Annotated in this window: 53 protein-coding genes, 1 tRNA gene and 1 pseudogene (2 of these 55 only partly in view); 10 read left to right on the forward strand and 45 right to left on the reverse strand. The window is 31.3% G+C overall.

Annotated features, from left to right (window positions below; all coding sequences use genetic code 11):
• Positions 1 to 656: the final stretch of an RNA polymerase sigma factor RpoD gene (gene rpoD, locus KAR67_RS02345; RefSeq protein ID WP_002778994.1), read on the forward strand. The gene continues 1,210 nt to the left of window position 1, outside the view; only the last 656 of its 1,866 coding nucleotides appear in the window; the start codon falls outside the window, past its left edge; the stop codon is at positions 654 to 656.
• Here rpoD and KAR67_RS02350 read toward each other — a convergent pair whose 3' ends face one another.
• A complete protein-coding gene (locus tag KAR67_RS02350; RefSeq protein WP_002781790.1) occupies positions 657 to 1,166 on the reverse strand; it encodes a histidine phosphatase family protein in 510 nt (169 codons plus the stop codon).
• Positions 1,163 to 1,681, reverse strand: a complete 519-nt coding sequence (locus KAR67_RS02355) for a rhomboid family intramembrane serine protease (protein ID WP_002778996.1) — start codon at positions 1,679 to 1,681, stop codon at positions 1,163 to 1,165. The genes KAR67_RS02350 and KAR67_RS02355 overlap by 4 nt, the downstream gene beginning before the upstream one ends.
• 99 nt (positions 1,682 to 1,780) lie before the next feature.
• Between KAR67_RS02355 and KAR67_RS02360 the strand changes: the two genes are divergently transcribed.
• Positions 1,781 to 2,197, forward strand: a complete 417-nt coding sequence (locus KAR67_RS02360; RefSeq protein WP_002778997.1) for a PepSY-like domain-containing protein — start codon at positions 1,781 to 1,783, stop codon at positions 2,195 to 2,197.
• A 54-nt stretch (positions 2,198 to 2,251) separates the two neighbouring features.
• On the opposite strand, the gene KAR67_RS02365 is transcribed toward KAR67_RS02360, so the two are convergent.
• The 5 genes from KAR67_RS02365 to KAR67_RS02385 form a co-directional block, all read right to left on the reverse strand.
• Positions 2,252 to 3,856: an ATP-dependent metallopeptidase FtsH/Yme1/Tma family protein gene (locus KAR67_RS02365; protein WP_002778998.1), complete on the reverse strand. Its 1,605-nt coding sequence runs from the start codon at positions 3,854 to 3,856 to the stop codon at positions 2,252 to 2,254.
• Positions 3,853 to 5,109 carry a tRNA (N(6)-L-threonylcarbamoyladenosine(37)-C(2))-methylthiotransferase MtaB gene (mtaB, locus tag KAR67_RS02370; RefSeq protein ID WP_002786631.1) on the reverse strand — a complete coding sequence of 419 codons (1,257 nt, stop codon included), beginning with the start codon at positions 5,107 to 5,109 and terminating at the stop codon, positions 3,853 to 3,855. The genes KAR67_RS02365 and mtaB overlap by 4 nt, the downstream gene beginning before the upstream one ends.
• Positions 5,106 to 6,677: a mechanosensitive ion channel domain-containing protein gene (locus tag KAR67_RS02375; RefSeq protein ID WP_002779003.1), complete on the reverse strand. Its 1,572-nt coding sequence runs from the start codon at positions 6,675 to 6,677 to the stop codon at positions 5,106 to 5,108. Before KAR67_RS02375 ends, mtaB begins: the two co-directional genes overlap by 4 nt.
• Complete coding sequence (aroB, locus tag KAR67_RS02380; RefSeq protein ID WP_002779005.1) at positions 6,674 to 7,729, reverse strand: 3-dehydroquinate synthase; 1,056 nt, start codon at positions 7,727 to 7,729, stop codon at positions 6,674 to 6,676. Before aroB ends, KAR67_RS02375 begins: the two co-directional genes overlap by 4 nt.
• A 167-nt stretch (positions 7,730 to 7,896) precedes the next feature.
• The gene (locus KAR67_RS02385; protein WP_002779007.1) at positions 7,897 to 9,297 is read right to left on the reverse strand and encodes a TrkA C-terminal domain-containing protein; all 1,401 of its coding nucleotides are present in this window, start codon (positions 9,295 to 9,297) and stop codon (positions 7,897 to 7,899) included.
• Positions 9,298 to 9,326: 29 nt separating this feature from the next.
• On the opposite strand from KAR67_RS02385, the gene tgt reads away from it, so the two are divergent.
• The 3 genes from tgt (at position 9,327) to KAR67_RS02400 (ending at position 11,348) form a co-directional block, all read left to right on the forward strand.
• A complete protein-coding gene (gene tgt / locus KAR67_RS02390; protein WP_162284686.1) occupies positions 9,327 to 10,460 on the forward strand; it encodes a tRNA guanosine(34) transglycosylase Tgt in 1,134 nt (377 codons plus the stop codon).
• Positions 10,447 to 11,217 (forward strand): CorA family divalent cation transporter, encoded by a 771-nt coding sequence (locus KAR67_RS02395; RefSeq protein WP_002779011.1) that lies wholly within the window; start codon positions 10,447 to 10,449, stop codon positions 11,215 to 11,217. The genes tgt and KAR67_RS02395 overlap by 14 nt, the downstream gene beginning before the upstream one ends.
• A 54-nt stretch (positions 11,218 to 11,271) precedes the next feature.
• Positions 11,272 to 11,348 (forward strand) — tRNA-Arg (locus tag KAR67_RS02400).
• A 505-nt stretch (positions 11,349 to 11,853) separates the two neighbouring features.
• Here the strand turns inward: KAR67_RS02400 and KAR67_RS09875 are convergent.
• The 22 genes and pseudogenes from KAR67_RS09875 to lepA all read right to left on the reverse strand — a co-directional run bounded on the left by KAR67_RS09875 (position 11,854) and on the right by lepA (position 35,260).
• Positions 11,854 to 14,520 (reverse strand): annotated as a pseudogene (locus KAR67_RS09875) (autotransporter outer membrane beta-barrel domain-containing protein).
• Between the two features lie 414 nt (positions 14,521 to 14,934).
• Complete coding sequence (locus KAR67_RS02415) at positions 14,935 to 15,105, reverse strand: hypothetical protein (RefSeq protein WP_002782155.1); 171 nt, start codon at positions 15,103 to 15,105, stop codon at positions 14,935 to 14,937.
• A 69-nt stretch (positions 15,106 to 15,174) separates the two neighbouring features.
• Positions 15,175 to 15,315 (reverse strand): hypothetical protein, encoded by a 141-nt coding sequence (locus tag KAR67_RS02420; protein ID WP_002779018.1) that lies wholly within the window; start codon positions 15,313 to 15,315, stop codon positions 15,175 to 15,177.
• A gap of 165 nt (positions 15,316 to 15,480) precedes the next feature.
• Positions 15,481 to 15,936 (reverse strand): hypothetical protein, encoded by a 456-nt coding sequence (locus KAR67_RS02425; protein ID WP_002779020.1) that lies wholly within the window; start codon positions 15,934 to 15,936, stop codon positions 15,481 to 15,483.
• The gene (ccsB, locus tag KAR67_RS02430) at positions 15,936 to 19,196 is read right to left on the reverse strand and encodes a c-type cytochrome biogenesis protein CcsB (RefSeq protein ID WP_002814938.1); all 3,261 of its coding nucleotides are present in this window, start codon (positions 19,194 to 19,196) and stop codon (positions 15,936 to 15,938) included. Before ccsB ends, KAR67_RS02425 begins: the two co-directional genes overlap by 1 nt.
• Before the next feature lie 15 nt (positions 19,197 to 19,211).
• Positions 19,212 to 19,907 carry an ABC transporter ATP-binding protein gene (locus KAR67_RS02435; RefSeq protein WP_002782151.1) on the reverse strand — a complete coding sequence of 232 codons (696 nt, stop codon included), beginning with the start codon at positions 19,905 to 19,907 and terminating at the stop codon, positions 19,212 to 19,214.
• The gene (locus KAR67_RS02440; protein WP_002790197.1) at positions 19,894 to 20,664 is read right to left on the reverse strand and encodes an ABC transporter ATP-binding protein; all 771 of its coding nucleotides are present in this window, start codon (positions 20,662 to 20,664) and stop codon (positions 19,894 to 19,896) included. The genes KAR67_RS02435 and KAR67_RS02440 overlap by 14 nt, the downstream gene beginning before the upstream one ends.
• Positions 20,664 to 21,704: a branched-chain amino acid ABC transporter permease gene (locus KAR67_RS02445; protein WP_002782148.1), complete on the reverse strand. Its 1,041-nt coding sequence runs from the start codon at positions 21,702 to 21,704 to the stop codon at positions 20,664 to 20,666. Before KAR67_RS02445 ends, KAR67_RS02440 begins: the two co-directional genes overlap by 1 nt.
• A gap of 2 nt (positions 21,705 to 21,706) precedes the next feature.
• Entirely contained in the window at positions 21,707 to 22,666 is a 960-nt protein-coding gene (locus tag KAR67_RS02450; protein ID WP_002779036.1) for a branched-chain amino acid ABC transporter permease, read from the reverse strand.
• A gap of 7 nt (positions 22,667 to 22,673) precedes the next feature.
• Positions 22,674 to 23,783: an ABC transporter substrate-binding protein gene (locus KAR67_RS02455; RefSeq protein WP_131235469.1), complete on the reverse strand. Its 1,110-nt coding sequence runs from the start codon at positions 23,781 to 23,783 to the stop codon at positions 22,674 to 22,676.
• The gene (locus KAR67_RS02460) at positions 23,783 to 24,907 is read right to left on the reverse strand and encodes an ABC transporter substrate-binding protein (protein WP_002779045.1); all 1,125 of its coding nucleotides are present in this window, start codon (positions 24,905 to 24,907) and stop codon (positions 23,783 to 23,785) included. The genes KAR67_RS02455 and KAR67_RS02460 overlap by 1 nt, the downstream gene beginning before the upstream one ends.
• Positions 24,908 to 24,942: 35 nt before the next feature.
• A complete protein-coding gene (locus tag KAR67_RS02465; RefSeq protein ID WP_002779047.1) occupies positions 24,943 to 25,374 on the reverse strand; it encodes a c-type cytochrome in 432 nt (143 codons plus the stop codon).
• A gap of 9 nt (positions 25,375 to 25,383) precedes the next feature.
• Positions 25,384 to 25,584 carry a mini-MOMP protein gene (locus KAR67_RS02470; RefSeq protein WP_002779049.1) on the reverse strand — a complete coding sequence of 67 codons (201 nt, stop codon included), beginning with the start codon at positions 25,582 to 25,584 and terminating at the stop codon, positions 25,384 to 25,386.
• Positions 25,585 to 25,637: 53 nt separating this feature from the next.
• Positions 25,638 to 26,144, reverse strand: coding sequence for a YqhA family protein (locus tag KAR67_RS02475; protein ID WP_002779051.1), 507 nt, complete (start codon positions 26,142 to 26,144; stop codon positions 25,638 to 25,640).
• 13 nt (positions 26,145 to 26,157) lie between these two features.
• A complete protein-coding gene (locus KAR67_RS02480; protein ID WP_002797156.1) occupies positions 26,158 to 27,189 on the reverse strand; it encodes an aspartate-semialdehyde dehydrogenase in 1,032 nt (343 codons plus the stop codon).
• Positions 27,189 to 28,487 carry a sigma-54 dependent transcriptional regulator gene (locus tag KAR67_RS02485; protein ID WP_002790196.1) on the reverse strand — a complete coding sequence of 433 codons (1,299 nt, stop codon included), beginning with the start codon at positions 28,485 to 28,487 and terminating at the stop codon, positions 27,189 to 27,191. Before KAR67_RS02485 ends, KAR67_RS02480 begins: the two co-directional genes overlap by 1 nt.
• Before the next feature lie 48 nt (positions 28,488 to 28,535).
• Positions 28,536 to 28,985, reverse strand: a complete 450-nt coding sequence (locus KAR67_RS02490) for a hypothetical protein (protein ID WP_002779058.1) — start codon at positions 28,983 to 28,985, stop codon at positions 28,536 to 28,538.
• Positions 28,961 to 29,482 carry a flagellar assembly lipoprotein FlgP gene (gene flgP, locus KAR67_RS02495; protein WP_002779060.1) on the reverse strand — a complete coding sequence of 174 codons (522 nt, stop codon included), beginning with the start codon at positions 29,480 to 29,482 and terminating at the stop codon, positions 28,961 to 28,963. The genes KAR67_RS02490 and flgP overlap by 25 nt, the downstream gene beginning before the upstream one ends.
• A gap of 67 nt (positions 29,483 to 29,549) precedes the next feature.
• Positions 29,550 to 32,117 (reverse strand): DNA gyrase subunit A, encoded by a 2,568-nt coding sequence (gene gyrA / locus KAR67_RS02500; protein ID WP_002788054.1) that lies wholly within the window; start codon positions 32,115 to 32,117, stop codon positions 29,550 to 29,552.
• A gap of 39 nt (positions 32,118 to 32,156) precedes the next feature.
• The gene (locus KAR67_RS02505; protein ID WP_002779063.1) at positions 32,157 to 32,732 is read right to left on the reverse strand and encodes a phosphoribosyltransferase family protein; all 576 of its coding nucleotides are present in this window, start codon (positions 32,730 to 32,732) and stop codon (positions 32,157 to 32,159) included.
• Complete coding sequence (gene mapA / locus KAR67_RS02510; protein ID WP_131235468.1) at positions 32,729 to 33,373, reverse strand: outer membrane lipoprotein MapA; 645 nt, start codon at positions 33,371 to 33,373, stop codon at positions 32,729 to 32,731. Before mapA ends, KAR67_RS02505 begins: the two co-directional genes overlap by 4 nt.
• Before the next feature lie 90 nt (positions 33,374 to 33,463).
• Complete coding sequence (lepA, locus tag KAR67_RS02515; RefSeq protein ID WP_131235467.1) at positions 33,464 to 35,260, reverse strand: translation elongation factor 4; 1,797 nt, start codon at positions 35,258 to 35,260, stop codon at positions 33,464 to 33,466.
• A gap of 125 nt (positions 35,261 to 35,385) precedes the next feature.
• On the opposite strand from lepA, the gene cmeD reads away from it, so the two are divergent.
• Genes cmeD through cmeF form a run of 3 tightly spaced genes read left to right on the forward strand, consistent with a single transcriptional unit; the run spans position 35,386 to position 40,417 of the window.
• Entirely contained in the window at positions 35,386 to 36,660 is a 1,275-nt protein-coding gene (cmeD, locus tag KAR67_RS02520) for a multidrug efflux RND transporter outer membrane subunit CmeD (RefSeq protein ID WP_002779066.1), read from the forward strand.
• The gene (gene cmeE, locus KAR67_RS02525) at positions 36,657 to 37,397 is read left to right on the forward strand and encodes a multidrug efflux RND transporter periplasmic adaptor subunit CmeE (RefSeq protein WP_002786141.1); all 741 of its coding nucleotides are present in this window, start codon (positions 36,657 to 36,659) and stop codon (positions 37,395 to 37,397) included. Before cmeD ends, cmeE begins: the two co-directional genes overlap by 4 nt.
• 2 nt (positions 37,398 to 37,399) lie before the next feature.
• Positions 37,400 to 40,417, forward strand: a complete 3,018-nt coding sequence (gene cmeF / locus KAR67_RS02530) for a multidrug efflux RND transporter permease subunit CmeF (protein WP_052788574.1) — start codon at positions 37,400 to 37,402, stop codon at positions 40,415 to 40,417.
• A gap of 23 nt (positions 40,418 to 40,440) precedes the next feature.
• Here cmeF and KAR67_RS02535 read toward each other — a convergent pair whose 3' ends face one another.
• The 4 genes from KAR67_RS02535 to KAR67_RS02550 are packed head-to-tail and all read right to left on the reverse strand — an operon-like array spanning position 40,441 to position 43,646.
• A complete protein-coding gene (locus tag KAR67_RS02535) occupies positions 40,441 to 41,247 on the reverse strand; it encodes an adenylosuccinate lyase (protein WP_002779069.1) in 807 nt (268 codons plus the stop codon).
• Between the two features lies 1 nt (position 41,248).
• Entirely contained in the window at positions 41,249 to 41,968 is a 720-nt protein-coding gene (locus tag KAR67_RS02540) for an arginyltransferase (protein WP_052783583.1), read from the reverse strand.
• Positions 41,968 to 42,204 carry a hypothetical protein gene (locus KAR67_RS02545; protein WP_057030710.1) on the reverse strand — a complete coding sequence of 79 codons (237 nt, stop codon included), beginning with the start codon at positions 42,202 to 42,204 and terminating at the stop codon, positions 41,968 to 41,970. Before KAR67_RS02545 ends, KAR67_RS02540 begins: the two co-directional genes overlap by 1 nt.
• Positions 42,204 to 43,646 (reverse strand): acetyl-CoA carboxylase subunit A, encoded by a 1,443-nt coding sequence (locus tag KAR67_RS02550; RefSeq protein ID WP_162284685.1) that lies wholly within the window; start codon positions 43,644 to 43,646, stop codon positions 42,204 to 42,206. Before KAR67_RS02550 ends, KAR67_RS02545 begins: the two co-directional genes overlap by 1 nt.
• A gap of 134 nt (positions 43,647 to 43,780) precedes the next feature.
• Here KAR67_RS02550 and ftsW point away from each other — a divergent pair, with 134 nt between their 5' ends.
• Together ftsW and murG are read left to right on the forward strand one after the other, a co-directional pair.
• On the forward strand, positions 43,781 to 44,944 hold the full coding sequence (ftsW, locus tag KAR67_RS02555) for a putative lipid II flippase FtsW (protein WP_002779074.1): 1,164 nt from the start codon (positions 43,781 to 43,783) through the stop codon (positions 44,942 to 44,944).
• A complete protein-coding gene (gene murG, locus KAR67_RS02560; RefSeq protein ID WP_162284684.1) occupies positions 44,941 to 45,969 on the forward strand; it encodes an undecaprenyldiphospho-muramoylpentapeptide beta-N-acetylglucosaminyltransferase in 1,029 nt (342 codons plus the stop codon). Before ftsW ends, murG begins: the two co-directional genes overlap by 4 nt.
• Here murG and KAR67_RS02565 read toward each other — a convergent pair.
• The 12 genes from KAR67_RS02565 to KAR67_RS02620 all read right to left on the reverse strand — a co-directional run.
• Positions 45,940 to 47,103, reverse strand: coding sequence for a CynX/NimT family MFS transporter (locus tag KAR67_RS02565; RefSeq protein ID WP_002867169.1), 1,164 nt, complete (start codon positions 47,101 to 47,103; stop codon positions 45,940 to 45,942). The genes murG and KAR67_RS02565 overlap by 30 nt on opposite strands.
• 7 nt (positions 47,104 to 47,110) lie before the next feature.
• Complete coding sequence (locus tag KAR67_RS02570; RefSeq protein WP_162284683.1) at positions 47,111 to 47,965, reverse strand: ATP-binding protein; 855 nt, start codon at positions 47,963 to 47,965, stop codon at positions 47,111 to 47,113.
• Between the two features lie 62 nt (positions 47,966 to 48,027).
• Positions 48,028 to 48,918, reverse strand: coding sequence for an AraC family transcriptional regulator (locus tag KAR67_RS02575; protein WP_002779082.1), 891 nt, complete (start codon positions 48,916 to 48,918; stop codon positions 48,028 to 48,030).
• A gap of 14 nt (positions 48,919 to 48,932) precedes the next feature.
• Positions 48,933 to 49,538 carry a thiamine phosphate synthase gene (locus KAR67_RS02580; RefSeq protein WP_002780305.1) on the reverse strand — a complete coding sequence of 202 codons (606 nt, stop codon included), beginning with the start codon at positions 49,536 to 49,538 and terminating at the stop codon, positions 48,933 to 48,935.
• Positions 49,528 to 50,673 carry a 2-iminoacetate synthase ThiH gene (gene thiH, locus KAR67_RS02585; RefSeq protein ID WP_162284682.1) on the reverse strand — a complete coding sequence of 382 codons (1,146 nt, stop codon included), beginning with the start codon at positions 50,671 to 50,673 and terminating at the stop codon, positions 49,528 to 49,530. The genes KAR67_RS02580 and thiH overlap by 11 nt, the downstream gene beginning before the upstream one ends.
• A gap of 2 nt (positions 50,674 to 50,675) precedes the next feature.
• Positions 50,676 to 51,452, reverse strand: a complete 777-nt coding sequence (locus KAR67_RS02590) for a thiazole synthase (protein ID WP_192801051.1) — start codon at positions 51,450 to 51,452, stop codon at positions 50,676 to 50,678.
• A 3-nt stretch (positions 51,453 to 51,455) separates the two neighbouring features.
• Complete coding sequence (gene thiF, locus KAR67_RS02595; protein WP_153894759.1) at positions 51,456 to 52,259, reverse strand: thiamine biosynthesis protein ThiF; 804 nt, start codon at positions 52,257 to 52,259, stop codon at positions 51,456 to 51,458.
• Complete coding sequence (gene thiS / locus KAR67_RS02600; RefSeq protein WP_002780297.1) at positions 52,256 to 52,447, reverse strand: sulfur carrier protein ThiS; 192 nt, start codon at positions 52,445 to 52,447, stop codon at positions 52,256 to 52,258. Before thiS ends, thiF begins: the two co-directional genes overlap by 4 nt.
• A complete protein-coding gene (locus KAR67_RS02605) occupies positions 52,437 to 55,523 on the reverse strand; it encodes a type ISP restriction/modification enzyme (RefSeq protein ID WP_057030715.1) in 3,087 nt (1,028 codons plus the stop codon). The genes thiS and KAR67_RS02605 overlap by 11 nt, the downstream gene beginning before the upstream one ends.
• Positions 55,524 to 55,531: 8 nt before the next feature.
• The gene (gene dapE, locus KAR67_RS02610) at positions 55,532 to 56,632 is read right to left on the reverse strand and encodes a succinyl-diaminopimelate desuccinylase (protein WP_002790174.1); all 1,101 of its coding nucleotides are present in this window, start codon (positions 56,630 to 56,632) and stop codon (positions 55,532 to 55,534) included.
• A 4-nt stretch (positions 56,633 to 56,636) separates the two neighbouring features.
• Complete coding sequence (locus KAR67_RS02615; RefSeq protein WP_002780291.1) at positions 56,637 to 57,239, reverse strand: LysE family transporter; 603 nt, start codon at positions 57,237 to 57,239, stop codon at positions 56,637 to 56,639.
• Positions 57,232 to 57,671: the 3' portion of an NAD-dependent deacetylase gene (locus KAR67_RS02620; RefSeq protein WP_002853532.1), read on the reverse strand. It continues 262 nt past the right edge of the window; only the last 440 of its 702 coding nucleotides appear in the window; its start codon lies off the right edge, out of view; the stop codon is at positions 57,232 to 57,234. Before KAR67_RS02620 ends, KAR67_RS02615 begins: the two co-directional genes overlap by 8 nt.

Here is a 57,671-nt window from a genome sequence, read left to right on the forward strand (position 1 = left end):
TACCTTTTTTAGATCTTATCCAAGAAGGCAATATAGGTCTTATGAAAGCAGTGGATAAATTTGAGTACAAAAGAGGATATAAATTTTCAACCTATGCAACTTGGTGGATAAGACAAGCTATTTCAAGAGCGATCGCAGACCAAGCTAGAACTATAAGAATACCTATTCATATGATAGAAACCATCAATCAAATCAATAAAATTATACGCGAGCATTTGCAAAAAGACGGAAAAGAGCCTGATGTAAGTGTTATAGCCAAAGAAGTAGGACTTAGTGTGGATAAGGTTAAGCAAGTGATTAAAATCACAAAAGAGCCTATTTCACTTGAGGCGCCTATTGGTAGTGAAGATGATGGCAAATTTGGGGATTTTGTAGAAGATAGAAATTCACTCTCGCCTATGGATCACATTTTAAAAGATGATTTAAAAGAGCAAATTGATGAAGTTCTTGATCAACTAAACGATAGAGAAAAAGCAGTTATTCGTATGCGTTTTGGTCTAATGGACGATGAAAGCGATAGAACTTTAGAAGAAATAGGTAAAGAATTAAATGTTACACGCGAAAGAGTAAGACAAATAGAAAGCTCTGCAATTAAAAAACTCAAACATCCAAAAGTGGGTAGAAAACTCAAAAACTATATCGAGGGTTGGAAGTAATTAATCCAACTCCTTTTCCTCTTTTAATTTTCTCACATGTTCAAAAAATATCACTTTTCCGCTATGCGCTTTTAAATCCTTAAAGTCTTCTATGTCAAATTCTAAGCAAAGCATAGATGAAGTAGGAAAAGAAGTCAAACATAAAGAGCCTAAAAATTCTCCAAGTTCCATTAAAGTAGGATTATGCCCTACTAATAAAACTTCATTATATTTTTTATCGATAGTTTGTAAAATTTGATATATTTTAGACAAATTAGCAAGATAAAGCTCATCTATAAATTGAATTTTTTCCTTGTCAAAATTATAAAATTCGGCTATTTTTTTAGCTGTCTTAGCAGTGCGTTTAGATGGACTTGAAAGTATAAAATCAAATTTTATCTCATGGGTTTTTAAATTATAAAAAAGCTTTTCTAAGTCTTCTTTACCTCTTTTATTTAACTTCCTATCAAAATCTTGCACTTCCTCATCCTTAACAGCCTTTGCATGTCTTAATATATATATTTTTTTCAAATTTTTCTCCTTAACTTCCCTAAAAAATATCCACAAATAAAACCAAAAATATGCCCATACCATGCGACATTTACACCCATAAGCAATGGAGCAAAACTCATTAGTAAAATAGCGACTATAAGACCCTTTGTACTACTTTTATCAAGAAAAGCATAATACCCCATCAAAACACAAATTGCTCCACTTGCTCCTACAAGATTTATCATCCCACCAAAATAATAAAAAGAAAAATATACATAAAAAGCACTCAAAAGCGAACACATCAATCCGCCAATTATATACAATAAAAAGAAACGCAAAGCACCTAAATAAGACTCTAAAATACGACCAAATTGAAATAAAACTATCATATTAAGGATGAGATGAGTTAAATTTCCATGCATAAACATTGAACTTAAAATTTGCCAATAAGCTCCTTTGAAAAACAAAATATTTAACCCAAGCAAATTATAATACCCATAAGGAATTGTAAAATAGAATAAGATATTTAAGAGAATCAGTAAAATTACAACCAAAAACAACCTTTAAAATATTTATGTTATTGTCTTGAAATTCACATAAAATTCACATAAATTCACTAAAATTTAGTGCAAAATAATAAATAGGAAAAACTTTTGAAAATAAAATTTTACGGCATTATAGCTATCTTATCCACTTTTTTAAACGCTGATATTATAATATCTCCCGATGAGCTTCCAAGTATTTCTAAAGAATTTTTAAAAAATAATTTTCAAGCTCCCATAGGTATAGTACAAAGAGATAAGCACGCTTATGAGGTTTATTTGAGCGATGGGACAGAATTAGAATTTGAAAGCGATGGTTCATGGAAAGAGATAGAAAGTAAGGTCTTTCCTTTTGATTTAAATTTTTTACCTCCAAATTTAACAAATATCATTCAAAACAAATTTCCCAACACAAAAGCTAGAGAAATCGAAAGAAAAATCAATTATTACAAAATCAAGCTTACTAACAATATAGAAGTACATATTGATTTTAATGGTACGATTTTATATACAGAATATGACGACTAAAACAATTTATTAAAGTCTAAGATAGATGACAAAATCTAAAGCCATATAGATACTTTAAACCTGAACTACTTCTTTAACATCGTTATACTCTATCTTTTCTTTTTCAAGTAAAATTTTAGCAAGCGTTGAAATTTTTTCTTTTAAAGGGAATAAAAACTCATCTAGCTCCCTTTTAATTTCATTTAAATTTGGTTCTTCAAGCATACCAAAGCTTATCATATAATCAAGCAATTCTTTAACTTTTAAAAAATCATTCTGTGAGTTTGTATAGCTTTCATTATAAATCAAACTCATAGCTCTAGAGCCTGCTAAATAAACCTTAATGCGATTGATAAGTTCTGATTTTGAGCGAATGGCATGCTCGTATTCCTTAAAACGATCTTCAATAAGAGTAATTTTCTCAAATCCTATATCAAAATAATACGCACTCAAAGCTTTTGCGGCCTGATAAGTCGCTTGTATACCCTTTTCTTCATCATTAAAACTTAGAATTTTTTTCTTTCCTAAAAGCACCTTATTTAGTACAGCATAAAAATCGCTTTCTTCCACCAAAGAACTATTTCTTCTTAAAGCATTGATAGCCGCTTCATTAACTAAGGTTTCAAGTCCAGCACCGCTAAAACCTACACTTGCTTTTGCAATTTTATTTAAATCAATATTGTTATTTTTACCCTTCATGTAAATTTCTAAAATTTTAAGCCTATCTTTAAAATCTGGCAAAGATAAGAAAATGCGTCTATCAAAACGCCCTGAACGAAGTAAAGCAGGATCCATTAGCTCGATTTTATTAGTCGCGGCGATTACGATAACACCACTATTATCTTCAAAACCATCCATTTGGGTTAAGAGTTGATTTAAGGTGCTATCTCTTTCGACATTAGACATTTCACCCCTTGCTTTACCCACCGCATCAATTTCATCAATAAAAATAATACTTGGAGCCATCATTTTAGCTCTAGAAAAAAGCTCCCTTACTCTTTTAGCTCCCATTCCTACATAAATTTCAACAAAACTTGATCCGCTTTGATAAAAAAAAGGTACCCCTGCTTCGCCTGCAACCGCCTTAGCAATCAAAGTTTTCCCTACCCCTGGAGGACCTACCATTAAAACACCCTTTGGCATTTTTACACCAAATTCTTTGTATTTTTTAGGATTTTGCAAAAAATCCACAAGTTCACTAAGCTCCATTTTTACTTCACTCACGCCTGCTACATCATTAAAGGTGATATTAGAAATCACAGGTTTTATATTGGAACTTTCTAAATTTGTGGTAGAAGTTTGGGTTTGAGTTTTACTAGATATAGGATACTTAGCTAATTCTTTTTTTCGTGCAAAATAAACAAAACTTAATAAAAGCGCGATAAGAAATACAAATATAACAAAAAATACCCACAAAGTACTGTCTTTTTTGATTTCCACAGGAACTTTTGATAAAAGGGTTTTAATATCTACACCATCTTTTACGATCACATAGCTCTCACCCTTAGCTTTAAGCCAAATTTCATCCTTATCAATCACTGCTTTTTCGATTAAATTTTGACTTAATAAACTTTGGTAAAGATTTTCATCTATGTATTTAGGTTCATTTTTAAAATACAAAATTCCAAAAAGCAAACACAAGATAAGAAAAGATATCAATATAATTTTTTTGTTTTTCATTTTTTACCCTCTAAGTCTGCGAAATTATGCTTTTCTTGCACTTCATATCGCTCTAATTTTAGCCATTCTTTTGCTATATATTTACTGCTTTTGATTTTTATTTTATTAAAAAACTGATCATAACCTTCAAAAAAACCATCTTTTTGATTTTCAACTAAAATTTCAAGTGGAGTTTTAACTCTTTTTCTAAATTCATAGTTATTATTTTCTATAATAACTTTTAAAGTATTTAATCTTTCTTTAGCCACAGCACCATTTATAGTATCTTTCATGGTGGCTGAATGCGTGTTGTTTCTAGGGCTAAAAATAAAAGCATGGATATGAGTAAGTGGAAATTCTTGAAAATGCTTTAAAGCCTCATGCCAAAGCTCCTCGGTTTCCCCTGGATGCCCTACGATAAAATCAGTCCCCAAAGCATATCCTTTACTGGCTATGGTATTAAAAAGCTTCAAGTCATTATCTGTATGCGATCTTCTTCTCATGATGCGAAGCATTTTTTCACTTGTATGTTGCAAAGCGATATGTAAATGTCGCTCCATCCATCTTTCATCTAAAATTTCTAAAAAACTTTCATCAATTTGAGCAGGCTCTAAACTACCAAGTCTTATGCGTTTTATACCTGAAATTTGACCCATTTTTTGCAAAAGCTTACCTAGTGTTGTTCCATTTTTAAGTCCGTAAGAACCTATGTTTGTACCTGTTAAAACCACTTCGCTATAGCCATTTGCTCCTAAAATTTCAACCTGCCTTAACAAAGCCTGCTCATCAACACTTCTTGATTTCCCACGCACGCTAGGGATAATGCAATAAGAACAAGCAAAATCGCAACCTTCTTGAATTTTAACAAAGGCTTTGGTGTGATTTTCGTACTCACAAACTATATCTTTATCAATAAAATTTAAATTTCCAAGCTCGTAAAAACTTGTTTTTAAACCCAAAAATTCATTGATTTTATCTTTATTTGATGCTCCAAGCACCCCAAAAACTTGTTTTTTATCCAAAAGTTCTTTGCCTTTACTCACTGCACCGCAACCCGTAAGTATAACTCTAACACCCTTTTTTTGCATGGAATTAATATAAGACTTTATTCCGCTGTCTGCACCATTGGTAACAGTGCAAGAATTAACTACGATAATCTGTGCTTTTTCTTCATCATTTACGATTTCATAATCTTTTACATAACTTTTCAAAAGCTCTGTATCGTATATATTGGTGCGACATCCAAAGGTTTTAAAAAAAACTTTTTCTTTCAATTGTTATCCTTTGTATGAAAATGCATAGAATTATAATGAGTCTCAAAAGGAGCTTGATTTAAATTTCCTAAATATAAATTTTGAGATGGATAAGCTATTTTAATATCCTCATGCTTGTTAAATTCTTTAATAATCTCTTTACTGATAGCGCTTCGAAGTATCAATGCTGCGTATGAATTTGTCATATACCAAGCAGATATTCTCATCCCCCAATGTTCAAAAAAGACAAAAAATCTAGGCTCTACTTTGGGATTTCTTATGCTGTATTCATTTTGCAGTCTTTTCATTGTTTTTTTGGCTAGTTCTGTATAGCCCTTTGCTAGGCGGTTGACAACTTCTTCAACTATAGCTTGAGCTTTTTCTATGTTAGAATCAAAAGTAACGCTAATATCTATACCATCTAAAATCGTTTTCATTCCATGATGAGTATAATTAGAAATAAGATTTGTAAAAACATAATTATTGGGTATGAAAACAATACGCCCTGCTCTACGATTTTTACTATAAGTTTCAAGTGTAATATCTTCATATAAAGTGATACGCAAAAAAGAAATATCTATAATATCCCCCACATAAGTAGTATCATTTTGAAAAACTTTTACACGATCCCCTACTCTAAAGCTTCCACCAAAAACGATCACACACCATCCAAGCATAGACATAAACATATCTTTCATAGCAATAGCTAAGCCTGCTGATGCAAAACCAAGTATAGTAACAAGATAGGTTATATTTTCTATATAAGCAAAAAGCAAAATAAGAAAAATGATATTAAGGTTAATAAAATTGATAATCTTTGTTGCTGTGTAGTATCTTTCATTATCCTTTATGTATTTTTTAGCAACAAGTTTTAACATAAAAGCAATAGCTACAACAATAACAATAGCTATGACTATATTAATCGCTCTTAAACCCTGCGCTTTGATTTCAGCACTTACTCTTGCAATTTCATCATCAATCTTTTTTTCATAAACAGAATAAGAAACACTAGCAAATTTTAAGGCTTGATCAAATTCTTCAAGTTTTTTATCTGATGCTTTTAATGCTTCTATATTTTCGATATTTGATTCTAGATTGACTAATTCTTTGAGTTCTAAATTCTTTTCTCTGATTTTTTCTACCAAATTCTTAAAATCATTAAATTTAAAGGCATATTCTTCTTTTTCTCCTCTTAATTTTTTAATATGAGAAAAAGCCCCAATAATCGCAAAAGGATTGGTGAGCTTAGATAAAGTTTCTATATCTTCAGGTGCACTAAGACTATGGGCAAAGTTTAATTCTTTATACTCTTTAAGGACATTAAGCTGTTCTTCTAAAGTTGCTATTTTTCGTTTTAATTCATCTTGTAAATGCACATCTTCTATTTTTTTTAATTCTAAATTTAAGATAATAAGTTCATCATTTATATCTTGATATTTGATAAAATTTTCATAGCGTACATCCCAAATACTAGCTCCAATAACAGTGTCTAAATTGCTTATTTTTTCATTGATATTATTAATAATAGTGCGATTTATATCGCCAAAAGCAAAAAGACTAAAGCAAAGTAAAAGAAGGATTTTTCTCATTGAAATTCTTCCAAGGTTTCCAATATCATTTCTTTGGCAATATCACCTTTTATGAGTCCCTTGCCCAAAGAATTTGCAAGAATGAAATTTAATTTTTGATTAGCACTTTTTTTATCCATGAAAAAAGCCTCATAAAACTCGTTGATGTTTTCGATTTTATAATGCGTTGGCAAATTAAATTGAAGTAAAATTTTTTCTATTCTCTCGCATTCTTCTTTACTTAATAATCCTAATTTTAAAGCCAAGCGATTTGCCATATTCATCCCTATAGCCACTGCTTCACCATGTAAATATTGTTTATAATCTGTAAAATTTTCTATCACATGAGCAAAGGTATGACCATAATTTAAAAGCATTCTTAAGCCTGATTCCTTCTCATCACACTCCACAACTCTTGCCTTAAGCTCTACGCTTTTAGAAATAATTTGAGTAAAAATTTCGTTTTCGCAAGTCGCATTTAAAAAACTTTCCTTATCAATCGCTTCTATAAATTCAAGCAAATCCCTATCAAACATTGCTGCCATTTTGATAAATTCAGCCATCCCTGCGGCCAATTCTCTTCTACCTAAGGTTCTTAAAAATTCACTTTCGCAATACACAGCTTTAGGCTGATAAAAAGTGCCTATTAAATTTTTTCCAAAAGCATTATTAACTCCTGTTTTGCCACCTACTGCAGCATCCACACAAGCTAAAAGCGTAGTAGGGATATTGATAAAATCAATCCCCCTTTGATAAATACTTGCCGCAAATCCACCCATATCGCTAATTACTCCACCTCCAAAGCTTATCAATATACTTTTTCGGTTAAGTTTGGAATTAAACATTTGATTTAAAATTTTTTCCAAAGTGAGTAAATTTTTGTATTCTTCACCATCTTCTATCGTCGCTATAAAAAGCTCTTTAGCCTTAATTTTAGACAATAGTGTTTTTAAATGGAGTCCTGAAATTTTAGGATTTGAAAGTATAAAAACCTTAGTATCTAATTCTAAATTATCCAACTCGTCTATATAAACCTTGTAAGCGTTTTCTTTTAAATCTACATTTATTTGCATTGTTCTACTTTTATTTTGAAATTAAATCTATTCTAGCAAATTAGGGCTAATCATTTTCTTAGTTCTAAGCCATAAAGCTAAGAAAATTTAAAATAAAAATCTTTTTTGAAACACTAAAAAACAAGCTCCTAAAAAAATAATACTTTATCATAAGCCTTAAATGATTCTCATTCTACAGGTATGAAAAGTTGATAATTTTGCCTCATTTTAGAATAATGTCTATTGAGATTAGTGCTTAAACTTTTGCTAAATTCTCCCTCCAAAAGCTCTTTTTCAAAACTCACAAATTGCAACAAATCTGCACGGTAAGATAAAGATAAAATAGGATTTTCATCATTTTTGCTTATAATTTGGATATTCTTATCGTAAAGCTTAGATAAACTTCCAAAATACTCCTCCATATCTGTAGTATTTTGCAAATTAGGATTATAATAATACAAAGTAATATCAAAATCAAGTTGCTTACTAAGATCTGTGATCACATTTGCATTATTTTCAAGTTCGGTTTCATTAGTACTTAAAATAACAGCATTTTGAATATTTTCGAATTTACCCTCACCTATTTTCAAAATAGGAATTTTCAATTCAAAAAAAGTTTTTTTCTCTTGCTCAAAATGTTTAAAATCTGTAAGAATAATACCTATATCATTATTTTCCAAGAAAGAATTTAAATTTGCAAAATCTGTATTAAAAAAATCAAAAAATATACTTTCTTGCTCATCTGAAAGTTGCTTCATTTTATCATATAAAGCACCCAATTTAGGATTAAGCACCCTTATAAAAAATTTCTTAGCATTGCTTTTTTTAACCAATTGCAAAGTGGTATCTAGTAATCTTTCTTGTGTATCTTCACTCATTTTTTTCATATCAATAAGAGTGAAGATATTGCTCCCAAAAGGAAGTGGAAATTGTCCTGCTTTACCTCTGATATTGTGAAAAATACTTTGAAGAACAGCGGGATCGCCTACGATTAAAATGCTGTCGTTAGGCTGTAAAACAAAAGATGGCTTAACAAAATAAATTTTAGAATTTCTATAAATGAGTACTATACGCCATCTTTTTTGCTGTATGGAGCTAATATGCCTGTATGCAAAAATCGACCCTGCAGGAATTTTAACTTCCATAACCTCCCCAACACCCAATCCAACACAATAAGCCGTTAAAGCAATATCAGGCAAAAAATCCATAAATCTTCGGCTCAAAGTCATTCTAGCATCGGCTAAATTTGTATGAACATCATTAATATTCAAACCCCAAAAATCCATGATCTCAATCTCTAAATTTGCATCTAAAGAACGCAAAGCTTCGTAGGTTTTTTTAGTTTCAAATTCATCTTGCATATAGATAAAAGCTTGTTTGAAAGATTTATTCATAAGAGTTTCAAGGCGGGCTGTGCTAGTGGGATCAAAATGATGAAATTCAATATATTCGCTATTTGCACCTAAATTTATATTTTCTTCATTTTGGCAAACTATGGTAAAAAAATATCCCAAGCCTTTTTCAAAACAAAGCCTTTCTAAGAAATGCTTTGCTAAAATACCATCAATTATTATTAAAATATGATTCATTTTGCACTCCAAAAAGGAAATTATAACAAATGGAATTTAAATTAAAGCATAAAGACAACCTAGCTAGAGTATGTGAGATAACAACAGCTCATAGCACTTTTGAAACCCCTATTTTTATGCCAGTAGGCACAGTAGGTGCTGTAAAAAGCCTTGATGCAATTGATCTTAAAGAACAACTTAATGCAAAAATCATCCTAGCAAACACTTATCATATGTATTTAAGGCCTGGTTCTAAAATCGTAAAACATTTTGGTGGTTTGCACGGCTTTACAAAATTTGATAGAAGTTTTCTTACTGATAGTGGTGGCTTTCAAGCTTTTTCACTTTCTGCTAATTCTAAACATTTTCAAGAGGGTATAAAATTTAAAAGCCATATAGATGGTTCTAAGCATTTATTTACTCCTAAAAGCGTATTAGATACTCAATATGATTTAAATAGTGATATCATGATGATACTAGATGATCTTATCGCCCTTCCTGCTACAAAAGAACGCATTAAAGTTTCAGTAGATAGAACTATAAAATGGGCAAAAGAAGCGATTGATTATCACAAACAAATGCAAATTCAAGGACTAGGTCTAAAACAAAATATTTTTGGAATCATACAAGGGGGAACCGATTATGAAGAACGCAAACGCTGTGCTTTAGCCCTTAATGAAATGGATTTTGATGGACTTGCTATAGGAGGACTTAGCGTAGGTGAAGAAAATGCTCTTATGTATGAAACTGTGGAAAATTTAAACCCTTTTTTAGATGAAAATCGCCCCCGCTACCTTATGGGGGTTGGAACTCCTGAGGATTTGGTTGAAAACATAGAGCGAGGGGTGGATATGTTTGATTGTGTTATGCCTACTAGAAATGCTAGAAATGGAACTTTTTTCACCAATTTTGGCAAATTTAATATCAAAAGAGCTGAATTTATCAACGATCATGAAAGCATTGATAATGAATGCTCATGCTATACCTGTCGTAATTTCTCACGCGGATATTTAAACCATCTTTTTAAAGCTAAAGAATTAACCTTTTTTCGCTTGGCTAGTTTGCATAATTTACATTATTATTTAACCTTAGTAGCGCAAGCACGAGAGGCGATAAAAAAGTCTGAATTTAAAAAATTCAAATACGAATTTTACGCCAAAAGGCTAACCAATGGTATGCGATGAGAATTTAAGCAAATTTCTTGCAAATAAAAATTTAAATACTTTATATATGGATTTTTTAGGGCAAAAAATTTTGATTTTAAATTCTTACAGCTCAAAAACAAAAAAGGCGAATTTCAGTGTTTTTGGATTTGAGGATGATACAATTTTCAAACTTGAAAATGCTCAATTTAAACCTTTTTCTTTAAATGATTTTTTAAGCACCATTCGGGCTATTTTAGAGGATTGTAAAAATGAAAATGCTTACTTTGAACGCATTTTAGAACGCAAAGAAAATATACTTTTAAAAGGCAATTTGATCAAAAATTTCTTTAAAAAAAGTTTTATCCTAAAACAAAAAATCAATAAAAATTTAAAAAACCTTTCCTTGCTTGATGAGGCATTGAATTTATTAGCAGGGACAAGCCCGCATAAAAAAGCTTTAAAGCCTATTATCTTTGCTGTCGGGGTTACATTAAAAAACAACAAAGAAATTATTACTAGATTAAACGAGCTTCATTTATTAATGAGTGCAATTAAAAATGAAAAAATGAATCAAAGCTTATATTTTTTAAGCATATTATCTGCAATATTTTTACCTCTTAATCTGATAGTAGGTTTTTTTGGTATGAATACTAATGATTTGTTTTTAAGCAATGTTAAACATGCAACTTGGTATGTTTTTGCTCTTATATGTTTTATTTTATTAAGTGGCTTAATCGTTTATCGCAAAAAAAGAAAGAAAGAATTAGAATTTGAAGATAAAATCTTAAACAAATAACCTAATTTTAAGAAAATTTTTTATACAATTACATCTTTAAAAATACAAAAAGATGCGCTCATAGCTCAGCTGGATAGAGCATTTGATTGCGGTTCAAAAGGTCAGAGGTTCGAATCCTCTTGAGCGCACCATTACTTCTTATATCAATTTATCTCACTTAACAAATAAAAGCCAATAAATCAAAACTTTGTAAGAATGGTAATTAATATCTTTTGATCAATTCAAAAATATGTGCAAAAAATTTCTTCTAAGAATTTACATATATTTTATATGCTTATAAAAAGATGAAAGATTATCAACGATAAACAATTAAAAATTAAGCTGTATTTAAAAAATTTTCATTCTCTTTTATACTTTTCTACATCACTTTGCAAGTCTAAATAAATGATTTTATCTTTTCTTGTATTATAAATATAATCTTTAAGTAGCTTTTATAGCTTTTATTGCTTTAAAATCCTTACTTTTATATATAGCAATTTGCAAAAACTAAAACTCTTTAAACATTAGCAAAGATTACTTGAAAATTTAAAAAGGATAAATATAAAACAAAGATCAACAAAAAACAATTTAAGTTTAAAAGTATAAAATAAAGCCTAATAATATCATAATCACAAGGCTTTATTTTTTTGTGTTTTACTAAAACTTAGCTCCTACTTCAAGTTTGGTGCTAAAGTCTATATTATCTTTAATATCACTTGAAAGCATTAATCTTGTAAAGAAAGATTAATTATGAGTAAAATCAATTTCTCCTTGTAGGTATAAAGAATCTTGATTGCTTAGTTTGCTTTTGGTATAGAATTTATTTAAACTTGCATCTTTAAAGCTGGCATTGTTTTTTAAAGAGTCTAAGAAATAATGATTCCATCCACCCAAGAAATAAAAATTCACAATAGCTTTGTCACTCATACCTTTTTCATAATTTACATTAAATCCCATAAAAGAATTTAAAGCATGGAAATTTTTAGAATCAATATTTAAAGCTGTAGAGTTCTGATTTTCTTCATTGATAGCGAAGTGATATAAGAAGCTGTGTTCTATATAAGCTAAAGGTCCATAGCTTACCCCATAGTGATTAAAGCTTTTACCTATACCTACCATTTCACTAATAAGATAAGAATTAAACTTAGAATTATAATTTGCACTAAAAGCTCCTATGTTTACATTTCTATTAAGCTTGGTATGCTCATAACCCATTCTAAAACTTCCTAAAAGATAAAAATCTTCTAAATCATATTTAGAAAAAATGCCTGCATATGCCCCTGTGGTTTTTGTATTAGCTAAGGTATCATCTATATCTATATTATTAGTATTTAACACCAAATTAAATCCTAAATTGAAACTATCAAATCCCTTAATAGCTTTGCCTTTACTCCACCTCCATAGCCTTTATAAGCATCAAAATCTCCATTAGCTCTTGAGCTTTGATAAGTTCCAAATGGGGTTACGAAGCTTTGCCATTCATTGGCATATTCGCTTAGGGCTTCTTTATTGAGCTCCTCTTGGAAATCTAAAGAAATTTTAGCACTGTCTAAATAAGCTTTAGCATTAAGCTCGTTTAAACCCTGAGCTATGGTTTGTGCATCTGTAGCAAAGTCCAATTCTTTAAAAAGCAAAGCAATATCTTCATATTTTTAAAGAATTTAAAGCATAAGCTAAAGAAATATCGCTTGAATTTTTAATATAAGGAGTATAATCACGAACAACTCCTAATTCTTTTGTATTTGCATCATAGATAAAATTTAAAGTAGGAGAAAAATCAAGACTACTATCATAAACAATAGAATTAAAAGCACCTTGAATTTGATTTGCGCTAATTAAATCAGGATCTAACACTACTTTATCTTTATAAAAGTCTTTTAACATGTAAAAATTAAAAGCTCCTGCTAAATTAGCATTACCTCCTACATATACTAGACTTTGTCCATTAGCATTAATACCTGCAGTTAGGATAGCATTTGAATCCTGAGTGAAATTGTTTTTAATATATAATAAAGAAGGGTTGATGCCATCTGCACCGAGTAGGCTAAAATGGGCTTTATTGTTTAAATCATAAACAAAAGCACTACCTTGTAGATTAAGATTCTCATTAACATTCGTTTTAAAATTATCATAACCTAATACATTAGCTTTAACACTCCAAGTATTATCTAAAGCATTGAAAGCAGCTCTTGATAAGCTAGAGTCAGAACCAAAATTAAGATCTGTATAAAAGCTATCTTTGTATTGATTTGCTAATTTTTCATTATTAGGATCCCAATTAGAAATAATATCTCCTTCTACCTTAGCCCATTGTGCTATGTTGATAGTGTTTACATAAGCATTATCAGCTATATAAATGGAAGCTAAAGAACCTATAGTAGAGCTAGCAGCATTAAGATTTAAACTTTTAACCAAGACTCCATCTAGGTTATACTCCGCAAGATCGTCTTGATTATTACCAGACATTTGATGTATATAAGAGCCACGGTATTCTTCAGCATTGCCTAGAGTGTTATCCCCAAAATCTATATTGATGGCTATACCCTCTTTACCTGTAGCTTTTAATTCTCCATTATGTTCAATAACATGATCTTTTCCATAAGCGATTAATAAAGCATTAGAATAATCCCCTAAGGTATAAACCTTAGTATCATTGGCTATAATCAATTGGTTATTCGATCCATCTATACGAATACCACTTGCAGCTACGCCACTTGATAAAATATCATGGCTTTGAGTGGCTATATTATTTTTACTATAGATATGCAAACTCACTCCGTATTCTGTAGGATTGTATTCTCCTATAAGCCATTTGCCATCTTTTCTAGCATAATAACCATGATCGCTTTGCCAGTTTAAAAGATTGCTTTCGTAAATAGAATCTCCATAATAAAGTTTTCTATCAAAATTATAACCTATATCCTGAAGCAAGGCTAATTCTGCTTCCATATAGAAGTTATAATTACGCCAACTTTGATGACTCATTAAAGAATTATCAAGCTCAATATGAGACATATCTAATATAATCCCTTCCCAAGCATTGATAGGAATACCATTAACCCCATCATAACCTAGTTTAGCATTTTTAATAACTTCTGCGACATTTTCTCCTTTAAAATAAACATTGCCCGAAGCATTGCTAAAACTGCCATTAATATAAACACCATCGTCCTTAACTAAGAAAACCGTCTCTCCTTTTAACTTAGCTTCTTCTACCTCTGCTTGGGTTTTAACTATTCTCATTCCTATTTGAGCTTTTACTCCATTAAGATCATATAAATGATCACTAAAACTGTTTAAAAAACCGTTAAAACATTGTCCCAAATTTCCTCCACAACTACCAGCTAAAGATAACACGCCTAAAGCATGAAAAAGCTCATGGGTGAAGGTAGAAAAAGTATCAAACTGATTCCCATTTTTAGGTAGGGTAGTAGGATGAGAAAGCTATATACCAATCAAGCTTTCCCATATTAATATGCCCTAAGTATTCTACACTTGCTTTAGTAAAAAAATCTTCTGATACACCTATAAGTTCTTGTCTAATAGTATCTATACTTTCTCCTTGTAATACCCTATTAAATATAGGACTAGAAAAGAAATCATAAGATAATGCATTGGCATTTGGAATATCAAAGGTACTTACACTGATAGGAATGGGGGAAGAATTGATTGCACTAGCTCCTATAATATTAGCCCAAAATTGAGTCGCACGAATGATTTCATTTCTTTGAATCTCATTTAAAGTATAGGAAGAGGCAACAGTTTCACCAAAAAAACCGTATTTTCTCCTTTATTGTAAAAATCAAGTTTAAAAATAGGTTTATCTTCATTATAAATAATAGTAGTATCATAAGCATTGGCTAAATTTGTACTTAAGATTAAAGCCAGAAGCATTTTATAAAAACGCATACTTACTCCTTGATAGGCATATTTTTGTCCGCGTAATTATTAGATGTGATAATAAAATTTTGCTTTAACTTATCCACCATCAACACCTTTGTGTCCTACGCTTGTAAAGCTACCCACCTCTCTTTCATCTCCAAATAATCCATAGCTTTCTACACTATAATTTATCATGGTATGTAAAACAACAAGATATTTTCTGCTTGCATCTTGCAACCAATCTCAAATATCATCACCCAAACTCTCGTCCTTTAGCGCCTTTAAAATATGCTTTCTCTCTGTAATATCTCTTCTCTTATCTCTTTATCAAAATATAAACTCCACCATAATTGCTTGTAATTTCTTTAAAAACACATACGCTTAAAAAATTTAAATCTGGTTTTATTTCTCTTCTTTGATTTTTCTTTTTGCTAAACCCATCTGCTCATAGGCATCGATTTCTTTTTTGTAAGAAGCAGAAATTTTTTTAAGCTCTTGATTTAAAAAACTTACAGTTTGAGGGCTAGCTTTTGGGTTAGCAGCTAAAGCGGATACAAATTCTAATTTATTTTTTGTTTTTTCATCTAATTCTTTAGAAGTTTTAGAGCCTAGCTTATGTGTTTGAACAAAGAGCTTTACCAACTCCTTTAAATCACGATCGCTATATTTTAAATCACTCGCCGCTGCTATCATCTTATTTAAATCATTATCAAATTTGCGGGCTTTAGCTGTATTCTCAGTATTTTTTTGTTTTTTATTTTTCTTTTTATTATCACTGAGAATCAAATAAGCTATCAAACTCAAAAAGAGGAGCAAAGCTCCAGAGGTGCAAATAATCACCCAAAAAATATGGCTCATTAAAGTTTGCCTACAAACTCACGCTTTCTTCTTGCAAGTAATGCTAAAACAATCATAATCACAACTCCCCAATAAACATAACTAGGAATTTGAGCAGCTTCTCCTGCAGCATAAGAATGCAAACCTACTAAGAAATAATTTACTCCAAAATAAGTCATAATAACAACCCAATAAGCAAACATACTCCATAATGCAAAGGTAAATTGATTAGAATATTTTGGAATCATTCTAATATGCAAAATAGCCGCATAAACCAAAATACTTACCAAAGCCCAAGTTTCTTTTGGATCCCAACTCCAATATCTACCCCAACTCTCATTGGCCCAAATTGCACCTAAGAAATTTCCAACAGTAAGCAAACAAAGTCCAAAAATCATTGACATTTCATTAATTCGAGTTGCTTCTGTGATATTTCTTAAAATACTTTGATTGTATTGATTGTTTTCTTTTAAAAAACACATTAACAATAAAGTAAAAATTCCAAGCAAAGAACAAAGTCCTAAAAATCCATAGCTAGCAGTAATAACTGACACATGGATACTAAGCCAATACGAATTAAGCACTGGCATAAGATTTGTAATTTGTGGATTCATCTCACTTAAGTGAGCCACAGCTAAAACAATACCCGCAAGTATAGAAGTCAAAGATAAAGCAATCGGACTTTTTCTAGAAAAGAAAATTCCTGAAAGAGATAAAGCCCAAGCTATATAAACCATACTCTCATATCCATTACTCCAAGGAGCATGATCTGCTAAGTAAGCACGCAATCCAAGTCCTACAGTATGGACTATAAAGGCTAAAATATTTAAAATATAAATGACTTTAAATATAAGAGAAATTTTAAGTTTTGGCGCAACCATTTTAATCAAAAGAACAATCAACAATAAAAATCCCGCGATTAAATATACAGGAGCAAGTTTGACAAAAATTTCAGCTTTATTTGAAAAAATTTCCATCTCTACTTTTGTTTTATTAGGCATAACCTCATGCCCTATTTTCTCTTGATATTGTTTGATAAAACCTAAAGCTTCATTAGCTCTTGTCCAATTTCCATCATGAAAAGCTGAGTCCACAGAAGAAAAATAATTTTTTATAAGTGTAAAAACAAACTGACCCTCTTCATCCTTAAGTGTTGTAATAGCAGAAAAAGGAGCCAACCATGCATTATTGTCATGATTTTGTATAGGAATAAATTTAAAAAGTTCTCCACTAAAAACCAAATTTACAACATTTGCTCTTTCATCTAAATAAATGATTTCTTTATCAAATACCCCTCTAGCATTTGGGTTTTTGCGGTTAGCATTTTCCACATATTTTTGAAGTTTGTAACGATTATTAGCATCAAAGAAATCCTTATATTTGACATATTTTAATTCTGGAGAAATTTCTAAAATTTCAGCGATAGCCTCACGAACATTTTTATTGCTTGGCATTAAAATAAAGGCTTCATTTTGCCATAAATCTACATTGATAAGCATTGAAAGCATTATAGCGCTTGCTTCTTGTCCTTTATAGTCTGCACTCTTATGAATTTTTTCCAAAATTTCTCTAGCTAAAGTATCAAAAGGTATCATTCTACCATCTACAGATTTTTGCACGATAAGGGCTTTAAGCTCTTTAACATGTGCTTTATCCACTATAGGTATATTTTGCTCTAAGCTTATATTTAAATCTTGAGCAAGCATTTTATCTGCTCCAAATAAAGCTACAAATAAAGCCAAAACACTAGCAGTATGCTTCAGAGCGTCTTTGTTGATAAGTCTTGCTAGAGTTCTAAATCTTGAATGTGGGTTTAAGAAATTTAAAAACATACCTAAACAAAGCAAGAAATAACCTATATATGTAGGAATTTTACCCGGGTCTTTATTGACTGATAATATCGTCCCTTTTTCATCCTGATCGTAAGAACTTTGATAAAATCTATAACCCTTATAATCTAACACATTATTCATGAAAATCCTATAATCGAAATTATCTTCATTATTTTTAACCGTAATTTCACTTGCATAAGAAGCAGGAGACATAGATCCAGGATAACGATCTATAACAAAATCTCTTAAATAAATTTCAAAAGGCAATTGCTCATATGCAAGCGCCCAAGAAATAAAGAATTTTTGCCCAGCAAGTTCTACTACGGTAGGTTTATTGTATTCAAATACATAAAATTCTTTACTTTCATTCTTATAATCTAATTGAAGTTTTAGCGCATGTGCTCCTTTTAATTCCAAAGCTTGATAATCCTTACTCATAGCAAAATCTTTAAAATTCGTAAGCCATGAAGCTTTCCAGTTTTGTGGCTCCCCAAAGCTTGATATCATTATAGTTCTTGCAAATTCTAACCAAGCTGATTTAAACCATAGCCAAAAGCTTTCATCTTGCGGCCTGTTAACACCTTGAATTTCTTGAGCTCCATGCAAAGAAGCAAATTTCACTACAAAATTTAAATTATCCAAACTATATAATCTAAGATCTTTAGCATCTGCCTTTTCGCCAATTTTAAGAGTTGAATTCTCGCCTTTTTTCATGTTAAAAACGCTTAAATTTTCACTTGAGCTTAATTTTAAATTTTTATCTATTTTGATATAAGGTTTAGCCACATCATCATTCATAAAGGCAAAATTAATTCCGTTGATATTTTGTACCTCTCCTGATCTAAATTCCAAATTCGCACCTTGGGAATTTTTTTCAGAAATAGTCAAAACAAGCAAGGGTGAAGAAACATTATCTTCTTTATAAGTATAATCTGCATCTAAAATTAAATTTTCATATTTTAAAACAGCTTTTTCATCTCCCATATTTAAATTTAATTTAAAAGAATTTGCAAAAGGTAAATTTCCTATGTAACGATCATTTACGGAAGTATAACGCTCGCCATCTTTAATAGTAGAAATTCTTAAAGAGGTTTTAGAGCTTTCAACTAAAGCATTTTGAGTGTGCTCTCGAATCGCTAATAAACCTTCAAAACCACCATAACGAGTTATAGCAGAGCCAAGCAAGATAAAAAGAAAAGAAAAATGAAAAATCATCAAAGGCATTTTTTTTAGAGCAAACATCTTATAACGAAACATTCCAAATAATAAATTTATGCCTAACAAAAGCTGTATATACTCAAACCAAAAACTATCATATACCATTGCCCATGCAGTAGGTGTACCATAAGCACTCTCTATAAAGGTTGCCAAACCACAAGATAAAGCAAAAAGCAAAAATAAAACTATAGAAATTCTTAAATCACCCACACTTTTAATAATATTTTTCATATCCTAACCTCTGTATCATAATCCTAAATATTTTTTTCTAATATTGTCATCGCCTATAAGTTTTTTAGCCTCACCTTGCATTGCAATAAGTCCATTTTCTAAAACATAAGCATAATCACTTATCTTTAACGCAGAGTAAGCATTTTGCTCCACTAAAAGTATAGTAATGCCCTCTTCCTTTAAACGCACTATGATATCAAAAACCTCTCCAACTATCTTAGGAGCAAGTCCAAGCGAGGGCTCATCAAGCATTAAAAGCTTAGGTTCGCTCATCAAAGCTCTTGAAATAGCAAGCATTTGAGCTTCCCCTCCACTTAAATTTCCTGCCATAGCATGTTTTTTGCTCGCAAGTCTTGGAAATAACTTATACATTTGCTCTCTTAAGTGCTCATAGTTTTCACTATTATTATAAGCACCTATTTTTAAATTTTCTTCGACACTAAGATTGATAAAAACGCGCCTTCCTTCAGGCACTAAAGCTATACCTTTTTGCACCAAAGTATGAGTTAGATGCCTTTTTGTATCATAACCTAAAAAATTTATTTCTCCAGTTCGTTTTACTGCATTTAAAAGCGCATTGAGAGTAGAAGTCTTTCCTGCTCCATTAGAGCCAATAAGAGAAACTATATGACCTGTTTCTACTTTAAAATCTATACCCTTAACTGCTTCAATCAAGCCATAATAAACATGCAAATTTTTAACTACTAGCATCAAAATCTCCCAAATAAGCAGCAATTACCTCTTTATGATTTACAGCATCACTTATTTTTCCTTCAAAAATAGTCTTACCGTAATCAAGCACCAAAACTTTATCACAAAGCTTATTAACAAATTTCATATCGTGCTCTATAAGCAAAACGCTGATCTTATAGTCTTTTCTAAGCTTTAAAATAAGCTCTGCTAATTCATCGCTTTCGCTAGAATTCATACCTGCAGCAGGTTCATCAAGTAAAAGAAGTTTTGGGTTTGTAGCCATAGCTCTTGCAATTTCAACTTTTCTTTGCTGACCATAACTTAAACTCGTAGCTTTCTCATCTGCAAATTCACTAATACCGAGTTCTTCTAAAAGCTTATAAGCTTTATTTTTAAATTCTTGCTCAACCCTATGGAAACGACCTAAATGCAAAAAAGCTTCCAAAACGCTATATTTCATTTGTTTATCAAAACCTATCATAACATTTTCAAGCACACTCATACTTGAAAATAATCTAATGTTTTGAAAGGTTCTTGCTATGCCTAAATGCACAATTTTATGAGGCTTTAAATCGTTAATTTTCTTATTTTGAAAAAATACTTCTCCGCTTGTTGGTTTATAATTGCCTGTAATAATATTAAAAAGTGTTGTTTTGCCCGCACCATTAGGACCAATTAGAGCAAAAATTTCACCCTCTTTAATATGAAAAGAAGTTTCATTAATAGCTCTCACTTCCCCAAATTTTTTAGTAATATTCTTAAGCTCCAAAATCATTATTTAAGTCCTTTTTTAGAAGGTCTTTTAAAGAAGGAATTAAGCTCTCTATCGCCAAAAATTCCGCGTCGTGCAAAAAGCATAACTAAAATAAGAATTAAAGAAAAAACCACCATTCTAAGTCCTGGCATAGAACCCATATCGATACCTAGAAAATCGATTTTAATCTGCATTTCATCTAAAAATCTTAACCACTCTCTTCCACCTATGATCAAAATAGCTCCCAAAATAGCTCCCGTAGTAGAACCTAAGCCGCCTAAAACTATAATTATAAGCAACATAAAAGTAAATTCAAAACCAAATTGCTCTGGAGAAACAGAGGCAAGAAGACAAACCAAAAGTCCTCCACCTACGCCCTCTAAAAAAGCAGAAGTTCCAAAAGCAAGAGTTTTAGTCCAAAAAGTATTTACTCCCATAGCGCTCGCAGCGTCTTCATCATCCCTAATTGCTTGCATTGCCCTGCCAAATTTAGAATAAACCAAATTTAAAATCAAAATAACAGATATAATCGCCACTCCACCTGTCCAATAAAGATTTGAAAGCAAAGGAATACCATTTAAGCCCATAGATCCATTTGTCCAACTTGGAAAATTAATCGCTAATTTTTGGATAATAATACCAAAACCTAAAGTTACAATAGCTAGATAATCCCCTCTTACACGAAAAACAGCAAAAGCAAGGATTAAAGATAAAACACAAGCGCTAAAGCCAGCGACTAAAAGTGCTAAGATGAAAGAATTTGTATGCAAAGCTAAAATGATAGGATTTGGGTCTTCTAAACTGAATAAATCTAATTTTTGTTCCGAGCTTAAAAGCACTAGAGCCGCAGCATAAGCACCTACTGCTATAAAACCATTTGGCTCTAAAGAAAACTGACCTGTGACACCATTGATTAAATTATAACTTACTGCTAAAGTAATATAAATAGCAATTTGATTTAATATACCAATACCATAGCCATCAAAAAATTGTGGAGCAAGCATAATAAAAGCAATAGCTAAAACAATATAAACTAAAGCTGAAATTTTAATTTTTACCATTTTTAAAACCTACTCTTTTCAAAATTTATGCCCAAAATTCCCGTTGGTCTAAAAAGTAAGATAAACACAAGAAAAATAAAAGCAAAAGCATCCTTAAAACCCGAAAGCTCTGGAAAGAAAGCCACGGCCATAACTTCAGTCAATCCTATGATGAGTCCTCCTAGAACCGCTCCTACTACAGAGCCAATCCCTCCTAAAACTGCTGCTGCAAAGGCCTTAAGTCCAACTAAAGTCCCCATAGTAGGATAAGCAGAATAGTAATTACTCGACCAAAAAATCCCTGCTAGAGCAGCTAAAGCAGATCCTAAAGCAAAAACAATGGCAATAATTCTATTTGCATTAATTCCCATTAAATTTACAGTTTGTATATCAAAAGCCAAAGCACGAATGGCTATGCCGTATTTACTTTTATAAAGGATAAAAAGGACTCCAAGCATTACTACTAGAGTTACTAAAGGTACAAGCAACGAACCTAAAGTTGTACTAACACCGCCTATGCTAACCAAAGTTTCAAATATTGGCGGTGCTGGAAATTGCTGTTCGGTTGAAGTAAAAATCACATTAAAAAGATTTTGTAAAAAAAAGCTAATACCGATTGCAGTTATCAATAATGAAATTCTAGGAGCTTTTCTTAAAGGCTTATAGGCAATTTTATCTATCAATATTCCCACAATAGAAGAAAAGATCATAGAAGCCACAAGTGCAGCTGCAAAAATAACAACAAGATATTTTCCAAGCTCATCGCTACCAAAAAAAGTTTGATTTAAATGATTGATAATTGGAGAAAAAAAATTTATCAACAAAAGGGCTATATAAGCACCCACCATCATAATATCACCGTGTGCAAAATTGATCAGCCTTAATACACCATATACCATGGTATAGCCCACGGCAATAAGTGCGTACATACTGCCTAGACTAAGACCATTAACAAGTTGTTGTAAAAATAAAGTAGAGTCCATATTTTTCCTAAGGATTTATAGTATCTTTATAAGTTTGTTTTTGATTTTTAATTTCTTTCACTACCACAGAACGAGTTGCATTTCCGCTTTTATCGATACTAATAACCCCAGAAACTCCTTCATAATTGTTTGTTTGGTGAATTTTTTCATTAATACACTCACTTGTAAGTGTATTTTGGCAAGCATTCATAGCATTAAACATTACAAAATAAGCATCCGCTCCCATAGCTGTAAAATTTGGAACCTCTTTACTTTGATTTTCCTTTGCGTATTTAGCTATAAAATCTTTACTTAGCTGGGTTGTAGGATTGTTTGCATCAAAGCTATCTGTAAAAATATATCCTTCGCTTGCATTGCCTGCTAATTTAATAAAAGTAGCATCTGCAACCCCATCAGCTGAACCCATTGGGATATTTAAACCTATGAGCTTTGCTTGTCTAACAAACAAAGAAGCTTCACTATAATAAAGCGGAAGGAAAATAAAATCAGGATTTAAAATTTTAATTTGAGTTGCAATAGCTTTAAAATCTTTATCGCCTGAATTTACTCTAAGAGTTTTTAAAATTTCACCACCCTTAGCCTTAAATTCTTTTTCAAAAGCCTTAGCAAGTCCTAAAGAATAATCCGTACTTTGATCAACCACAATCACAGCTTTTTTGTGGTTTAATTTTTCAAAAGCGTATTTTGCCAAAGATGAGCCTTGAAAACTATCCATAAAGCAAACTCTACTTGAATATAATTTGTTTTCTAAAAGCTTATCTCCTGTTGCAGCAGGAGCGATAAGAGGAACTTTATTTTCTTCAGCTATGCGCATTACTTGTAAAGTATTTGCAGTAACCATTTCACCGATAAGTCCTAATACCTTATCTTGATTTACAAGGCGGGTAGCAGCACTTGCGGATTCGATCTTATCTCCCTTAGTATCCAAAACAACAAGATTGATTTTATCTCCGTTAGCTAAAGTACTTTGCATTTCATTAGCTAATTTTATACCCTCCAAAGCACTTTGTCCATAAGCTGCCGTTACCCCACTTAAAGGTAAAACAACTCCTAAATTTACTTCTTTTGCTTGTAAACTTAAAGCCAAAGCTGCTGCTAAAATTATTTTCTTTTTCATTACTTTTCCTTAGGATTGATTAAAGTTTTATAAACTTGCTTGCCATCTTGTATTTCTTTTATAACAACAGGACGAATTGCATTACCGCTTGCATCAATGCTAATAATTCCACCCACACCTTCATAATTGCTTGTTTGATGGATTTTTTCATTGATACACTCGCTAGTAAGTGTATTTTGGCAAGCATTCATAGCATTTAGCATTACATAATAAGCATCCGCACCCATAGCTGAAAAAGCTGGAAGATTTGCATTGCCTTTTATTTTTTCATATTCATTGATAAAAGTTTTACCACGAGCAGTAGAAGGGTTACTTGAGTCAAAACTATCTGTAAAAACCACTCCATTTACAGCAGTTGAGCCCAAATCTATAAAAGTTTGATTATTAACCCCATCTCCAGCAGCTAATAATTTATCAAAACCAATTTGTTTAGCTTGTCTAGCAATAAGAGCAGCTTCAGGATGATAAATTGGCATATAAACAAAATCAGGATTTAAACTTTTAAGCTGTGAAACTACAGCTCTAAAATCTTTATCGCCTGAACTGATTGCAAGTTTTTTGATCACCTTACCGCCATTCTCTTTTAAAGATTTTTCAAAAGCTTTTGCAAGTCCTAAAGAATAAACATTACTTTGATCTATAATAACAACAGCATTTTTAAGGTTTAATTCTTTTGTAACATAACTCGCAAATTTATCCCCTTGAAAACTATCACTAAAGCACACACGAGAAGCGTATTTTTTGCCCTCTAGAAGTTTATCTCCTGAAGCTACTGGAGCAATGAGTGGAATTTTTTTATCTTCTACAATTGATATAGCTTGTATAGTATTTGGCGTGGTAGCCTCTCCTATAATCCCTATAACCTTATCTTGCGCTATAAGACGATTTACTGCACTTGTAGTTTCAAGTTTATCGCCTTTAGTATCAATAACGATTAACTTTACTTCATCACCATTATCTAACTTAGCATTTAATTTATTAGCAAGTTCTATACCATTAAAAACATCTTGCCCATAAGCAGCCACTGGTCCTGTTAATGGCAACACTACTCCTAAATTAATTGTTTTTGCATATAAACAATTTGCCAAAGCTAAGGCACTAAAAACTAAAGTAACTTTTTTCATCTTATCCATCCTTTCATTAAATTAAACTCAATATTTTATTTTAAAAAAGTATTATGTTTCGTTTTTTGCGGTGGTTCTTCTTCTAATAAATCTTTCACTTGCAAATCAACAGCAAAATTTCCACCCTTGATATATGCAATGATATTATCCATATCATCGTGGCTTAAATTTCTAGCATAAAAAGCCATTTGTGAAGCATTAGCAGAAGTACTACCATCAAGAGTATAACCCACCAAGGCCGCTTTAATATCCTCAGGAGACATATCTTTTAATACTCTAGAACCTGCGACACTTTTTTCAGCATTATCTCCATGGCAAGTATTGCATTTATTTTTAAAATATAAATCCTTGGCTTGAACCATATCGTATTGTTTATTTGCATCAAAAGTATAAGTAAAAAAAGACTTCAAATTTATACCAAAAAGCGCTACAACAAAAATCGAAAAAATTGTCAAGTAACGAAACATATCCTACCTCTATTTTATAGTGATTTCGGTGCGGTTTGTAACATTGTGTTTTTTGTTTTTATTATCTGTTTTTTTAACCCTTTGCGTCTCGTATCTATAGCGCACAACGCCCGAAACTTCAACATCTTTAAAAACTTCATCTAAGGGAGCCGCATAAGAAAAAGTTAAAACATTAATTACCGCCAATAAAATCAAAAATAGCTTTTTCATAATCACCCTTACAAACCAAAATTTTAATTATATCAAAAAAAGATAATCAAGCCTCAATGTCCGCCCTTGTGTAAAAAATAAAGCCCCACACAAAGAGCTAAAATAGATCCGGCAAGAAAAGCCATATCTGTAGGAGTAGCAAATTTCATTTGCAATACCCTTTGAAAGAAATTTACTACCAAAACCATGATAATCACTTTTGCAAGCTTATCTTTAAGCTGATCTAAACTATGCACCTCCAAGACTTTACTTTGCTTGGTTTGTTTAAATTCTTCTATCTCGCTAATAAAAAGTTCATACACTCCAAAAGAAAAAATAAATAAAACCAAAGCCATAAGATAAAGATCTACAGCTCCTATAATCAAAGCTACCACATCTTCATGTAAATCAATCTTGATTCCAGCGCTAAAGAAATATTGATAAGTATAAAGAATTACTTTTAAAACATCATAGCTTGCAATAAAAAATAAAACAAAAGCGCCCACAAGACCGAATATTACGGGTAAAATTGTAACAATACGACTTTTAACAAGCAAGGATTCAAAAATTTTCTCTAACACTCTTTTACTCCTTTTATTTATTTTCTAATTCTAACCATTTTTGAGCAATGCGCACTGCATTTGTAGCAGCACCTACGCGAATTTGATCTGCTACGCACCAAAGATGAAGTATATTTTTATGTGTAACATCTAAGCGAATTCTACCCACATAGGTTTCATTTGTATCGCTAGTCATTAAAGGCATAGGATATTTTTTATCTTTTGGTTCATCTATAACAACAACACTTGGTGCATTTTGGAGTATATCTCTTGCTTTATTTACATCTACTTCTTTTGCAAAATGCATAGTAATTGCTTCACTATGACTTCTTAAAACTGGAACTCTTACACAAGTAGCTGAAATTTCTAAATTTTTATGAAGAATTTTTTGTGTTTCATTGATCATTTTAAGCTCTTCTTTTGTATAGCCATTATCCATAAATACATCAATTTGAGGAATCAAATTAAGTGCTAAAGTATGAGGAAATGTTTGAGCTTCAAATTCATCAAGCTTGAAAGCAAAAAAGCTTTGCATTGCGCGAACCAATTCTTCCATACCTTCCTTACCTGCTCCACTTGCTGCTTGATAGGTACTTACATCCACACGCTTTAAATCAAAAGCATCATTTAAAGGTTTTAAAATATGCACCATTTGTATAGTTGAACAATTTGGATTTGCAATGATACCTGTTTTTTTCCATTCTTTAATATCTTCAGGATTGCATTCTGGAACGACTAAAGGCACATCTTTTTCCATTCTAAAATGACTTGTGTTATCAATTATCACAGCACCTGCTTCTGCAGCAAATTTAGCATATTTTTCACTTACACTTCCGCCTGCACTAAAAAAAGCTATATCTACAGGATTTTCTCTAAAAACATCCTCGGTAAGCTCTTTTATTGTATAAGATTTGCCTCTAAATTCTATTTGATTACCTGCGCTTTTTGCACTAGCCAAAGGCAAAATACTCTCGACTGGAAAATCAAGCTCATCTAATACATTTAAAAGCTCTTCTCCAACCGCACCTGTTGCTCCAACTATAGCTATTTTTTGTTTTTTTGACATTATTTTTCCTTTATTTTGTATTGTTTGATTTTATTGTTTAAATTTTCTATACTCATTCCAAGTTCGTTGCTTACTTTTTCTTTATCAAATTCACATTGCTCTAAAATTTGCTCTAGCAATTCTTTTTCTAAATTTTTTACATCTTTTTTTACACTTCTTGCTTCTAAAAATAAATCTTGTTCTGAAATTTCTAATCCCTCGCTTAAAATACAAGCACGCTGAACTATAGAAATAAGCTCTCTTATATTGCCTGGAAAATTATATTCAAGCAAAGCTTTTTGAGCTTCTTGACTTATTTTTTTCATTTCGAGCTCATACTCTTTACAAGTATTTTCTAAAACTTTTTGCGCTATGCCCAAAATTTCTTCTTTTCTTTCTCTTAAAGGGGGTATATTAATAGGAACTGTATTTAAACGATAATACAAATCCGATCTAAATTCTCCATTATCGATCTTATCTTGCAAATTTGCATTGGTCGCACTAATAATCCTTACATCTATTTTGATACTTTTAGTACTTCCAAGTCTTGTGATTTCTTTTTCTTGCAAGGCCCTTAAGAGTTTGGCTTGAATTTCATAAGGCATTTCACCTATTTCATCTAAAAATAAAGTTCCATTATTTGCCATTTCAAAAAGTCCTATTTTGGTGGCATTAGCATCAGTAAATGCCCCTTTTTCAAATCCAAAAAGCTCACTTTCTATCAAATTTGAAGGGATGGCAGCCATATTGATAGCTACAAAAGGCTTTTGGGAGCGTTTAGAATTTTGATGAATAAAACGTGAAAAAACTTCTTTACCCACGCCACTCTCACCAAAAAGCATAACTGATGCATCTGTTTTAGCAGCCTTTTGACTCAAGCTTAAAACTTGTTCTAATTTATCAGAACTCGAGAAAAAACCATTTTCTTGTTTTTCTTCTTGCTTTTTTATTTTTTTATCCGCAGTTTTTTCTCGAATAACTTTTGCACGCTTGATAGCCTCAACCAAAGTTTCTATATCAAAAGGTTTAGTTAAAAAATCCTTCACACCTAAGCGTACCGCTTCTATGGCGCGATTTAAAGTTGCATTTCCTGTCATAATGATAAAATCATATTTATTTTCACAAGCCTTAATAAATTCTAGTCCATCAATTCCAGGCATATTAATATCTGTAATAATCAAATCTGTATCTGAATCAATTTTTTTTAAAGCTTCTGTGGCTGATTTGTAAGATTTTATTTGAAATTCTTCATATTCCCCAAGAGCTATTTCAAGGGATTTTCGCATATTGATATCATCTTCAACAATCACCAAATTCATAACTAGCCTTTGATTTTTTAGCAAATAATAGCAAAATACGGCTTAAATTTACTTTTTTTTAAGATAGTAAATCAAAGCATTTCTTTCTCCAAATTCTACACTAAAACGCAAAGGTAAAATTTTAACATAGGTTTCATTTTGTGCTTTTAACAAGTCTGTTTTGACTATATCTTTTACAGAAATTCTAGCACCCATAAAACAATCACTTAATTCATCTTTATGGGCATTTAAAAAATCAAATTTAATAGCCTTAGACATATCATCATCTATCATACCCAATTCTGTTCTTGGAAGTTTTTTTAAATCATCATCAGTATAAGAAATTTCGCAAGCAAATTCACTTATAGTATTTTCACTACGCGTCATTGCAGGGGATAAATTTTGACTTTGATGAAAAAGGATTAAATTTTTGTTAGAAAGTTCTGCCCAAAATATAAATTCATCTTGGGCAATTAGTTTAAAACTAAAAAATATTAATAAGCAAACAATTCTTTCCACTTGTCCGCATCAATCTTAAGTTCTACATTAACTCTGTAAAGGCCTTGATTAAAATTCTCATCAATTATGCTAGCATTTTTAATTAAACCATTTACTTGTGCAGTGATGGTTGAGCTTCTAAGCATTGCATCTTTTACAGTATCTTTACCATTAACTTTAACGCCATAAAGCTTACTTGCAAGCTGTCTATAAGCATCTGTAATTGCGGCTCTTTTTGCTAATGCTAAAGCTTGAGCACTTGAAACAGTATTAAGAGGAGCAATTCCTTCTCCTACAGCACTAAAACTAAGCTCACTTTCGCTTACATCAGGAGCTAGCATTTTTTCTTCTCTAATAATATCACGAACATCGTCTTTATCCACTTTTTGAACAACAATATCCGATGCTTGAGCTGAAGTACTTGGACTATTTGGATTTTTAGCTGTAGTACTGTTTGTACTCGCTGTACACCCTGCAAAAATTCCTGCTATTATTAGCATAAAATAAAATTTTTTCATATTTACACCTTCAAAATATTGTAATTATTTGATAAAAAAGCAAAAAGCGTTCCAACTCAAATAACTATTATAAATTTAAATCTAAGTTTTCATCGCTTATTTCATCCTCAAGCTCTTCTTTAGGACATTTAGCGATGCTAACCACCTCGTCATTTTCAACATTAACCACAATAACACCACTGGTATTACGCCCCGCTTTTCTAATGCTTTGCATATCAACGCGTATCATTTTACCACTGCTTGTTAGTGCCATTAAATCCATACTTTCATCTACAATTACAACGCTAATAAGCTCTTTGGTTTTATCGGTTAACTTCATACAAATGACACCTTTTCCGCCTCTGCTTTGAAGTCTATATTCTCCCGCATTTGTTCGCTTTCCTATACCCTTAGCGCTGATACTTAAAATCTCTTGCTCATCATTTTCTATAACAACAGCACCTACTAATTCGTCATTTTTCTCTTTAAACTTAATAGCTGTTACCCCACGACTTACGCGACCAATCTCACGCACTTTTGCAAGAGGAAATTTAATACACATACCCTTTTTAGTCACTGCAAAGAGCATTTTACCCTTAATGGATTCAATTAAATTTTCATCAGAGTTTGTATTTTCATCATTAAGACTGTCATCATCTAAAAGTCCTGTTTCTTCATTCTCATCTCTTTGAACGATAATAGCAGTAACTAATTCATCATTTTCATCTAAGTTAATCGCTTTTACACCCACACTTCTGATATTTTGATATTCACTTAAATTGGTGCGTTTTACTATACCATTTTTAGTAAAGAAACATAAGGATTTGTTTTCATCAAAATCAGTAGTCGGAATGATAGCCATGATTTTTTCATCAGCTTGTAAATTAATCAAATTAACAACCGCTTTTCCTTTAGCTGTTCTTGAGCCTTCAGGTATCTTATAAACTTTCAACCAATAAAGCTGTCCTCTATCAGTAACAAACATTAATGTATCATGAGTATTAGCAGTAAAGAAACTTTCGATAAAATCATCATCATAAGTCGTTACAGCAAGCTTACCTTTTCCACCGCGTTTTTGTTTTTCGTATTGTTTACTTGGCACTCTTTTAATGTATCCACGATGAGTAATGGTTACAACCATATTTTCATTAGGAATCAAATCTTCAATATCAATATCATCATAATCATCTTCTATTTGCGTAATACGCGGCACATCAAATTTGCTTTTTATCTCTTTTAATTCATCGCGGATAAGATTTTCTAGCAAAGTTTCGCTTTTTAAAATCTCATCAAGTCTTGCGATTTCTTTCATAAGCTCTGCAAGTTCATTTTCAATTTTTTCTCTTTCAAGTCCTGTTAAACGGCCGAGTTTCATATCTAAAATCGCATTAGCTTGAAGCTCGGTAAGTCCAAATTTAGCTACCAAAGAATCTCTTGCTGTAGTATTATCAGGACTATTTTTAATTAAAGCTATAACTTCATCAATATTATCTAAAGCTATTTTTAAACCTTCTAAAATGTGAGCTCTTGCTCTTGCTTTTTGAAGTTCAAAAATTGTTCGTCTGATAATCACTGTTTTTCTATGGTTTAAGAAAAGATTTAAAAGTTCAATTAAAGAAAAGATTTTTGGCTCTTTGTTGTGAATAGCAAGCATAATCACACCAAAAGTACTTTCCATTGTAGTAGATTTAAAAAGATTATTAAGCACTATCTCACTCATCGCCTCACGCTTGAGTTCGATTACAACACGAATTCCTTCTCTATCACTCTCATCTCTAACTTCTGAAATTCCTTCGATTTGCTTTTCTTTTACAAGCTCTGCAATTTGTTCTATGAGTCTTGCTTTATTAGTCTGATATGGAAGTTCATCTATAACGATAATGTCTTTATTGGATTTTTTTTCTATGTGAGTTTTAGCTCTTATTTTTACTCTACCACGCCCTGTGCGATAAGCTTCGATAATGCCTTTTTTGCCATAAATTATCCCACCCGTTGGGAAATCAGGACCTTTGATAAATTGCATCAAATCTTCTAAACTAGCATCCTTATGATCAAGCAAATACAAAAGTCCATCTACAAGCTCGTTAAGACTATGCGGAGGAATATTTGTCGCCATACCTACAGCAATACCACTAGAGCCATTTAATAATAAATTTGGCACCCTAGCAGGTAAAACATCGGGCTCACTCATAGAATCATCGTAGTTTGGAACAAAATCTACCGTATCTTTATCTATATCGCGTAAAAGCTCTTCTGCTAAAATTGTCATTCTAGCTTCAGTATAACGCATTGCAGCAGCGCCATCACCATCGATAGAACCAAAGTTTCCTTGTCCATCGATACTTGGATAACGCATAGAGAAATCTTGTGCCATTCTTACTAAGGCATCGTAAACAGCAATATCGCCATGTGGATGATACTTACCGATAACATCCCCTACTATACGAGCAGATTTTTTATATGCACTTCTACTTCCTACGCCAAGATCATTCATAGCATAAAGTATTCTTCTGTGAACAGGCTTTAAGCCATCTCTAGCGTCAGGAAGTGCACGACCGATAATAACGCTCATAGAATAATCCAAATAACTACTTTTAATAGAATTTTCTATATCTATAAGTTCAATATCAGAATCTTTATTAAAAATATTCTCCATCAATTTTCCTTCGCAATTTCAAACTATTATTATAGCATATTAAACTTTTGCATCAGCTAAAACAACCGCAAAAAGAACAGAAATTTTATTTTTTTCTAAAAATTGCTTAGCTTCAAGTAAACTAGAACCCGAAGATACAATATCATCTACCAAAATTACAGGATTGTTAATTTTTTTTAAAAGTTTAAATTTTCTTTTATTGTCTTGTCTAAATTTTAAACTTTTTCCAGAATACTTTAGATGATTTTGTGCATGTAAGGCACCAAATATAGGCTTAATAAATTCTGTCTTTAAATATTTTGCTAAGATGGCTGAATGAGAATAAAGTAAATTTTCAACTCTATCATCTAAAGGAATAACATTAATTTGCTCATTTACAGAAAAAAAATTTTTAAATTTAAAAAAACTTAATTTTGCCAAGAAATGAAATACAAAATAACCATAAAATTTATGTTTAGCGTGCAAAAGATGTTTAATCTCATGATATTTATAAAAAGAATAAACTTTAAAATCTTTTTCAAGTTCTCTTACGCCTAAAGAAAATTCCGATAATTCTTCAGCGCAATGATGACAAAAACAAAGCAGAGTAAAAACTCCGCAATTTAAACATTTCAAAGCTCTGAGATTATGCTTGCTGCTTTATTTGCCATCTGTTTAATCAGTAAATGTGTGTAAAAACTGATATCTTTTAAATTTTCAAAACCTTGAACATCTTGTTTGGTGCGTAAAGTGAATTTTTTATTTTTATTAATATCACTCAAGCTTAATACTCCAACAAGTCTTGAATGAAGTCCTAGACTATCTTGTTTTGCACTATAACCCGTAAAAGCAAGATCAATTTTAGTTACATAAGGTGAATTGGCTTTATTATCATCAAGGACGATAATACCTCTTGCTTCAAGCTCTTGTTTTAAATAAACATAAAAAATAGCATTAAAATCAAGATTTACAAATAATTTTTGCCCATTGGCATTAAGCACTTTTTGCTCTTCTTTTAAATCATAAAATCTATGCAAGTAGACTTTTTTGAGAGCCACACCCGTATCTAAAGTTCTTTTATTTGCACAACATTGTATCCCAATATCGCTAACATATAAAAGGCCTTTGATTTTTGCCTCAAAACCACTAGAACTCTCGCAAGGAACACACTGAAAAGCTTTAGAAAGCTGATTTACTTGAGTAAAAGTATTTTGTTTGCTCGCACAAGCATTTAAAAATAAAGCCAATGCTATAAAAAATAAAATTTTCTTATTCATCTTTTTCTCCTTAAAAAATATTTTGAAAAATATTTTTCTAAATTGTATTAAAAATACAAGCAAATTTCAAGCCAAGTTTTAAATTTATCATCAATCTATCTTTAAAACACTCAAAAAAGCCTCTTGAGGTAAATTTACCTTACCTATAGCTTTCATTCTTTTTTTACCTTCTTTTTGCTTTTCTAAAAGCTTTCTTTTTCTAGTAATATCCCCACCATAGCATTTTGCGGTTACATTTTTACCCATAGACTTAACCGTTTCTCTTGCGATGATTTTATTGCCTATGCTTGCTTGAATGGCCACTTCAAAAAGCTGTCTAGGAACTATTTCCTTCATAGCACTAACAAGTTCTCTTCCTTTACTTTGCGCTTTTTCATTTGGCACGATAATACTTAAAGCATCGACATTTTCACCCGCTACTTTAATATCAAGCTTTACTAAATCCCCTACACGAAATTCAATAGGCTCATAATCAAAGCTCGCATATCCTTTTGTTAAAGACTTTAATTTATCATAAAAATCCATCACAATCTCATTTAAAGGCACATCGTATTCCAATAAAACACGCTCAGGTGTAATATAGTCCATCTTAATCTGCACTCCTCTTTTTCGATTTAAAAGAGTGATTAAATTTCCTAAAAATTCACTAGGGGTAATGATAGTAGCTTTTACATAAGGCTCTTTGATATGATCGATCTTATTCACCGGCGGTAATTCGCTTGGATTTTGAATTTTTATAAGCTCTCCATCGGTTTGATAAATCTCATAAGTTACAGTTGGTGCTGTGGCGATTAAATCAAGATTAAATTCTCTTTCAAGTCTTTCTTTAATTACTTCCATATGTAAAAGCCCTAAAAATCCTACCCTAAAACCAAAACCTAAAGCTAAAGAGGTTTCAGGCTCATAAGTGATGGAGCTATCATTAAGCTTTAATTTATCCAAAGCATCTCTTAAATCTTCAAATTTATCCGTTTCTATAGGATAAAGTCCTGCAAATACAAAAGCTTTAGCCTTTTCAAATCCCCCTATGGCTTCTTTGGCTTTGTTTTTTACTAAGGTGATAGTATCGCCCACTTGCACATCACCTACTGTTTTAAGCCCAAGCACTACAACCCCTACTTCGCCTGATTGCAAGGATTGAGTTTTGATAGGACTTAAGGGATGAGGATAAAAAAGATCTTGAACTATATGTTTTTTTTCTGTACTCATTACCAAAACTTCATCATTTTTAGCAATGCTTCCTTCATAAATTCTAACCAAAGCCAAAGCCCCTAGATAATTATCAAACCAAGAATCATAAATTAAAGCCTTAGTAGGAGCTTCATCATCTGTTTTTGGTGCAGGGATTTTAGTAATAATTGTTTCTATAAGCTCTTTTATACCCACTCCTGTTTTTGCACTCACGCAAATTGCATCTTTGCAATCTATACCTATAATATGCTCGATTTCATGCTTTACTTTCTCAACATCAGCATTAGGCAAATCGATTTTATTAATCACAGGAATGATTTCAAGATTATTTTCAAGCGCTATATAAACATTAGCTATAGTCTGTGCTTCAACACCTTGAGAAGCATCTACTACAAGCAAAGCCCCTTCACAACTTGCCAAAGAACGACTCACTTCATAAGAAAAATCCACATGGCCAGGAGTATCAATAAGATTTAAAACAAAATTTTCATTATTAAATTTATAATTTAAACGCACTGATTGTGCTTTTATGGTGATACCACGCTCTTTTTCTATATCCATAGTATCCATAACTTGTGAACTCATCTGCCTATCGCTAATAGCACCACACTCGCTAATAATCCTATCTGCAAGAGTAGATTTTCCATGATCTATATGTGCTATGATGGAAAAATTTCTAATATTTTTTACCGACAAAATTTCATCCTAAATATAAAATTTTAAAGCTAGGATTTTAACAAAATTTATGTTTAAAACAAATAAATTTTATTTTATATAAAAAACTTCAATTGAAATTTATATAAAGCATATTAAAATATCAAATGCTTGAAAAATATTTAAAATCAGCTATATTTTTAGCTCTTTATCCCTTAGCAATGTTAGCTTCTAATTTGCACGAATTTATAGCACTAAGTCAAAATAATGAATCCTATCTCATTAAGCAAATGCAAAGCGAACAAGCAAATTTAGACAAAGAACAAGCTTTTAGAAATTACCTACCCTCTCTTAGTCTAAACTCAGCTTATGTAGCCAACAATAAAGATCGCTTCATTATCGATCCACAAGAAAGTTTATTTGCTAAAGTTTCTCTTAATTTTTTACTTTTTGATGGGGGTGCTAGAGAGGCTAATTTAAGAGCTTTAGAAAGCAAAGAAAAATTAAGCCTTTTAGACAAAGAACAAAGCAAAAATTACCTTGCCTTAAATGCAATCACACTTTATTTTAACACCCTAAGTCTTAAAAAAATTTTACTAGCAAATCAACAAAAAGTAGCTTTTTTAAAATCAACTTTTGAAAGATTGCAAAAATTTTACGACGCAGGACTTAGCCCTAAAGATGAACTTGAAAGCATTAAAGCTAAATACCATTTAAGCTTATTAGAGCTCAGTCAAAATGAATTAAAACTTGCCAATATACAAAAAGAGATTAAAATTTTAAGTGATACAGATTTTAAAGTGCAAGGGAATGCTTTTTTAGAAAATCCGCAACAAGAAAAAAGTCAAAACTATGAAGTAATGATAGCTAAAGAACAAATCAATCTTGCTAAAGAAAGTGTAAATTTAGCAAAAGCTGAATATTTTCCAAAATTTTATATTCAAGATAATTTTAACTTTTATAAAAACAATTATAATCCAAAAGTTCCAGCTCCTTTTGTAAACTTAGCAGATCAATTCTTAGAAAAATATTCTCAAGGTAATCAGTTTATTTTAGGTATGGAATGGAAAATTTTTGATTTCAATGCAAGGGCTAAAGAAGTTGAAAAAGAGCGTTTAAACGTTCAAATAGCCAATGCAAACGCAAGATTTAGTGAGAGAAAAAATAAAGAAGAATTAAATTATTTAGACAAAAGTTTAAAAGTTTTACAAGAACAAATTTTAGCTCTTAATCTTAGCTTAAATGCTGCAAATTTGGCTTTTGAAAGTGTAGATAAAAAATACCAAGCAGGACTTGTTTCTTATGTGGAATATCTTCAAGCTTTAGAGGCTAAATTTAAAGCACAAAGCGATTTAGAGCTTGCTAAAAATGAATTTGAAATTACTAAAGCAAATTATTATTTTAATGCGGGTATAGATCTTAATTCAAAGGTTAAAGAATGAAAAAAATTCTATTTTTACTTCTTGCTTTTAATTACGCCTTTGGCGAAGAAATTTACGCGAGTTTCAATGTAGAAGCATCAAAACAAAGCAAGCTTGCCCTTGAAAGCATAGGTTTAGTTCAAAAAATTCCTGTAGAAATTGGACAAAAAGTCAGCAAAGGAGAACTTTTACTTGCTCTTGATCAAGAAAGTGAAAAAATAGCCCTTCAAAATGCTCAAAATTCTTATCAACTTGCCCTTGTAGAATACGAAAATACCAAAAGCAGAATGCAAAAAATCAAAGCTGTAGAAAATGTTATAGACAAACAAAGCTATGAAGATATGAAAGCTAAATTTGATGCAGCTAATTTAAATTTAATCAAAGCAAAAATCAATATAGCTTATTATAAAAATATCATGGCAAAAAAAGAATTGCGTGCACCTTATGATGCTATTATCGCAAACAAATTTATACAAGTGGGCGAAGGAGTAGGAGGAGTAGCTCAACCTTTAATAGAAATTTTTTCCTATCCACAAAGCAAACTGATTTTAAGTTTTGATGAAAAATATAAAGATAAAGTTAGATTAGGCGATGATTTCTTTTATAAAATCGATCAAAATGGTACAGAATTGAAAGGAAAAATCAGCCTTATTTATCCAAGTATAGAAGTAAAAACAAGAAAAATTTATGCTGAAGTGCAAACCACAAATCTAACACCAGGGCTTTTTGGTGAAGGTAGAATCATCACTAAAGATTAAAAATGTTTAAACTAGCTATAAACCGACCTATTACCGTGCTAATGTTTTTCTTAGCTCTTATGATTTTTGGGCTAATCTCTGCTTTTAGCATGAGTGTAAATTTATTTCCTAATGTTTCCATACCTCTTATAAAAATCACAAGCAAGATAAATGGGGATTTAAATTTCGTAGAATCAAAAGTCACTAAAGAAATAGAAAATGCTTTAAGTGAAATCGATGGAGTAAAGACCATAACCTCAACTGCATATGATAATTTTAGTGTAAGTGTAGTTGAGTTTAAACTGGGTAAAAATCTTGAAGTAGCTGCCAATGATGTGCGTGATAAAATAGGAACTTTAAGCCTACCTTCTAAGCCTGAAATTGAAAAAATCAGTTCAGATTCTGGTTCTGCTATTTCACTTTTTCTATATTCTAAAGATAAATTACAACTCATGCGCGAAATTAATGATAAAATCAAGCCTTTTTTGCAAAGGATTGATGGGGTAGGAAAAATCGAAGCTAAGGGGTTTTTAGAACCCCAAATTCGCATAGAATTAAAACCAAACGAACTTAGAAAATACAATCTTAACGCCCTTGATGTAGCAAATATCATCAAAAGTCAAAATTTTAAACAAGCCCTAGGTGAACTTAACAACAATCAAGATAACTATATCATCAAAGGCTATTTTGAAGCCACAAATTTAGAAGAACTTAGCAATCTTCGCATAAAAACAGGAGTATTTTTAAGTGATATTGCTAATATTTCAAGCCTTTATGAAGATGAAAAACAAAGTGCTTTATACGAAGGTAAAGAAGGGGTGCTTTTAGAACTCGGAAAAATCACAAATTATAACACCCTTGAAATGATTAAAAATGTCAAAAATGCCTTGCCTATTTTAGAAAAACAAATTCCAAAAGATATAAGCATTAATATGCTTTATGATAAAAGCTTAAATATCCACAAGCACCTTTCTCAAGTGATTTTTGATATGGTTTTGGGGATTTTTCTAACCCTTGTTATCGTGTTTTTATTTTTAAGAAATTTAAGTGCAACTCTCATTGCTTGCATAGCTATACCTACTTCTATCATTTCAACTTTTTTTATTATCGATCTTTTAGGCTATGATTTAAACCGCTTAACTTTTATAGCTTTAACCTTAAGCATAGGAATTTTTATCGATGATGCTATAGTAGTGATTGAAAATATTGCTAAAAAACTAAAAACTTATCCGCCTTTACAAGCTGCTTTTTTAGGTATCAATGAAATAGGTTTTAGCGTTTTAAGCATAAGTATAGTTTTACTTTGTGTTTTTATCCCTATTTCTTATATGAACTCTATATCAGGGCTTTTTTTCAATGCCTTAGGCATAAGCGTTGCAAGTGGGATAGTTATAAGCTTTTTGGTTTCTGTATTTTTAATACCTAGTATTGGGGCAAGATTTTTAAATCCAAAAGAAAACAAGTTTTATGAAAAAACAGAAGCTTTTTTTGAAAAAATAGAGCAAAAGTATGAAAATTTACTCTATAAAATTTTACAAAATAAAGTAAAATTTATCCTAGCCACTCTTGTTTTTATAGGGTTTTCTTTTGCTTTAGCCACTCGCATAGGGCTTGATTTTTTACCTATGGAAGATGATAGCGAAATTCAAGTTTTGCTTGAAAGCAAAAAGGATTTAAGTTTAGAAGCCATGAAAGAAAAAAGTTTAAATTTGCTTGAAAAAATCAAAAATGATAGCAATGTCAAATACGCTTTTTTACTTGTAGGCTATGATGATGCCAAAGATGCTACAAAGGCTAAAATTTATGTTAAACTTAAAAATTTAGACGAAAGAAATTTAAGACAAAGTGCCATAGTAAGTTTATATCGTCAAAAATTTCAAGATGAAAGTTTAAAAATCAAAATTTTAGAACTTCCAAAGATAGAGGGTGCAGGCATTGATGATCCCGTGCAATTTTTAATCTTAGGAGATGATTTAAACACTCTAAAAGAAGCTGCTTCTCAGGCAAAAGAAATTTTAGGTACTAATGCACGCATTGTAGATATAAGTGATAATGCTAATGCTACAAAAGATGAAGTAGCCTTACACATCAACAAAGAAAAAGCCAAACTTTTAGATGTCAATCCTCAATATATCGCTGGGGTTTTAGGGTATTCTTTCTCGCAACTTAGCGTAGGAAGCATGGATAGAGGCAATTCAAAAGATGATATTATCCTAAGTTTTGCTCCAGAATTTAAAAAAGACATAGAAGTTTTAAAGCGCATTAGCATTAAAAACAACCAAGGTATAAATTTAGAACTTTCAAGCGTGGTGGATTTTATATACAGTAAAGATTTAAAAACTATCAATCGTTACAATAAAAACCGCTCTGTGAAAATCACAGCTGGAGTGAATGATCTTTCCTTAGGAGCGGTGCAAAAACTTTTACTAGATAATATGGATAAAATTTTAAATAACAATCCAAGTCTTAGCTATGCTTTTTCAGGCTTTATCAATCTTTTAGGTGAAACCGTGCAAGGTTTTGCTATGGCAGTAGCACTTGCTTTTGTTTTAATTTATCTTGTTTTAGCCGCACTTTATGAAAGTTTTATTCTGCCTTTAATCATCATGATAACCATGCCTTTAGCCTTTGGCGGAGCTTCTATAGGGCTTTTTATCACAGGGCATAATTTTTCACTTTTTGTACTTATTGCCATCATCTTACTTTTTGGTATGGTAGGGAAAAATGCTATTTTACTCGTAGATGTAGCTAATAAAAAATGCCATGAAGGTTTAGATCCCGATAAAGCTCTTTTAATCGCTGGAAAATCGCGCTTAAGGGCTATATTGATGACAACTTTTGCTATGATTTTTGCTATGCTCCCACTTGCTCTTTCAAGGGGTGCGGGCTATGAAGCTAATTCTCCTATGGCAATAGCCATTATCTTTGGACTTATAAGTTCGACTTTGCTTACCTTACTCGTAGTACCTGCACTTTTTAAATTTTGTTTTAAACTAGATAGCAAATTAAGAAAAATTTATGAGAGAGAAAAATTAAATTAACCAAAATGATTAATTTAATTTTTTTAAGTATTATTCTTATAAAGTGCTTTTAAGTTATCATAGGCGATTTGTATTTTTTCAAACTGTTCTCTTGCGTAAGCTTTTTCTATTGCACTTTTTCCTTGATGAAAATCAGGATGATAAAGTTTTACCAAAATCAAATATTTTTGTCTGATTTCACTAAGATCATTTTGCGGAGTGCATTCTAAAGTATTAAAATAATTACTAAAAAGCTTAGCTAAAGCATTAAATTTCCATTTCATATTTTCTTTATTGTGAATATTTTGGCGAAATTTTTTATACTCTTCGCGGTCAACTTCAAAATTCACGCAATATTTTAAATGCTCGCTCTCATTTGCAAAAGCTTCAAAAAGTTCAAGGGTATTCTCGTTTTTATATTCTAAAATTAGAATATTTGTCATTTCATTATATTCTATATTATGATCTTGAAAATAATTTCTTATATAAGTAATAAATAATTTTTCATTAGAGCTTAACTTCATCAAAATTCTACCCGCAACAAAATCAATCTTGATAAACAACATAGGCTTAAGCATATTATTTTGCTCAAAAATTAATCTAAAAGTTTTAAAATGAGCATCTTGTAAATTCTCTATACCTTCATTTGTGCTTTTACGATATTTTTGATCTAAAACTTTTAAGAAATAACGGCGCTGTGGAATTTCATTTTCTTCAAAAAAAGAAAAAATTTTATTTTTACGCCCTACTACCTTTGTGAAATTTTTGGTAATTAAGTCTTTAAAATACTGAAAAACATTAATATCATCGGTATTAACATTGATAGTTTCTAAAGTTTGCACGATCTGCATCTCATCTCTCCCATAAAATCTCATTCTCAAAAAGCTCTTTTGTGCCTTTTAAAATTTCATTGGGTGTATAATCGGCTTTATACGATAAAGATTGACACTTTTTTACAAAATATCCCAAATAAATATATTTTAATTTTTCTTTTTTGGCTATCTTTATTTCGCTAAGTAAAGAAAATTTACCCAAAGAAAGATGAGAAAAATCTGGATCATAAAAGCAATAAATACTAGAAATTCCATCTTCAAGCCAATCGATTAAATCCACACAAACAAGCTTATCCTCCACATAAAAAGCAAGCTCATAGCCAAAATTCATAAATCCATCAACATAAAGATTGTAATATTGTCTGAAATTTAAATCATATCTTTTCCAAGTTTTTTTCTCTTCCATAAAGCGGTGATATTTATCATACAAAAACAAATGCTCATTACTTAGTAAAGGTTTTCTTAATATGATTTTGGTATTTATGTTTTTATTGATCACTCTTCTTTCACTACGGGAGAATTGATACTCATCCACCAAAATTCTAAGACTTAAACACTCTTTACAATCTTTACAAATAGGACGAGAAAAATACCTACCAAAACGACGCCAGCCACGCCTGATAAGCTCGCTATTAATTTCCTTAGAGCAATTTTCTATATATTTGTACTCTATCCTAGAACGCCTATCTTTTAGATAAGGACATTCGTCTTCAAGAGTACAAAAACCAATTTCTAGCATTAAATTTTCTTAATATCTGCATTTTTAATAAATTCCAAAAACTCATCCTGTAATTTCTCTTGTTTTAAAAAAACTTCTTGCATTTCTTTATCTAAGTTCATTTCTGGTAGCTGTGTTTTTATCTCTTCATTAAAATGCTTCATATCCTTTTTATTTGAATTTTTAGGGCTTTTTTGCTCCTTAGAATGAGTTTGCATTTCTTTTTTTATGCTCTTAAGACTATCAAAAAAATCCATTATTCTCTACTTTCGCGTATTTTCTTTAAAGTAGCTGCGATTGCAGCGATAACTTCTTCTTTATTATCTTGATGACGATCTTCTGTTTTTTCTAATAATTCTTGCATATGTGTCTCTATGAAAGAGGTGTCTAAATACCCCCTTCTAAATTCTCTTGTTTTTGTAATGGCAATTAAAAATGGTATAGTTGTTCTAATATCTATGGTAAATTCTTTCAAAGCTCTTTCAAGTTTATTAACCGCTAAATCATAACTTGTAGCTTTTATGATTAATTTTGCAAGCATAGAATCATAATAAGGAGGCACGGTATAATCTTTATAAATATGACTGTCCACCCTTACAGATGGTCCAAGTGCTGGATAATACTCCCCTATCTTACCTGGACTTGGAATGAAATTTTTCCATACATTTTCAGCCGTAATCCTTGCTTCTATAGCAAAACCTCTTGGCTTGATATCACTTTGTTCTAGATCTAAAATTTCCCCGCCTGCGATACGAATTTGACGCACGATCAAATCCACACCCGTAATTTCTTCAGTTACAGGATGTTCTACTTGAATTCTTGTATTCATTTCCATAAAATAAAAGCGGTTATAATCATCAAGTAAAAATTCTATAGTCCCCGCATTTGTATAGCCAACAGCCTTAGCAGCAGCCACAGCAGTAACACCCATAGTTTTTCTTAGATTGTCTGAAATTCCAGGACAAGGTGCGATTTCGATCACTTTTTGATGTCTTCTTTGGATAGAACAATCCCTTTCGCAAAGATGGATAATATTTCCATAATTATCCCCTAAAATTTGAAATTCTATATGGCGAGGATTGACTACATATTTTTCCATAAATACTTCATCATTGTTAAAATAAGTCAATGCTTCTCTTTTACACGAATCAAAAGCATTTTCTAATTCTTCTTCTTTATGAACGACGCGAATTCCTCGTCCGCCACCACCTCCTGAAGCCTTTAAAATCACAGGATAGCCTATTTTTTCTGCAAATACTTTGATTTCATCCATACTATAAGCATTTAATTTTTCTGTTCCTGGAACGATAGGAATCCCATTTTGAGCCATTAATTTACGAGCTATGTTTTTATTTCCCATTTTGTGGATAACTTCAGATTTTGGACCTATAAAAATAATTCCTGCTTCCTCACAAGCTTTAGCAAAATCATAATTTTCACTTAAAAATCCATAACCAGGATGTATAGCATCAGCCCCACAAGCTTTAGCAATTTCTATAATTCTTCCTACATCCAAATAACCCCTTATAGCATCTGTGCCTATGCGATAAGCTTCATCGGCAATTTTTACATGCAAACACTCACGATCAGGTTCTGTAAAAACCGCAACACTTTTAATATGTAAATCCCTACAAGCACGGATTACACGGACAGCTATTTCAGCACGATTTGCTATAAGAATCTTATGAATTTGTACCATAATTTGCCTTTATAAATTTTATTTACATACTCATATTCTAGCAAAATATCCTTACAAAAACTTAGCAAAAAATTTAATTTATTTTAGTTATAATAAACTTTTAAATTATTCCGAAAGAAAAATTACAATTTTACATGATTGCCGATAAAAAATTATTTTATTTAAGTTGCATTTTAATAAGCATAGGTATAGTATTTTCATATTCTCTTACTGTTTTTACTGTGCTTTTTTTTGATTATAATGAATTTCACTTTTTTATACGCCAACTCTTTTTTGGGCTTAGCGGTATATTAATCATGTTTTTTATTTCTCGTCTTGATCCTGATAAAATACTTGCTAAAAGAATTATCCTAGCCATACTTATAGGCTCTTTTATATGTATTATTATCCTGCCTTTTTTACCCTCTGCTTTGGCGACTGCTAGTGGGGGCGCAAAGCGTTGGATTCGCTTAGGACCTCTTTCTATTTCACCTGTGGAATTTTTTAAAATAGGACTGATTTATTTTTTAGCTTGGAGTTATACAAGACGCATTGATGATAGCAAAAAAGCGATTAAGCATGAAGCTTTAATTCTCTTGCCTTATTGTATTTTAGCTTCTATCGTGATAGGCTATATTTACATCACACAAAATGATTTAGGGCAAAGCGTTATTTCTTTCTTTTTAATTTTAGCTCTAGCTTTTTTTGCAGGTGCTAGCAAAAGACTTTTTGCCTTTGGAATTTTAATCATTATGATGATAGGAATCATGGTAATTTTTAGCAATCAAAGGCGTATCCAAAGGATAGCTTCTTGGTGGGGAAATATACAAGATGCTTTCTTGCCTATGCTTCCTGATTGGATGGCAGATGCTTTAAGGGTAAGTGGCAATAGCGAGCCTTATCAAATTTCACACTCCTTAAATGCCATAGCTCATGGAGGGTTATTTGGTGAAGGACTTGGGCTAGGTACTTTTAAACTTGGTTTTTTAAGTGAGGTGCATACTGACTTCGTTCTTTCAGGCATCACAGAAGAGATAGGACTTTTTGGCTTGGGGCTTATTTGTTTTATTTATCTTTGGATGATTTTAAGAATTTTTAGAATTGCAGGAAGATGTGAAGAAAAACAAGATTTTATATTTTGTTCAGGCATTGCTTTGCTTTTACTCTTTTCATTCTTTATGAATGCCTTTGGTATCATTTCTCTTACTCCACTAAAAGGTGTAGCGGTTCCACTTTTAAGCTATGGAGGAAGTTCAATGTGGGCAATTTGTATAGGAATTGGATATGTTTTAATGATTTCAAAAAAGGTTAAATTATGACAATAGTTCTAACAGGTGGCGGAACGGGTGGACACCTAGCCATTGTGCGATGTTTACTAGAAAGTGCGATTAAAAAAAACATAGAGTGTGTTTATATAGGAAGTCAAAATGGTCAAGATAGAGCTTGGTTTGAAAGCGAAACTCGTTTTAAAGCGAAATTCTTTTTAAGTTCTCGTGGGGTTGTCAATCAAAACAAACTTGGAAAAATCAATTCCTTACTCCACACATTCAAGCTTAGTAAAGAATGTAAGCAAATCTTTAAAGATTATGATATCAAAGCGGTTTTTAGCGTAGGAGGATACAGTGCAGCTCCTGCATCTTTTGCGGCTTTATTCTCACATTTGCCTCTTTTTATACATGAACAAAATTCAAAAAGCGGCTCTTTAAATATGCTTTTAAAACCTTTCGCTACAAAATTTTTTAGCGCCTTTGAAAAAGAAATTAGCCCTTATCCTGTAGCAGATAAATTTTTTGATAATGCTAGGATTCGCAAAGAATTAAAAAATATTATTTTCTTAGGAGGATCACAAGGAGCTCATTTTATCAACGAACTAGCTTTAAATTTAGCACCAAAACTTCAAGAACAAAATATCAAAATCATCCATCAATGTGGAAAAAATGATTTTGAAAAGTGCAAAAAACATTATCAAAGCTTAAATATCCAAGCTGATATTTTTGATTTTAGTTTAAATTTGGAAGAAAAAATGAAAAATGCAGATCTAGCTATATCAAGAGCAGGTGCAAGTACTCTTTTTGAACTTTGTGCTAATACTTTGCCCACTATTTTTATACCTTATCCTTATGCAGCTAAAAATCATCAATACTTTAATGCTAAATTTTTACAAGATCAAGCTTTATGTCAAATTTTTATGCAAAACTCTATTAATCTTGATGAATTTTTTAAGTCAATATTAAAACTAAATCTAGAAAATATTTCTACAAGATTGCAAAATATAACCCAAAAAAATGGCGCAGATATGCTAATCCAAAAAGCTTTATTTGATAATTTGACTTTTATAAGATAAATATCCAAAGATATTTACTAAAATTCCAACAAAAACTAACATCAAAATAGCAAATGAAAAATTTTCAAATTTGTCATGCAAAAAACCTATAATCCATTGTCCTTGTGCTGCAATTAAATATCCAAAACCCTGAGCTAAAGCAGAAAGTCTCGCTGCTATTTGAGCATTAGAGCTTTTTTGTGCAATAAAAAGCAACGCAATGCCAAAAACTCCACCCCATGGAAAACCCATGATAAAAGCACTGATAATAATAGAAATTTTACTATCAAAAATAAAGAGCATACCAAAAGCGATCACATACATACTGCACAAACCTGCTATGTAAAAAGTATGTAAATTTTGTCTTAATTTTCCTAAAAGTAAAGGGCCAAAAAGAGACACTGGAGCTGCAACAAGTTGAGCAAATAAAACCATACTTGTAGAAAATTCTTTATCAAATCCTTTTTCTACAACAATTTGAACATACCAAAAAAACAAAGAATAAGCTAAAAAACTTTGAAATCCCATAAAAAGAGTAATTTTCCAAGTTGTTAAATTTGTAAAAAGATTGATTTTTTTATGAGTTTTTTTCTTAATACGAAAAAATCTACCATTTTTAGCTTGAGGATAGTAAACTACTAAAGCTACAAAAGAAAAAATAGCCCAAAAAAACATAGCTCCAGCTAAATCAAATACACTAAGCAAAGGTATAGCTAAAGCAATACCCATAATCGAAGAAATACTCAAAACAAGACTATAAATTCCCATTATACTTGCCATTTTTTTTGGAAATTTTTCTTTAATAAAACTAGGAAGTAAAACATTTGCAATTGCTATACCACAGCCCATTGCTAACATTCCTAAAAATAAGCCATATACACCAAAATAAGAACGAATAATTTCGCCTAAAAAAATTAAAAAAATTCCAAAAACAATAGCACGAATAGGAGAAAAATACCCCACAATAAAAGAAATACTTCCAAAAGCTATCAAAGGAAGACTTGTAAGTATGCCCGCTACGGTTGAGTTTAAATAATACTTATCTTTAATAATATCAATAATAGGCCCCACTGCAGTAATTGGGGCTCTAAGATTAAAAGCTACAATAATAACAATAATAACATTAATCCAAAATATCTTTTTAAAAGAAGCCATAAAAGCCTTATTTGTTAAGTTCTACTTTGAATATTTTACCTTCTGCCATCTTAGGAATCCATAAAATATTACCTTCAATAAATATATCTGCAGGACCTTTCATCAAAGGAAGTTCAAGTTTTACAGATTTAACATTATCTAAATTATAAATATATCCATTTAGATTATTTCCCCAAGAACTTACCAATAAACCATCTTTATAAGGAACTATTCCATCATAAGATTCTTTTTCATTTTTAATTATACTGAGTTCTTTTGTATTTAAATCATAAGCCATTACAACACCGCCACTTACACCATCAGGATGATAACCAGCTATAAAAAGCTTATGTTTTTTTCTATCTAGATATAACCCATTTGGACCGCCAAATTTTGCTAAATCAAGTTTTAATAATTCATCATATTGCTTAGTTTTTAAATCAACCTTTAAAATAAGCCCTGTGCCAGTATCGCTAACCAAAAGCGTATTGTCGTCTAATTTTTCTATGTCATTTAAAAAGATTGCACCTTTAATAGGTAAATTAAAAATTTCTTTTTTAGTTTTAAGATCAAAACCGCGTAAAACATCGATATCTACCACATAAAGAGTTTTTCCAATCTCCATCATGCCTTTTGGTGCATTAAGATGGGTTAAAAATTTATATTCTAGCACTTTGCCATTTTTATCAAGCTTAGAAATAAATCCATCATTATCTTTCGCCAAAGGTTCAAGTTTTTCCCCTACATTAGATACATAAACATAGTTTTTATCTACAAAAATACTTTCAGGGCTTTTAAAGCCATCAAATTCTTGATATTTCAACTCGCTTGCTCCAAGCAAACTTGCTCCAACAAGCGCTAAACTTAAAACATATTTTTTCATACTTTTCTCCTTTTGTTAAAAATATTTATGCTGATTATATTGATTTAGATAGAAAAAGTGTGCTAGTTTTTTGATAAAAAATACAAGTTTTTTGATTTTTGATATTGCTTAGGGGTTTGATTGTATTTTTCTTTAAATCTCTCGATAAACCAAGCCACTGAAGAAAAAGCACATTCATTAGCTATTTCATTTACATTTTTTTTAGAAAATTCAAGCAAAACTTTAGCTTTTTGCAATCTTTTTTCATCTAGCCATTTTTTAGGACTTTGCCCGAAGCATTTTTTAAATTCTCTAGAAAAAGTAGCAAAATCAAGCTTTGCAAAATCAGCCATTTCGCTCACGCTTACAAATTCTCTCCCACAATACTCAAAAAGCTGCGAAAGATCTAAACGAAATTCTTTTAAAATTCCAGCTAAAAAGCCTATGAAATAAGTATTTTTATTTAAAAGTAAATGCAAAAAAATCTCTTCAAATTTAAGACTGACTATGGGATCTAAAATTTGTGTATTCTCATCAAAATGCGGGGTAAAACTTTCTAAAATTCCTTGTAAAATTTTATCATTTTTTACCCAAAAAATTTCACTCTCCTCACTTGCTTGTTCTAGTTTAAAAAGATCTTTATACTTATAAATAAGCTCGATTAAAAAAGCATTATCAAAGAAAAACAAATAAGCTTCATAAACACCGCTACTAAGTCCTACATTGCTTAAAGTATAATTTCCCGCTTTTAAAAATAAGGTTTCATAAGAGTCGATTTTATAGTCTTTTGATGCCGTATGTAAAATTTTATATCCTTTTCTTACAAAGGTTAAAAGATGGCTGCCTACATTGACAAAAGAAGAGTGTGAGGCGCTTACTTGGGTATATTTTGCAAAAGTACAGGATTTAAAATTTTTATAATCCACACCTTTTAATTGTTTTAAATCTTGTGGCAAGGAAAGAATTTGCTCCATTGTTTCACTCTTTATCAAAGCAAGTTTCTTTTACATTCAACAAGATATTTTTTCACATCTTTTTCGCGCATTAAAACCTCACGCATACAAACACCAGCTACATTGATATCTTTAAAGCTTGCAATATTTTGTACATTAATCCCGCCTATAGCATAAAGTGGAATTTGGCTAAAAGAAAGTAAAGAATTTAAAAATTCAAGCCCCCTTGGCTCTAAATCTTTCTTACAAGAACTCTCAAAAATATGACCTACAAAAGCATAATTTACCCCATAATTCATCGCCTCTAAAAGCTCTTCTTTACTATGCACTGAAGTGCCTATCATATGAAAATACTTACTCATCTTTGGCTCTTGCCTTAACAAAGCAAGTGGCATATGAAAATAGCGATGTCCTAACTTTAAACACTCTCTATCAAAAAAATGCAAAAAACAAGTTGTTTTATGTTTAGCACAAATAGCTAAAACCTCTTTAGCCAAATCATAATACTCAAATTCACTCAAATCCTTCTCTCTAAGCACAAAAGCGTCTATGCCTGATTTAGCAAGCTTTTCTACTTGTTTTAGAAAGTCTATCTCGACACATTTTCTATCGCTTATAGCAATGATTTTTTTATCCCACATAAATACTATCGCTCATCACAGCTTGCAAATTTGAGTTTTTAAGCATAGCTAAAATTTCATCCACGCCTCGTTCATCTGAAATTTCAAATTGCCCATCACCTTTTTTCTCGCCCTTATGCTCTCCTATACCCACGCTTACTCCTGCGCTCATTTTTGTCGCTCCAAGTTTTACAACCTCATCTCTAAATCCTACTCTTTCACGACTTGATATAGTAATACCTGCAAAAGGTAAAAAAAGTCTATAAGCACAAAGCACTTGCAAAAGACGTTTTTCGCTTACATCTTTGGGGTGAATTTTAGCATTATTGATAATAGGTCTTAAACGAGGTACTGAAATAGAAATTTCAGCATGCGGATAAGCCTTTTGTAAAAAATACGCATGAAGAGCTGTTGCAAGTGCATCTTTTCTAAAATCATCAATCCCCAAAAGTGCTGCAAAAGCTACTCCTCGCATACCCGCTCTTAAGGCTCTTTCTTGCCCATTAAAACGATAAGGAAAAATACGCTTTTCACCCCCTAAATGAATTTTAGAATACTTTAAAGGATTGTAAGTTTCTTGAAAAATGGTTACATAATCACAGCCATTTTCATGCAAAATTTTATACTCATCCTCATTCATAGGATAAATTTCAACACCTACAACCTTAAAATACTCCCTAGCTATCTTGCAAGCCTTTGCGATGTATTCTACGCTTGCAAACTCCCTTCCTTCACCTGTTAGCATTAAAATTTCTTCTAAACCACTTTTAGCAATGGCTTGCATTTCTTCATGAATTTCATCTTCGCTAAGCTTGGCTCTTGCGATTTTATTTCCTTTTTGAAAACCGCAATAAACACATTTAGAATTACAATAATTTGACAAATAAAGTGGAGTAAAAAGCGAGATAGAATTCCCAAAATATTTTTGCTTGGTTTTAGCCGACTTAAAAGCTAATTCTTCTATAAAATCTTCAGCCGCACTTGAAAGCAAGGCTTTTAAATGCTCTATGCTTAAATGTGTTTGATTTAAAGCATTTTTAACATCTTTAGCGCTAAATTGACTCTCATCATAGCTTTGAACTTGACTTAAAACCTTATTTAAAATTTCGCTTTTTATTTCCTGCATGTGAGGTAAATACTGCATATAATCCTGCATAATCAATCCCTTAAAAAGCCTGTTAATGGAGAACTAGCCTTAGCCTCACTCACGCTTGCTAAACCCGCTAGATAACCCGCTCTTCCAGCCTGTATAGCTAAAGAAAATGCTTTTGCCATCAAAGCGATATCCTTTGCTTCAGCTATAGCTGTATTTGCCATCACTGCACTTACTCCCATTTGCATAGCCTCGCACGCTTGTGCAGGAGTTCCAATACCTGCATCTACAATGATAGGCAAATCGATCTCATTAAGTAAAATTTGTATAAATTCCTTAGCACACAAGCCTTTATTGCTCCCAATAGGTGCTGCTAAAGGCATGATAGCTGCAGCCCCTGCATCACACATAGCTCTAGCTACATAAAGATCAGCATGCATATAAGGCAAAGGGGTAAAGCCTTCTTTTGCTAAAAGTTCACAAGCCTTAATGGTTTCATAATTATCGGGCAACAAATACTTACTATCGCCTATAACCTCTATCTTTATAAGCTCTCCACAGCCAAGCTCTCTAGAAAGTCTTGCGATACGCAAAGCTTCATCAGCATTTCTAGCTCCTGAAGTATTAGGCAAGAGGGTTATATTTTTAGGGATATAATCAAGTATATTAGCAATCTCACCCGTATTTGCACGGCGCAAAGCCAGTGTAATGATCTCTGCTTTGGCTTCTTCTATGGCTGATTTTATAAGCTCTAAAGAATACTTTCCTGATCCTAAAATAAATCTTGATTTAAATTCATATTTTCCTATTTTTAAGCTATCATTTTTTAAATTTTCTTGCATTTTTTACTCCTTATTTGCCAAAAGCTCTAAGACAAGATTGCTTTGATGTCCAGCGCAAATATTTACACGCGGTGCCATAAGTCCATTTCCCACTTTAGCACCATTTACCAAATCCCCACACACATAGAAATTTTTAGCAATTTTTCTTGTTTGTATACTATTGCTATCGCCATATCCTGCAAGCCCTGAAGCACAGATTAAAGTAGTGTCTTTATAAAATCTATGAAAATTTTGTGCTATCATAGCCTTTGCAAGCGCGCTATCAAATGCCTCACAGACTATATCTATACCTTTAAACAAATCGGGCAAATTCTCTTCATCGATTTTTAAAGTGCAAATTTCAGTTTTGATATAAGGATTTATTTCACTGATTTGCTCTTTTAAAGCCTCGGTTTTAAATTTTCCCAAATCACTTACGCGGTAAGCTTGGCGATTGAGATTGCTAGGCTCAACCACATCAAAATCAATCAGCTTTAAATACCCCACACCGCTTCTTGCTAAATTTATCGCTATATGTGAGCCAAGTCCACCCAAACCACAAACCGCCACGCGCCCATTTTTAAGCTTATCATGAAGTTTTGGCGTATGTCTTGCCCTCATCATCGCATCTAAGGCATCTTTTGGAGGTAGGGCATTTCTTTCTATACAAAAAAGCTCATCGTTTTCGTGAATTTTTATATTTTCTTTCGTTGCAAAGCCATTGATAATCCATACATCATTTTCATTTTTACTTACACTTTTGAAAAAATCCAAACTGGTGCTCAATTTTGTATCTAGTTCCTTGCCATTAAATTTAATTCTCATCAGCCACCTCCTACAAAACTTACAATTTCCGCTTTATCGTTTTCTTTTAAGATCAAATTTTCAAATTCGCTCTTAGGTATAATCTCTCCATTTAATTCTAAGGCGATAAGTTCGATTTTAAAACCCTTTTCTTTGATAAAATCCATAAATTTAAGCTCTTTAAGCTCAAATTTTTCTCCGTTAATAATCATTTAATTCCTTTTGTAAATTTATAGTTTCTTTTATAACTTTACACATTTTTAGCAAATGCTCTAGTTCTTCTTTGGAGCATTCATAATCATTGCGATATTTTAACCATTGTTTTATGACTTGATAACCGCCTATAGTAAATTGCCAAATTTCAGCACTTATAGGACTTATGGCCAAATCTTCATTTAAGATAATTTTATTATCTATGAAGCGATCTTTTTCTTGATATTTTTCTATCTTAAAATTTGCCTTTTTATCTTCTTTTAAAAAGATAAAATCAATCTCATCTTTCAAATCTCTTTTAAACAAGTGAAGTTCTACAAGTTTTTTACCTAAAGTAGCAAAATCATCAAAAGTCTTTTGTTCTACTTCGAAATTAATCCTAGCAAAGCCTGTTTTTAAATACTCTAGGTATTTTTCTCTATATCTTGGATTGTATAAATTTGCATAGATAAAATACAAAATTTCCTCAGGACTTTTGTCTTTTAAGATCTTGTGATTTTCTTTGTAGGCTAGAAATTCGCTTGTGAAATTTGGAATTTTTTCATTATTAACATAAAGATAGAGTGGGGCTGTAAAACTTCTAAATCCAAAAAAATTTCCATCCGTTATATTGCTACAAACAATTGAATGAGAAAAATAATCATGAATTGATGATTCTATAAAACAAAGTCCTAAATTTTCCTTATCTAAAAAATGTTGCATGGTTTTATATCTAGGGCGTCCTAAAAATCCTTGTTTCTCTGAATAAAAAGTCCATTGAATGTCAAGAGGTCTATAATGTATTTTACTAATAAAACCTGTATTATTTTCATATTGAGTTAAAGTATTCAAAATTATAGAATTATCTAAATTATATTTTTTTACATTTTCTTCTTTTGTTAAATTTTTAAAATCCTTTAAAACATTTTCCATGCTTTGCTTATTTAGCTGTATGGCTATATTATCTTTTTCAGTTTGAATCCCACTACTATAATTTAAAAATATAGACTTTTTATCCTCTGCCTTATCGCTTGCTAACGCCCAAAAATTTTCATATTCTTTATTTTTAAATTCTCTTTTGATAAACCAAAAATAAGGCTCATCTAAGCTCAATTCTTCCCATTTGATAGCATTTAAACCCTTTTGTCTTAGATCATCCAAAAGAGCAAATTTTTCCTTTCTTGAAAAAATATTATTATCACCTGTAGAGTAGTAAAATACCTTAGCACCATTACTTGGTTCATCTTTATACTTTACAAACAAACTTATACAAACACCTACTTTTATATCAAAAACATTTTCATCATTCTTAGCGTCTTTATCGCTCCCGTGTAAATTCAGTATATAAATTTCATCAAAACTTTTATACAAGCTTTCTCTCATTTTTCTATGAGTTTTTCCACTTATAAAAGAGTTATTTGTGATAAAACCTAAAAGTCCTTTTTTTTCTTCAAATAAATCTTTTTTGTTTTGCTCTAGCAATTTCCACTGTGCAAAACGCATAAATTTAATATAATCATCATTTAAAGGTTGTATATTTTTGTCATTTAAGCCTTGTTTGTAAATTTTTAAAAGCTCTAGTATATCTTCGCCTTTGTTTTTGCTTTTTGCGTTATAAGGAGGATTTCCTAAAATAACAAGCAAATCTTGACTGTGTTTAACATCTCTTGCTTTTTTCCACTCTGTATCTAAATTTTCCAAAGGCATAAACATATCAAAATTTGCAATTTTTTCTAAGTCCAAAGTATTGTTAAGAAAAATTTGAAAATCAGCATCACTAAAATTTACAAAGCCATTTTTTCTTAAAATTTGTCCTAGTTTTAACCTTGCTACAATATAAGGCACAAAAGAAAGCTCAAAACCATAAATATCTTTTAAAAATTTATTTTTTATGGCTTCATTTTTAAAAACTTCACTTTCTTTGGAAATAATTTTTTCAAAAACACTAGCTAAGAAGCTTCCTGTGCCTGTAGCAAAATCAAGTACTTTTACGCCTTGGTCATTAAAACCTTTATTTTTATTCAATTTAGTTTTTAAAAGTTCATCAAGAGAAGAAACTATCATATCCACAATACTTTTTGGAGTGTAAAAAACACCCCCTTCTTTGCGTTTTTGCGTAGCTCTCAAATCATCATAAGCCTTTAAAAAATCTTCATACAAATATATACTTACACTTTCTAAATCTTGATTTAAAATTTTACAAAGTGCAATTTTATCTATCAATGATAAAGTTTTTTTGATATTTTCTAAAGTATATTTGATATCTTGCGGAAGAGAAAAAGAAGGTATGGCAAAATACACAAATTCACTTAAAGTTCTAAAAGTGCTTGGTAAAAATGAAATGAAATTTTCTATGGGGATTTTTTCTAAGTCATAATCATCATTTTCTATGTAAGAAACAAAAATTCCATATACTATAGCTTGAGCTAAAATATCGCAAAATTCTTCATCTTTTAAATCTATCTTTTCTATATTTTTAAAGGTATCTTTTGTTTTTCGAAAAAATCTTTTAAAAGAAGAATTTGCATCACTTTCATCAAAAGAAATTTTTAAAGCATTGCTTAAATAAAAACTTTGCGTACTTAAAACTTTTACTAATTCTTGTTTTGATTTTATGGTGGTGCTATTATCGTCAAAATAAGCTTTAAGAAGATTTCTAAATATGCTTATGTTTTCTTCTTTTAAATCAAGCTTATCATCTAGCAAATCAATATCAAAAACAACTTTTTCAAAAGAAAAAAGTATAAAGCGTTTATAGTTTGTAAAGATGATATTGGGTGAAATTTGCAAGTATTTGCTAAGTTGTTTTCCTTTTAAATGTAAATTTAAATCTACATCTAAATTTTTACACTCTATAAAGCCTACAAGATGATTATAGCTTAACTCTTTTTCTTTATCTATAAGTTTATAAGTTTTAAAATCAGGTCTTATAGAGCCTTGCCCTTTTTCACTTTTTGGCTCATGAATAATTTTAACTTCTTTAGGTTTTAATTCGTTGAGTAAATTTTCAAAACAAGTTCTAAAGCTATGCTCATTATAATTTTTTCCTTCAAAAATCGCTTGAATTTCGCTTGTATATTTTTTAAATATATCCATAACTTTTCCTAGTTAAAATTCTCCACCAAATCTTTAAAAACAAGACAAAGTTTTTCAAATTCTTCCACGCTCACTCTCTCATCAATAGCGTGAATTCTGTCATTGCAAACGCCAAATTCAACCACCTTAACGCCATATTTTGCAAAATATCTCGCATCGCTTGTGCCACCTTTGGTATTGAGCTCTGGTACTTCATGAGTGATTTTTTGCACGCTTTCATTCATCTTTTGTACGATTTTATTGTCAATGCTTGTTAAAAAAGGTTCGCTTGATTGCGTTAATTCTAGCTCATAATTTAAGCCGTGGCAAATTTTTTCCACATAAGCTCTTACATCTTCTAAATTTGTATCAGGAGAATTGCGAACATTAAACATAAGTCTTAAATCATTTGGAGTAACATTACACACCCCCATACCTCCACGAATATCAGTTATAACGATTTTTGAAGGGCTAAATTCAGCACTACCTGGATCAAGATCAAAACCCGCTAAAAGTTTTAAAACCGGTGCGAAATCATGCACAGGATTGATACATTTTTCAGGGTAAGCCGCATGTCCTTGTTTTCCGCGTATCAAAAGCTTACCATTGATAGAACCACGACGCCCTATTTTAATACTATCGCCGATTTTTTTAACACAGGTTGGCTCTGCAACCACAGCATAATCAGGTAGCATATCTCTTTCTTTCATCCATTCTAAAACAGCTTTTGTTCCGTATTTTGCCTCGCCTTCTTCATCGCTTGTTAAAATAAGGCTTAATCTCCGCCCTTTAAAGCTAACATCCTTTACAGCATCGATAAAAGCAGCTACGCCACTTTTCATATCCTGTGCACCCCTTGCATAGATAAAGCCTTCTTCCTCCAAAGGCTCAAAAGGATCATTTTTCCAACCCTCACCCGCAGGAACGACATCTACATGCCCACCAAAAGCTAAATGCTCACCCTCATCATTAAATTTTTTAGTAAGCAAGAGATTTTTAATCCCCTCTTTTTCTATAAAAAAAGCTTCAAAATCACTCAGTTCCATAGCGATGAAATTTAAAGCTCCATCATCATTTGGCGTAACAGATTTAAATTTTAAAAGTTCGATTAAAAATTCTTTTGCATTCATTTTTTTATCCTATAAAAGTTTTGTATAATAAACTCAGAGCGAAATACTCTATAATCAAAGCTGAAACTATATTGATGATACGAATCACCTTTGCACTAAAAAGATAGCTGTATTTTGCGACAACAAAAGCTAAAGCACCTATCCAAAAAAGAATAGCAACAACAAGCCCCAGTATCGTAGAATAAGCGTGTTGATTGCTTAAAACTATGCCTGTAGCACTAAGCCAAAAACCTATCACATAAGGATTAGAGCCATTTAAAATGATACCTTTAACATAGCTTTTTAAAAGACTTTCTTTAAAATCTTTATGCTGATCCAAATGCAAATCTTCATTTTTCTTTTTTAACATCAAATAAGCCATATAAGTTAAAAAACAAAAACCAAAAATCGCCAAAAAACGCATAAAAATGACATTATCTAAGAAATTTAAAAGCCCAAATTGAAGCAAAAAAAGATAAAGCATATCTATACTAAATGCTCCAAGTCCTACAGCTATGGAATTTTTAAAAGCTTTTAGTGCATAAGTTAAAATCAAAATATTTACAGGTCCAAAAGGCACACTCACTCCAAAGCCCAAAAAAACTCCACTTAAAAAAGAATCAAACATTGCCATCTTTCATAAAATTTTCTATATCAAGTGCGATTTTATCAATAGCGTTTATAATATCTTCTATATAGATTTTATCAAAATACCGCTCTAAATTCGCATCTTTTTCGTAGATATTTAAAATACTTTTTTCGCACATTGAAGCATAACGCCCTACAGGCAAAACCGCCCCACTTGTGCCTATGCTGATAAAAAGCGAAGTTTGATTTAACAAAGAATAAAGCGTAGCATAAGCAGGAGCTTGCTCTTCAAACATGACTATATTGTGTCTTAAATCCTTACTTTTGCATTTTGGGCATTGTTTATCTGTGATTTTTTCATAACCTATATTAAAAATTTCTTCGCATTTTAAGCAGCGAAGTTCAGGCAAAAAGCCATGCAAATGTACTACATCTTTACACCCTGCACGCTCTAGCAAATCATCTACATTTT

It is taken from the genome of Campylobacter sp. JH32 (genome assembly GCF_017846535.1).
GTDB lineage: Bacteria > Campylobacterota > Campylobacteria > Campylobacterales > Campylobacteraceae > Campylobacter_D > Campylobacter_D coli.

Bases quoted from the DNA above. Each gene is read 5' to 3' on its own strand.
- KAR67_RS02365 (WP_002778998.1), bottom strand. From the start codon at position 3,856: ATGAAAAACAAAAAAATTATATTGATATCTTTTCTTATCTTGTGTTTG.
- KAR67_RS02375 (WP_002779003.1), bottom strand. From the start codon at position 6,677: ATGAGAAAAATCCTTCTTTTACTTTGCTTTAGTCTTTTTGCTTTTGGC.
- aroB (WP_002779005.1), bottom strand. From the start codon at position 7,729: ATGCAAATAAATGTAGATTTAAAAGAAAACGCTTACAAGGTTTATATA.
- KAR67_RS02385 (WP_002779007.1), bottom strand. From the start codon at position 9,297: ATGAATCATATTTTAATAATAATTGATGGTATTTTAGCAAAGCATTTC.
- tgt (WP_162284686.1), top strand. From the start codon at position 9,327: ATGGAATTTAAATTAAAGCATAAAGACAACCTAGCTAGAGTATGTGAG.
- KAR67_RS02395 (WP_002779011.1), top strand. From the start codon at position 10,447: ATGGTATGCGATGAGAATTTAAGCAAATTTCTTGCAAATAAAAATTTA.
- KAR67_RS02415 (WP_002782155.1), bottom strand. From the start codon at position 15,105: ATGCGTTTTTATAAAATGCTTCTGGCTTTAATCTTAAGTACAAATTTA.
- KAR67_RS02425 (WP_002779020.1), bottom strand. From the start codon at position 15,936: ATGAGCCATATTTTTTGGGTGATTATTTGCACCTCTGGAGCTTTGCTC.
- ccsB (WP_002814938.1), bottom strand. From the start codon at position 19,196: ATGAAAAATATTATTAAAAGTGTGGGTGATTTAAGAATTTCTATAGTT.
- KAR67_RS02435 (WP_002782151.1), bottom strand. From the start codon at position 19,907: ATGCTAGTAGTTAAAAATTTGCATGTTTATTATGGCTTGATTGAAGCA.
- KAR67_RS02440 (WP_002790197.1), bottom strand. From the start codon at position 20,664: ATGATTTTGGAGCTTAAGAATATTACTAAAAAATTTGGGGAAGTGAGA.
- KAR67_RS02445 (WP_002782148.1), bottom strand. From the start codon at position 21,704: ATGGTAAAAATTAAAATTTCAGCTTTAGTTTATATTGTTTTAGCTATT.
- KAR67_RS02450 (WP_002779036.1), bottom strand. From the start codon at position 22,666: ATGGACTCTACTTTATTTTTACAACAACTTGTTAATGGTCTTAGTCTA.
- KAR67_RS02455 (WP_131235469.1), bottom strand. From the start codon at position 23,783: ATGAAAAAGAAAATAATTTTAGCAGCAGCTTTGGCTTTAAGTTTACAA.
- KAR67_RS02460 (WP_002779045.1), bottom strand. From the start codon at position 24,907: ATGAAAAAAGTTACTTTAGTTTTTAGTGCCTTAGCTTTGGCAAATTGT.
- KAR67_RS02465 (WP_002779047.1), bottom strand. From the start codon at position 25,374: ATGTTTCGTTACTTGACAATTTTTTCGATTTTTGTTGTAGCGCTTTTT.
- KAR67_RS02470 (WP_002779049.1), bottom strand. From the start codon at position 25,584: ATGAAAAAGCTATTTTTGATTTTATTGGCGGTAATTAATGTTTTAACT.
- KAR67_RS02480 (WP_002797156.1), bottom strand. From the start codon at position 27,189: ATGTCAAAAAAACAAAAAATAGCTATAGTTGGAGCAACAGGTGCGGTT.
- KAR67_RS02485 (WP_002790196.1), bottom strand. From the start codon at position 28,487: ATGAATTTGGTGATTGTTGAAGATGATATCAATATGCGAAAATCCCTT.
- flgP (WP_002779060.1), bottom strand. From the start codon at position 29,482: ATGAAAAAATTTTATTTTATGCTAATAATAGCAGGAATTTTTGCAGGG.
- gyrA (WP_002788054.1), bottom strand. From the start codon at position 32,117: ATGGAGAATATTTTTAATAAAGATTCTGATATTGAACTTATAGATATA.
- mapA (WP_131235468.1), bottom strand. From the start codon at position 33,373: ATGAATAAGAAAATTTTATTTTTTATAGCATTGGCTTTATTTTTAAAT.
- cmeD (WP_002779066.1), top strand. From the start codon at position 35,386: ATGCTTGAAAAATATTTAAAATCAGCTATATTTTTAGCTCTTTATCCC.
- cmeE (WP_002786141.1), top strand. From the start codon at position 36,657: ATGAAAAAAATTCTATTTTTACTTCTTGCTTTTAATTACGCCTTTGGC.
- cmeF (WP_052788574.1), top strand. From the start codon at position 37,400: ATGTTTAAACTAGCTATAAACCGACCTATTACCGTGCTAATGTTTTTC.
- KAR67_RS02535 (WP_002779069.1), bottom strand. From the start codon at position 41,247: ATGCAGATCGTGCAAACTTTAGAAACTATCAATGTTAATACCGATGAT.
- KAR67_RS02540 (WP_052783583.1), bottom strand. From the start codon at position 41,968: ATGCTAGAAATTGGTTTTTGTACTCTTGAAGACGAATGTCCTTATCTA.
- KAR67_RS02545 (WP_057030710.1), bottom strand. From the start codon at position 42,204: ATGGATTTTTTTGATAGTCTTAAGAGCATAAAAAAAGAAATGCAAACT.
- KAR67_RS02550 (WP_162284685.1), bottom strand. From the start codon at position 43,646: ATGGTACAAATTCATAAGATTCTTATAGCAAATCGTGCTGAAATAGCT.
- ftsW (WP_002779074.1), top strand. From the start codon at position 43,781: ATGATTGCCGATAAAAAATTATTTTATTTAAGTTGCATTTTAATAAGC.
- murG (WP_162284684.1), top strand. From the start codon at position 44,941: ATGACAATAGTTCTAACAGGTGGCGGAACGGGTGGACACCTAGCCATT.
- KAR67_RS02565 (WP_002867169.1), bottom strand. From the start codon at position 47,103: ATGGCTTCTTTTAAAAAGATATTTTGGATTAATGTTATTATTGTTATT.
- KAR67_RS02570 (WP_162284683.1), bottom strand. From the start codon at position 47,965: ATGAAAAAATATGTTTTAAGTTTAGCGCTTGTTGGAGCAAGTTTGCTT.
- KAR67_RS02575 (WP_002779082.1), bottom strand. From the start codon at position 48,918: ATGGAGCAAATTCTTTCCTTGCCACAAGATTTAAAACAATTAAAAGGT.
- KAR67_RS02580 (WP_002780305.1), bottom strand. From the start codon at position 49,538: ATGTGGGATAAAAAAATCATTGCTATAAGCGATAGAAAATGTGTCGAG.
- thiH (WP_162284682.1), bottom strand. From the start codon at position 50,673: ATGCAGGATTATATGCAGTATTTACCTCACATGCAGGAAATAAAAAGC.
- KAR67_RS02590 (WP_192801051.1), bottom strand. From the start codon at position 51,452: ATGCAAGAAAATTTAAAAAATGATAGCTTAAAAATAGGAAAATATGAA.
- thiS (WP_002780297.1), bottom strand. From the start codon at position 52,447: ATGATTATTAACGGAGAAAAATTTGAGCTTAAAGAGCTTAAATTTATG.
- KAR67_RS02605 (WP_057030715.1), bottom strand. From the start codon at position 55,523: ATGGATATATTTAAAAAATATACAAGCGAAATTCAAGCGATTTTTGAA.
- dapE (WP_002790174.1), bottom strand. From the start codon at position 56,632: ATGAATGCAAAAGAATTTTTAATCGAACTTTTAAAATTTAAATCTGTT.
- KAR67_RS02615 (WP_002780291.1), bottom strand. From the start codon at position 57,239: ATGTTTGATTCTTTTTTAAGTGGAGTTTTTTTGGGCTTTGGAGTGAGT.